At 39.5% G+C, this 57,671-nt stretch carries 50 protein-coding genes (2 of these 50 only partly in view); 30 read left to right on the plus strand and 20 right to left on the minus strand.

The window, feature by feature from the left end; all coding sequences use genetic code 11:
- The 5 genes from uxaC to DV942_RS14285 form a co-directional block, all read left to right on the plus strand.
- Positions 1-767: the 3' portion of a glucuronate isomerase gene (uxaC, locus tag DV942_RS14265; protein WP_145858518.1), read on the plus strand. The gene continues 634 nt to the left of window position 1, outside the view; the window shows 767 of its 1,401 coding nt (coding positions 635-1,401); its start codon lies off the left edge, out of view; the stop codon is at positions 765-767.
- A 114-nt stretch (positions 768-881) separates the two neighbouring features.
- Positions 882-1,931: a sugar kinase gene (locus DV942_RS14270; RefSeq protein WP_145858520.1), complete on the plus strand. Its 1,050-nt coding sequence runs from the start codon at positions 882-884 to the stop codon at positions 1,929-1,931.
- Positions 1,928-2,590 carry a bifunctional 4-hydroxy-2-oxoglutarate aldolase/2-dehydro-3-deoxy-phosphogluconate aldolase gene (locus DV942_RS14275; protein WP_186462312.1) on the plus strand — a complete coding sequence of 221 codons (663 nt, stop codon included), beginning with the start codon at positions 1,928-1,930 and terminating at the stop codon, positions 2,588-2,590. The genes DV942_RS14270 and DV942_RS14275 overlap by 4 nt, the downstream gene beginning before the upstream one ends.
- Before the next feature lie 29 nt (positions 2,591-2,619).
- Positions 2,620-4,065 (plus strand): MFS transporter, encoded by a 1,446-nt coding sequence (locus DV942_RS14280; protein WP_145858522.1) that lies wholly within the window; start codon positions 2,620-2,622, stop codon positions 4,063-4,065.
- Positions 4,066-4,183: 118 nt separating this feature from the next.
- Positions 4,184-5,809: an NADP-dependent glyceraldehyde-3-phosphate dehydrogenase gene (locus DV942_RS14285; RefSeq protein WP_145858524.1), complete on the plus strand. Its 1,626-nt coding sequence runs from the start codon at positions 4,184-4,186 to the stop codon at positions 5,807-5,809.
- A 1,004-nt stretch (positions 5,810-6,813) separates the two neighbouring features.
- On the opposite strand, the gene DV942_RS14290 is transcribed toward DV942_RS14285, so the two are convergent.
- The 5 genes from DV942_RS14290 to DV942_RS14310 form a co-directional block, all read right to left on the minus strand.
- A complete protein-coding gene (locus DV942_RS14290; protein WP_145858526.1) occupies positions 6,814-7,554 on the minus strand; it encodes a rhamnogalacturonan acetylesterase in 741 nt (246 codons plus the stop codon).
- Between the two features lie 4 nt (positions 7,555-7,558).
- Positions 7,559-8,581, minus strand: coding sequence for a pectinesterase family protein (locus tag DV942_RS14295; RefSeq protein WP_145858528.1), 1,023 nt, complete (start codon positions 8,579-8,581; stop codon positions 7,559-7,561).
- A gap of 176 nt (positions 8,582-8,757) precedes the next feature.
- Positions 8,758-10,323: a DUF4957 domain-containing protein gene (locus DV942_RS14300; RefSeq protein ID WP_145858530.1), complete on the minus strand. Its 1,566-nt coding sequence runs from the start codon at positions 10,321-10,323 to the stop codon at positions 8,758-8,760.
- 10 nt (positions 10,324-10,333) lie between these two features.
- Complete coding sequence (locus DV942_RS14305) at positions 10,334-12,130, minus strand: RagB/SusD family nutrient uptake outer membrane protein (protein WP_145858532.1); 1,797 nt, start codon at positions 12,128-12,130, stop codon at positions 10,334-10,336.
- A gap of 22 nt (positions 12,131-12,152) precedes the next feature.
- Positions 12,153-15,335 (minus strand): SusC/RagA family TonB-linked outer membrane protein, encoded by a 3,183-nt coding sequence (locus DV942_RS14310; protein WP_145858534.1) that lies wholly within the window; start codon positions 15,333-15,335, stop codon positions 12,153-12,155.
- Positions 15,336-15,596: 261 nt separating this feature from the next.
- Here DV942_RS14310 and DV942_RS14315 point away from each other — a divergent pair, with 261 nt between their 5' ends.
- A complete protein-coding gene (locus DV942_RS14315) occupies positions 15,597-16,613 on the plus strand; it encodes a LacI family DNA-binding transcriptional regulator (RefSeq protein ID WP_145858536.1) in 1,017 nt (338 codons plus the stop codon).
- Positions 16,614-16,737: 124 nt separating this feature from the next.
- The gene (locus tag DV942_RS14320; RefSeq protein WP_145858539.1) at positions 16,738-17,922 is read left to right on the plus strand and encodes a class I SAM-dependent rRNA methyltransferase; all 1,185 of its coding nucleotides are present in this window, start codon (positions 16,738-16,740) and stop codon (positions 17,920-17,922) included.
- A 100-nt stretch (positions 17,923-18,022) separates the two neighbouring features.
- On the opposite strand, the gene DV942_RS14325 is transcribed toward DV942_RS14320, so the two are convergent.
- From DV942_RS14325 to amaB, 5 genes are all read right to left on the minus strand, one after another.
- Complete coding sequence (locus tag DV942_RS14325) at positions 18,023-18,457, minus strand: carboxymuconolactone decarboxylase family protein (protein WP_145858542.1); 435 nt, start codon at positions 18,455-18,457, stop codon at positions 18,023-18,025.
- A 277-nt stretch (positions 18,458-18,734) separates the two neighbouring features.
- The gene (locus tag DV942_RS14330; protein ID WP_145858544.1) at positions 18,735-19,304 is read right to left on the minus strand and encodes a Crp/Fnr family transcriptional regulator; all 570 of its coding nucleotides are present in this window, start codon (positions 19,302-19,304) and stop codon (positions 18,735-18,737) included.
- A gap of 105 nt (positions 19,305-19,409) precedes the next feature.
- Entirely contained in the window at positions 19,410-20,183 is a 774-nt protein-coding gene (locus DV942_RS14335) for a GLPGLI family protein (RefSeq protein ID WP_145858547.1), read from the minus strand.
- 49 nt (positions 20,184-20,232) lie between these two features.
- A complete protein-coding gene (locus DV942_RS14340; protein ID WP_145858549.1) occupies positions 20,233-23,043 on the minus strand; it encodes a TonB-dependent receptor in 2,811 nt (936 codons plus the stop codon).
- Positions 23,044-23,653: 610 nt separating this feature from the next.
- Positions 23,654-25,195, minus strand: a complete 1,542-nt coding sequence (gene amaB, locus DV942_RS14345; RefSeq protein ID WP_145858551.1) for an L-piperidine-6-carboxylate dehydrogenase — start codon at positions 25,193-25,195, stop codon at positions 23,654-23,656.
- Between the two features lie 116 nt (positions 25,196-25,311).
- On the opposite strand from amaB, the gene DV942_RS14350 reads away from it, so the two are divergent.
- The 9 genes from DV942_RS14350 (at position 25,312) to DV942_RS14390 (ending at position 35,389) form a co-directional block, all read left to right on the plus strand.
- On the plus strand, positions 25,312-26,190 hold the full coding sequence (locus tag DV942_RS14350) for a TraB/GumN family protein (RefSeq protein ID WP_145858554.1): 879 nt from the start codon (positions 25,312-25,314) through the stop codon (positions 26,188-26,190).
- A 69-nt stretch (positions 26,191-26,259) separates the two neighbouring features.
- Positions 26,260-28,767: a M1 family aminopeptidase gene (locus DV942_RS14355; RefSeq protein WP_145858557.1), complete on the plus strand. Its 2,508-nt coding sequence runs from the start codon at positions 26,260-26,262 to the stop codon at positions 28,765-28,767.
- 529 nt (positions 28,768-29,296) lie between these two features.
- A complete protein-coding gene (locus tag DV942_RS14360) occupies positions 29,297-30,700 on the plus strand; it encodes a tetratricopeptide repeat protein (protein WP_090980999.1) in 1,404 nt (467 codons plus the stop codon).
- A gap of 60 nt (positions 30,701-30,760) precedes the next feature.
- On the plus strand, positions 30,761-31,528 hold the full coding sequence (locus tag DV942_RS14365) for a phosphosulfolactate synthase (RefSeq protein WP_090980997.1): 768 nt from the start codon (positions 30,761-30,763) through the stop codon (positions 31,526-31,528).
- 84 nt (positions 31,529-31,612) lie between these two features.
- Positions 31,613-32,356 carry a shikimate dehydrogenase family protein gene (locus DV942_RS14370; protein ID WP_145858559.1) on the plus strand — a complete coding sequence of 248 codons (744 nt, stop codon included), beginning with the start codon at positions 31,613-31,615 and terminating at the stop codon, positions 32,354-32,356.
- 47 nt (positions 32,357-32,403) lie between these two features.
- Entirely contained in the window at positions 32,404-32,991 is a 588-nt protein-coding gene (gene gldD / locus DV942_RS14375) for a gliding motility lipoprotein GldD (protein ID WP_145858561.1), read from the plus strand.
- Between the two features lie 43 nt (positions 32,992-33,034).
- Positions 33,035-33,673 (plus strand): MBL fold metallo-hydrolase, encoded by a 639-nt coding sequence (locus DV942_RS14380; RefSeq protein ID WP_145858564.1) that lies wholly within the window; start codon positions 33,035-33,037, stop codon positions 33,671-33,673.
- Between the two features lie 95 nt (positions 33,674-33,768).
- The gene (locus tag DV942_RS14385) at positions 33,769-35,004 is read left to right on the plus strand and encodes an ABC transporter permease (RefSeq protein WP_186462313.1); all 1,236 of its coding nucleotides are present in this window, start codon (positions 33,769-33,771) and stop codon (positions 35,002-35,004) included.
- Position 35,005: 1 nt separating this feature from the next.
- Positions 35,006-35,389: a hypothetical protein gene (locus DV942_RS14390; RefSeq protein WP_090980986.1), complete on the plus strand. Its 384-nt coding sequence runs from the start codon at positions 35,006-35,008 to the stop codon at positions 35,387-35,389.
- Positions 35,390-36,013: 624 nt separating this feature from the next.
- On the opposite strand, the gene DV942_RS14395 is transcribed toward DV942_RS14390, so the two are convergent.
- The 3 genes from DV942_RS14395 to DV942_RS14405 form a co-directional block, all read right to left on the minus strand.
- Positions 36,014-37,681 (minus strand): sodium/sugar symporter, encoded by a 1,668-nt coding sequence (locus DV942_RS14395; protein ID WP_090980983.1) that lies wholly within the window; start codon positions 37,679-37,681, stop codon positions 36,014-36,016.
- A 260-nt stretch (positions 37,682-37,941) separates the two neighbouring features.
- Entirely contained in the window at positions 37,942-39,273 is a 1,332-nt protein-coding gene (gene xylA / locus DV942_RS14400) for a xylose isomerase (protein ID WP_145858568.1), read from the minus strand.
- Positions 39,274-39,348: 75 nt separating this feature from the next.
- The gene (locus DV942_RS14405; protein WP_145858571.1) at positions 39,349-40,833 is read right to left on the minus strand and encodes a xylulokinase; all 1,485 of its coding nucleotides are present in this window, start codon (positions 40,831-40,833) and stop codon (positions 39,349-39,351) included.
- Between the two features lie 186 nt (positions 40,834-41,019).
- Between DV942_RS14405 and DV942_RS14410 the strand changes: the two genes are divergently transcribed.
- The 4 genes from DV942_RS14410 to DV942_RS14425 all read left to right on the plus strand — a co-directional run bounded on the left by DV942_RS14410 (position 41,020) and on the right by DV942_RS14425 (position 43,514).
- Entirely contained in the window at positions 41,020-41,355 is a 336-nt protein-coding gene (locus tag DV942_RS14410) for a tRNA-binding protein (protein ID WP_090980978.1), read from the plus strand.
- Between the two features lie 251 nt (positions 41,356-41,606).
- Positions 41,607-42,074, plus strand: coding sequence for a nucleoside deaminase (locus DV942_RS14415; protein WP_145858573.1), 468 nt, complete (start codon positions 41,607-41,609; stop codon positions 42,072-42,074).
- 273 nt (positions 42,075-42,347) lie between these two features.
- On the plus strand, positions 42,348-42,956 hold the full coding sequence (locus tag DV942_RS14420; protein WP_145858575.1) for a superoxide dismutase: 609 nt from the start codon (positions 42,348-42,350) through the stop codon (positions 42,954-42,956).
- A gap of 96 nt (positions 42,957-43,052) precedes the next feature.
- Entirely contained in the window at positions 43,053-43,514 is a 462-nt protein-coding gene (locus DV942_RS14425; protein WP_090980970.1) for a hypothetical protein, read from the plus strand.
- Between the two features lie 242 nt (positions 43,515-43,756).
- Here the strand turns inward: DV942_RS14425 and DV942_RS14430 are convergent, their stop codons facing one another.
- Positions 43,757-44,689 (minus strand): hydrogen peroxide-inducible genes activator, encoded by a 933-nt coding sequence (locus DV942_RS14430; protein ID WP_090980968.1) that lies wholly within the window; start codon positions 44,687-44,689, stop codon positions 43,757-43,759.
- A 205-nt stretch (positions 44,690-44,894) separates the two neighbouring features.
- On the opposite strand from DV942_RS14430, the gene DV942_RS14435 reads away from it, so the two are divergent.
- Positions 44,895-46,022, plus strand: a complete 1,128-nt coding sequence (locus tag DV942_RS14435; RefSeq protein ID WP_145858577.1) for a glycoside hydrolase family 130 protein — start codon at positions 44,895-44,897, stop codon at positions 46,020-46,022.
- 51 nt (positions 46,023-46,073) lie between these two features.
- On the opposite strand, the gene fcl is transcribed toward DV942_RS14435, so the two are convergent.
- Positions 46,074-47,000, minus strand: coding sequence for a GDP-L-fucose synthase (gene fcl, locus DV942_RS14440; RefSeq protein ID WP_145858580.1), 927 nt, complete (start codon positions 46,998-47,000; stop codon positions 46,074-46,076).
- A 113-nt stretch (positions 47,001-47,113) separates the two neighbouring features.
- On the opposite strand from fcl, the gene trmB reads away from it, so the two are divergent.
- The 5 genes from trmB to DV942_RS14465 are packed head-to-tail and all read left to right on the plus strand — an operon-like array spanning position 47,114 to position 49,517.
- Complete coding sequence (trmB, locus tag DV942_RS14445; RefSeq protein ID WP_145858582.1) at positions 47,114-47,764, plus strand: tRNA (guanosine(46)-N7)-methyltransferase TrmB; 651 nt, start codon at positions 47,114-47,116, stop codon at positions 47,762-47,764.
- Positions 47,764-48,099, plus strand: coding sequence for an MGMT family protein (locus DV942_RS14450; RefSeq protein ID WP_145858585.1), 336 nt, complete (start codon positions 47,764-47,766; stop codon positions 48,097-48,099). Before trmB ends, DV942_RS14450 begins: the two co-directional genes overlap by 1 nt.
- A gap of 57 nt (positions 48,100-48,156) precedes the next feature.
- A complete protein-coding gene (locus DV942_RS14455) occupies positions 48,157-48,510 on the plus strand; it encodes a carboxymuconolactone decarboxylase family protein (RefSeq protein ID WP_145858588.1) in 354 nt (117 codons plus the stop codon).
- Positions 48,511-48,565: 55 nt separating this feature from the next.
- On the plus strand, positions 48,566-48,928 hold the full coding sequence (locus tag DV942_RS14460; RefSeq protein ID WP_134204518.1) for a four helix bundle protein: 363 nt from the start codon (positions 48,566-48,568) through the stop codon (positions 48,926-48,928).
- A 1-nt stretch (position 48,929) separates the two neighbouring features.
- Positions 48,930-49,517 carry a DNA-3-methyladenine glycosylase I gene (locus DV942_RS14465; RefSeq protein ID WP_145858591.1) on the plus strand — a complete coding sequence of 196 codons (588 nt, stop codon included), beginning with the start codon at positions 48,930-48,932 and terminating at the stop codon, positions 49,515-49,517.
- A gap of 50 nt (positions 49,518-49,567) precedes the next feature.
- Here DV942_RS14465 and DV942_RS14470 read toward each other — a convergent pair whose 3' ends face one another.
- The gene (locus DV942_RS14470) at positions 49,568-50,248 is read right to left on the minus strand and encodes a hypothetical protein (RefSeq protein ID WP_134204522.1); all 681 of its coding nucleotides are present in this window, start codon (positions 50,246-50,248) and stop codon (positions 49,568-49,570) included.
- A 57-nt stretch (positions 50,249-50,305) separates the two neighbouring features.
- On the opposite strand from DV942_RS14470, the gene DV942_RS23845 reads away from it, so the two are divergent.
- From DV942_RS23845 to DV942_RS14485, 4 genes are all read left to right on the plus strand, one after another.
- Positions 50,306-50,818, plus strand: coding sequence for a hypothetical protein (locus DV942_RS23845; protein ID WP_244950701.1), 513 nt, complete (start codon positions 50,306-50,308; stop codon positions 50,816-50,818).
- Entirely contained in the window at positions 50,737-51,003 is a 267-nt protein-coding gene (locus DV942_RS24165; RefSeq protein WP_403001974.1) for a CPBP family glutamic-type intramembrane protease, read from the plus strand. Before DV942_RS23845 ends, DV942_RS24165 begins: the two co-directional genes overlap by 82 nt.
- Positions 51,004-51,098: 95 nt before the next feature.
- Positions 51,099-53,906, plus strand: coding sequence for a DNA polymerase I (gene polA, locus DV942_RS14480; protein ID WP_145858597.1), 2,808 nt, complete (start codon positions 51,099-51,101; stop codon positions 53,904-53,906).
- A 182-nt stretch (positions 53,907-54,088) separates the two neighbouring features.
- Positions 54,089-54,430 carry a hypothetical protein gene (locus DV942_RS14485; RefSeq protein WP_090980946.1) on the plus strand — a complete coding sequence of 114 codons (342 nt, stop codon included), beginning with the start codon at positions 54,089-54,091 and terminating at the stop codon, positions 54,428-54,430.
- Positions 54,431-54,630: 200 nt separating this feature from the next.
- Here the strand turns inward: DV942_RS14485 and DV942_RS14490 are convergent, their stop codons facing one another.
- The 4 genes in view from DV942_RS14490 to DV942_RS14505 are tightly spaced (at most 52 nt apart) and all read right to left on the minus strand, a layout consistent with a single transcriptional unit that may run on beyond the window.
- Positions 54,631-55,308, minus strand: coding sequence for a metal-dependent hydrolase (locus DV942_RS14490; protein WP_145858599.1), 678 nt, complete (start codon positions 55,306-55,308; stop codon positions 54,631-54,633).
- Positions 55,309-55,360: 52 nt separating this feature from the next.
- Positions 55,361-55,666, minus strand: a complete 306-nt coding sequence (locus DV942_RS14495) for a YbaB/EbfC family nucleoid-associated protein (RefSeq protein ID WP_090980942.1) — start codon at positions 55,664-55,666, stop codon at positions 55,361-55,363.
- Between the two features lie 23 nt (positions 55,667-55,689).
- Complete coding sequence (locus DV942_RS14500; RefSeq protein WP_145858602.1) at positions 55,690-56,673, minus strand: hypothetical protein; 984 nt, start codon at positions 56,671-56,673, stop codon at positions 55,690-55,692.
- Between the two features lie 4 nt (positions 56,674-56,677).
- Positions 56,678-57,671, minus strand: the 3' portion of a protein-coding gene (locus tag DV942_RS14505; protein ID WP_145858605.1) for a serine hydrolase domain-containing protein. It continues 236 nt past the right edge of the window; 994 of the gene's 1,230 nt are visible here — the last part of the coding sequence; the start codon falls outside the window, past its right edge; its stop codon occupies positions 56,678-56,680.

Raw genomic sequence — 57,671 nt, forward strand, 5'->3', positions numbered from 1 at the left:
GCAGTTTACAGGATTATATTGATGCTTTAAAAGGCCGCCATGATTACTTTGCAGCAAATGGCTGCTCGGTTTCCGATCATGGTTTAGAGCAGATTTATGCTGAAGACTATACCGAAGCTGAAATTGCATCAATCTTTGATAAAATCCGCAGTAAACAAACTATTTCCTATCAGGAAAACCTGAAATTCAAATCGGCTATGCTGGTTTATTTTGCAGAATGGGATCATGAAAAGGGCTGGGTACAACAATATCACCTTGGTGCTTTGCGTAACAACAATGCCCGTATGTTAAGACAATTGGGACCTGATACCGGTTGGGACTCAATCGGCGATTTTAGCCAGGCCCGTATGCTATCGAAATTCCTAAATCGCTTGGATAACCAGGATAAACTGGCTAAAACCATTATTTATAACCTCAATCCCGCAGATAATGAGTTGATTGCCACTATGATTGGTAACTTTAACGATGGTTCTGTAGCCGGTAAAGTGCAGTTTGGTTCAGCATGGTGGTTTTTAGACCAAAAAGATGGGATGATCAAACAGTTAAATGCCTTATCAAACATGGGGCTTTTAAGCCGCCTAGTAGGGATGCTTACCGATTCGCGCAGTTTCCTTTCCTTTCCCCGTCACGAATATTTCAGGAGGATTGTTTGCAACCTGTTTGGAGAAGATATGGAGAATGGCGAATTGCCTAATGATTTGGAATGGGTGGGCAAGATTGTGCAGGATATTTCGTATTTTAACGCAAAAAATTACTTTAAATTTTAACCAAAATCAGGCTTTAGAAGGGTATTTTATTGGAATCAAATCATTTCAATCGTTTTCCTTTCATTTTCATTCAGTTGCCGAAAACAGGATGAAATACGCCGATCAGATATAAAAATGAGTACCCAGATATTCGCTTCATCAGCAAAAGGAAAAAAAGTTTTAAGCTTTGGTGAAATACTTTTACGCATCTGTCCGGATATGGATGGGGCATGGTTAAAAGAAAATAAATTACCGTTTTACGTGGGTGGCGCCGAACTCAATGTGGCCACTGCCTTAGCCTTATGGAACGTACCTTCGGCCTACCTTTCGGCGGTGCCTGATAATTCGGTTACCCGCGAAATCGTGGAATACCTTAATGTACGCAATATTGATACTACACCTATGGTTTACCATGGCGAACGTTTAGGTTTATACTATTTGCCTAAAGGGAAAGACCTTAAAAATGCCGGGGTAATTTACGACCGGGCCAATTCGGCCTATGCGGGTTTAAAAGTTGGACAGATTAACTGGGACGAAGTTTTTGAGGATGTTGCCTGGTTCCATTTCAGTGCCATTTGCCCTGCCATTAACCAAAATATTGCTGACGTTTGTTTGGAAGCCTTAAAAGTAGCAAGTGCAAAAAATATTACCATTTCACTTGATTTAAACTATCGGGCAAAGCTTTGGAAATATGGAAAGGAACCGATTGATGTTTTGCCTGAGCTGGCTCAATATTGCACGCTGATTATGGGGAATGTTTGGGCAGCCAATAAAATGCTGGGCACTGCGCTTCACGAAGATTTAACAGTGGCAGAGGGTTATGCAAAGGAAACGTTACTGCAACAGGCAACTGATACTTCTAAAGAAATATTAAGTTTGTTTCCGGCGTGTAAAGCGGTTGCCAATACATTCAGGTTCGATCATGGAAAGGGAATACGATATTATACAGCCATTTATACAGACAACGAATTAACGGTTTCGGAAGAATACGTTTCTGATGAAATTTTGGATAAGGTGGGCAGTGGAGATTGTTTTATGGCTGGCCTGATTTATGGCTTTTACAACCAGTTACCGGCCCAAGAAACCATAAGTTTTGCCACAGCAGCGGCATACGATAAATTGTACATTCCAAGCGATGCTACAACCAGTACTGTAGCTGATATAAAAAAAAGAATAATAAGATGATTAGCAACAAGCACAAAATTTTAGATGCCATTTTAGAGCAGGGCATGTTACCGCTTTTTTATCAGGATAGCGAATCAGGCAGCATGGAAATATTACGCACCTTGTATAAAGCCGGTGTTCGTGTTTTCGAATACACCAATCGTGGTAAATCGGCATTGTCAAACTTTAAAAAGTTAAAAGAAATCCGTGATGCAGAAATGCCTGATCTTTATCTGGGTATCGGAACCATTAAAACGCCTGCTGATGCCAATGCTTTTATCGAAGCTGGAACTGATTTCATTGTGGCACCGATCGTAAATCCGGCAGTTGCCGAAATTGCGAACAAAATCGGAATGCTTTGGGTACCGGGGTGTATGACCCCGACAGAAATCAGTGTGGCACAGGAACACAAAGCTATGCTGATTAAAATTTTCCCGGCAAATATTTTGGGTCCTGAATTTATTTCATCAATTAAAGATCTTTTTGCCGGACAACTGTTTATGCCAACAGGTGGGGTAGAAATAAATGCTGATAATCTAAAAACCTGGTTTAAAGCTGGTGTTTGTGCCGTTGGCATGGGAAGCAAACTAATCAGTAAAGATGTAATGAGCAAAGGGCTTTACGATGAGCTTTTCGACAATACCCAGCTGGCACTTGAACTTATCAAGCAAAGTAAATAAACCCCAACCCCTAACCACACACAAACGAAATGAGCCAACCAAAAATCAGCAATTACAGATGGACTATATGTGCGCTGTTATTTGTTGCAACTACCATTAACTATTTAGATCGACAGGTACTCTCGCTTACATGGAAAGACTATTTTGTTCCTGAATTTCATTGGACAGATAGTGACTACGGAACCATTACGGCATTATTTTCTCTTTTTTATGCCGGATCGATGTTGGTAGCAGGACGGTTTGTTGATTGGATGGATACCAAAAAAGGTTTCCTTTGGGCAATTGGAATTTGGTCTGTGGGTGCCTGTATTCATGCTTTTTGCGGTATTGCTACTTCCGGAATCATTACCGGCTCGTGGGTGATGAGCTTTGCAGGTGCAAAAGAAGCATTATCTACTGTTGGCAATACTACATTAATTCTATCAACCAGTCTTTCACTATTTATATTTGCCCGTTTTGTACTGGCACTTGGTGAGGCCGGAAACTTTCCGGCAGCCATTAAAGCTACAGCCGAATATTTTCCTAAAAAAGACCGCGCATTTGCCACCAGTATTTTTAATGCGGGTGCAACAGTTGGTGCCTTGGCTGCCCCGGTTACGATTCCCTACATTGCCGATGCTTATGGCTGGGAAATGTCGTTTATTATCATCGGTGCCTTAGGTTTTATCTGGATGCTTTTCTGGATTTTACTTTATGGCAAACCTGAAAACCACTCAAGGGTAAGTAAGGCAGAGCTGGCTTATATTCAACAGGATATTGTAGCACACGATCAGATTAGCGAAACGGTTACCGCAGCATCACCGGTAAAAAAACTATCTTTTGTTGATTGCCTTAAATTTAAACAAACCTGGGCCTTTGCTTTTGGTAAATTTATGACCGATGGTGTTTGGTGGTTTTATCTGTTTTGGTCGCCCGCATACCTTAAAGATATTTATAAAATGAGCGGTACCGAAAGTGCTTTTCCCCTATTTATACTCTACGTAATTACCTTGTTATCCATTATTGGAGGCTGGTTGCCATCCTATTTTATCGATAAGAAAAACATGAACCCTTACGATGGCAGGATGAAATCCATGTTAATTTTCGCCTTTTTTCCATTATTGGCATTGTTGGCCCAGCCTTTAGGTCTTTACAGCTACTGGCTGCCGGTAATTATCATCGGTATTGCAGGTGCCGCACACCAGGCATGGTCGGCCAATATATTTACGACAGTGAGCGATATGTTTCCTCGCCAGGCCATTGCAACCGTAACCGGAATTGGTGGTATGGCCGGAGGTGTAGGATCTTTTTTCATTAACAAAGGTTCTGGTGTACTGTTTACCTACGCCGGCGATACACAGATGGCTTTTATGGGGTTTCAAGGTAAAGAAGCTGGTTATTTTATCGTTTTCTCTTTCTGTGCGGTAGCTTATCTCATCGGCTGGATGGTAATGAAAGCCCTTGTTCCAAAATATAAGGTAATAGAAGTTAAATAATTCAACCCTAAAAGATTTAGAATATAATTGTGCTTAAATCTTTGATATCTTTTTTAAAGTGCTAATCTATACTTAAACTATAGACTTAACATTAATTTAACCTAATCACAAACCCAAATTGAGTACATTGCTAAACCTCGAAAGTATTTTCGTTGAAGAGAGCCAGATTCCAGATGAATTTAGGCTCAAGGAAGAAATCAATCAAAAGGAGTTTCTTTCTAATGGAGAAATGAAGCCATGGAATGGACCATGTAATGAAGTGTTTTCTCCTGTATGCGTAAAAACCCCTGAGGGTTTAAAACGAAAACGCATTGGTAGTTTTCCTGTTTGTACGGAGAAAGAGTCGGCAGAAGCATTAGATGCAGCCGTAGCAGCCTATGATAATGGTCGCGGACAGTGGCCAACCATGAGTGTTGCCGATCGCATTAGCTGTGTAGAAAACTTTACACATAAGATGATTGAGCAAAAGGAGATTGTTGCCAAACTGATTATGTGGGAGATTGGAAAATCTTATGCCGATTCGGTTAAAGAATTTGACCGTACGGTGGAGTATATCTACGCCACTATTGATGCGTTGAAAGATATCGACAGGCAGTCGTCACGTTTTGAAATAGAGCAGGGAATTGTGGCCCAGGTGCGCCGTTCTCCCCTCGGCGTTGTACTTTGTATGGGTCCTTTCAACTATCCTTTAAACGAGACTTTTACCACGCTTATCCCAGCTTTGATTATGGGCAATACCCTTTTATTCAAACCACCTAAGCATGGTACCCTGTTACACTATCCTTTGTTAGAGGCTTTCCGCTCTAGTTTTCCTAAAGGTGTGGTGAATACCATTTATGGCCGCGGCAATACCATCGTTCCAGGTTTGATGAAATCTGGTAAAATCAATGTGCTTACTTTAATTGGTTCAAGTAAGGTTGCTAATGAACTGAAAAAATTACATCCTAAGGTAAACCGTTTGAGGGCGATTTTAGGTTTGGATGCCAAAAATGCGGCCATCATCACTAAAGACGCCGATCTTGATCTGGCAGTTTCTGAAACGGTACTGGGTTCTCTTTCTTTTAACGGACAACGGTGTACCGCCATTAAAATCGTTTATGTGCACCGCAGTTTGGCGCAGGAATTCTTAAAGCGCTTATCTGCCGAAGTAGAAAAACTAAAATTTGGCATGCCTTGGGAAAAAGGTGTAAACCTTACGCCATTGCCTGAGCTGAATAAGCCCGAATATTTAAAGGAATGTATTGATGATGCTGTTTCACATGGCGCTAAAGTAATCAATACAAATGGGGGACAAACCTTGGAAACATTTGTTTATCCGGCCATTGTTTATCCGGTAAATGGTAATATGAAACTTTATCGGGAAGAACAGTTTGGCCCGATTGTTCCGGTGGTACCATTTGATGACCTGGAAGAGCCGATCGAGTATTTAATTGATTCGCCACATGGTCAGCAGGTAAGTATTTTCAGCAATAATGCTGCGGTGATTTCTTCGTTGATTGATCCTTTGGTTAATCAGGTAAGTCGTGTAAATATAAATTGCCAGTGCCAGCGCGGACCGGATGTTTTTCCTTTTACAGGCCGTAAAGACAGTGCTGAAGGTACACTTTCCGTAGTGGATGCGTTGCGTTCATTCTCGATCCGTTCTTTGGTGGCAACCAAATTTACAGATGATAATAAAAAGTTATTGAACGAAATTGTTAAAGGAGATGATTCAAACTTTTTAAGCACGAAGTATATTTTCTAGTGGCTAGTTAACTAACATAGATCGTCATTGCGAGGAGGAACAACGAAGCAATCTTAATGCGTAAGCCAATATCGATCGTTGTAAGATTGCTTCATCGGCTGAAAAAGCCTCCTCGCAATGACGATTTTTCAATTTCGTATTCTCAGCTGTCATTGTGAACGCAGTGAAGAATCTTTCTAGTTTGGCTTTATAATGGTCTCACTTTTAATTAGGATTATTAAAATCCGCATTCGTAATGCAGGATAAGTGCTTTGGCGATTCAATCGCCTTTCTCGTTCATCTTCGTTTCAAACGAAGACGATGATCGCATTCATACATCATTTGGTATACATTTATCTATTTATGCTGTTGTAAAAGAAAAGATCCTTCACTGCCGTTACCATTGACGTTATTTTATAATTGATTATTAATGAGCAGATTGTAGCATCATGCATTTCCGTATAGCTAGGCCATAGCACCGTATTACCGTTCTACTTAAAACCGGCCTAATAAATTTTTCGGACTGCACTGTTCTAGCCATAACACTGCCTTTGAAAGAAAAATTTTCAGCCGGCATTTTTTGTTACTTTTTGATGCCAAAAAGTAAGAGCCCTTCGGTGGCGGCGAGCCGAGGCAAGACTGTGCTGTATGACATAGGAAATCTGTTACGTCATTTATACTGATTTTTATACAATAAATTATCCCTCAGGATGACAATTAATGAAGTTATACGCCTAACGCTGTGTACTCAGTGAATTTCTCGGTGTACTCGGTGGTAAAAAAGATCCTTCACTGCACTACCATTGACAGAATCTTATAGAAGAATCGTCATTCTCGCGCATGCGGGAACCACGGAGTGCTCAGCGAAGCTAATCTTAAAGCCCTTGTATTAAGATTCCCATCCGATAGCTATCGGATCAAGTTGGGGATGACGATCTCTCAAGAGATATACCTACTTAAAATTTATCTGTCAAACATATTGATTTTTATAAAATAAATTATCCCTCAGGATGACAAATATTTTTTTACTTTAAACTCTTCGCCAGATCCAACTTTAACTCCTTAATCCCTTTCACTACCAAACCAGCAACTTGTTTGGCGCCCTCCGGACTTAGATGCGTATCATCTTTTTTGCCTTTTGGATAATTTACATTTCCCGAATCAACATAGTTGAATAATTTGATGGATGGCTTATCTCCCAGTCGAATTAATAAACTTTCCGTTTTTGCCAGCATATCAATTAGGGGCACCTGAAGTGAATCGGCCACCTGACGGGTTATGCGCGGATAATCGCCATGTGAATCCACTAGCACACCGTTTTTGAAGCTTCTTCGGGAGATTGGCGTGAGTAAAACTGGAAAGGCGTTTTTGTCTCTCGTTTCTTTAATATAGTTAATCAGATTTGTTTTAAAATCGGCCAGCGAAACACCAACCGCCGGCTTATCCACTTTCTCATCGTTATGTCCAAACTCAATGAACACATAATCACCTGGATTTAACTGTGCCAATACCGGATCCCAATGTTTTTCGGCCCTGAACGATTTGGTACTCCTGCCGTTTAATGCCCGGTTATCAACAGTAACATCGGTTTTAAAATAAGATTGTAGTGCCATTCCCCAGCCCGTTTCAGGATAGGCCTTTTCTTCTTTATTGGCTGCGGTAGAATCACCAATGATGTATAGCTTTGTTTTCTTTTGTATGAAAGCAAAGGAGCATAAAATGAATAAGGCTCCAACTGCAAAAAACTTAAGGCAATTTGTTCTCATTTTATTAATTTTTGATTGGATTCCATTGATCTGCTCCACCCAGTATATTTTTTAATGTATATTTTCCTGTCTCTTGATCGGCGAGCTGTCTTGTCCAAGGCAATCTCGTATTAGGTGATGCTCCAGCGCCTTTACTTTTATATTCCGCATAAAACACCGTTAATTCTTTGTTTGGAAACATCTTATCGCCTTTCCACGGGTTCCAGCCTTCGGGCAAAATATGTTTACCCAAATCACATTTAATGAATACTGTTTTTGCATAAGGCCGCCATGGTCTGCCGAGATAGGCTTTTGTTACCATTGAATCTGCAATGAGCCTACAATTTAAAAAAACAAATCCGAATTTTTGCTTTGCAGAAGTTGAAGCCGCAGTTACATAAGAGTTGCTTAAACTTTTGATTGTACAATCATTAAAAACAACGGTTGCCTTGCCAAAAATGAAATCGGTAGTGCCTTCTACATAACAGTTTTGGTAATACTGGCGGCTATTTTCAATTGCTGCATAAAGCGTATCCTGATTGCCCAGAAACCTGCAGTTTATTGCTACAAAACGATCGCCTTCTACATGCAGAGCAACAGCCTGTCCAACGTTTCCGGATGAATTGATAATGGTTAAATTTTCAAGGTGGATATCATTTCCCTGAACTAATACGGTAAAAGAAGTATATGTGCTAAAGTTAACATTGCCAAATTGGTCTTTGCCTTTCGGATTTGGCTTCCCCGAATAATCATTGTTGGTAATGATGGTATTTTCGGCACTTTCGCCAATTAAAGCAATTTTCGTTTTCCATGATGGGATAATCAGCTTTTCTTTATAAATTCCCTTTTTCACATAAATCTTAACTTCTTTCTCCCCTAAATCCCTTATCGAATTTACGGCTTCCTGTATGGTTTTATAATTTGCACTTCCATCCTGCGCAACGGTTATTGCTGATGGATATTTGGGATCCTGAGCATAAACCCCTAAACAAACGCTGATGTAAAGCAGCAAGGTAGCGCCGATATGGATTAGTACTGATTTGATCATTTAGGTGGAAAAATTCTTCAGGCTAAATCTATTAAAAAAAGACTGTACCATCACTTGTATTTTAACTCTAATTAGTCATGTTGAGCCTGTCGAAACGCCCTGTGAGAATTTAAGAACGCCTTTCGACAAGCTCAGGATGACATTATGCTTATGATACAGCTACTAAGATAAGTCTATTAATTTCTCCATCTCGGGTCGCCAATTCCATTCGTTTTTAAATCTTGCTGACTGATGGTAAAATTACCTGTAGCAGGCGATGTAAAACCAGGATTAAGCGTCGTATATGTTCCGGCATCATACTTAGCACCGGCAGTTGCACTACCCGAAATAAAAGTTGGGGCAGCAAAATAGTTGTTCGCTGTAAAATTGCCCGCTACAATATTGGTCGAAAGCTGGTTGGTTAAAATGCCACCAGAGCTGGCTACTATATTTTTCGAAAAGTAAATCTCATGTTTGGCCAGCCGAACGTAAAACAACCTGTTTGAAGCGCCATTGCTAATTCCATTTAAGGTATTGGTAACAACATTTATAATGGATATTATGCTGGGGAAATTGGTTGAGCCTGCAGGGTCCATCCTGATAAAATCTCTGGCCAGAACAGCGGCATAAACTGTATTGTTGGTGAAATTTAATGTTTTGGTCAAACCCGATCTAAAATCGATAAAATCTCCGCCATTGCATTCGATATTGTTAATGATATTTCCCTTAAAAGTTACCGACTCGATAAGTACTTTTAAGTTTACATAGAAAAGCCCTTTGGTATAGTTTCTTACAACTGAATTCTCTAGTACGAAATTCCCGTAAGCGTTATCAGATGCTTCATCGTAGATAAAAGTTTGATTCCCATTTAACGATCCGGTGCCATCCAATATTACATCTTTTACTGTTAAACCTGCATTGGACTTTAATCTCAGAACCATGCCGTTAATAACCGGTCTGTCAGTTGGTTTTGTTCCCCTGATGGTAATTGATTTTGATGCAATAACATCTGCGTTTACGGTATAAGTTCCCGGTGCAAGCCCAAAAACAGTCCCGGCAGTGGCATTTGCAATCAGGGTGGCCAGGTTATCTGACGGGCTTACCAGCGTTGCACCTGTAAAATTGTAAAGTGTGGTAAAAGTTGCCGTTCCCCTAACTTTGCTTCCCGCAAGCAATTTTGCCGAGTAATCCGTTTCTCCGGTTAAGCCTGTTATGGTTGCTTCTCCAGCAGCAATCTCTGCTGCGGTAACTGTATGTGTAATATTTCCCGGTAATATGGTAATTATTGTTGCTGTTTCGCCAGGGGTCCAGTTGAGCACAACTGAACTAGCGGTTAGTTTGGTTTGGTTTACCGTTTGAAAAATCTGTTCAGTATCTGTTTTTGCAGATGTGCTTACCCATTTGGAATCTGCAATACCCTGTGCAACACCTTTTACCCTGATTGCATATTGCGTATCGCCTATTAATCCGGTAATGGTGTAGGGCAATTGTGCAGTGGTAATGCTGGTTATAGACTTTACCGGAGTACCTGTAAAATCAGCATTATCATATACCTCAATGGTATAAGATGTGGCATTCGGTACAGCGTTCCATGTTAATTTAACGCCAGTTTTATTTACAATGGTCGCTGTTAAACCAGGGGTAGAAAAAACCCGGCCGACCTCAAGTTTGGTAATTTCTTCTAAGTTATTTTTTTTACATGCCGATAAACAAACTGTCGCCATGAGTAAGAAGTGGTATATATATCTATTAATCTTTTTCATAACCTCTGGTTTATAAGTTTAAAGGCTTATTATTTAACATTCCGTTAGATGAATCTAAAAATACCTGCCATATTGGCCAATATTGCTGAAGGTTGGGATCTTTTGTATAGAGGGCGTTCCAGTATGAAACCGTTTCTCCGGTTGTAACCATCGTCCAGGCTTTATTTGAAGTGTATCCTAAAGCAACTCCCTGCGCGTCGGTATCTCCAAATTTCAACCCATAAATTTCTACCGTTTCGCCATTAACAGCTGTCCGGTAATAGATTTTGGCGGGTAGGGCAGCATATTTACCCTGCCTGTTTTCTAACTGCTGCAATTTAGTTTTGGCTTCAGCCAGTTTTGTGCCCAGCAAATTCCATCGGATCAGGTCACTTTTTCTCAACATTTCACCTGTAAATTCCAGGGCTCTTTCATTCACGATTGCCTCAAAAAAGGCCGATTTAGATGCAGTTGCCGTGGCCATAAAATCGGTAACTTTATTAGGCGCTGTAGGGAAGGCCCTGTCTCTGATCATTTTTAGATATGGCGCAGCAGCTGCCGGCCCATCAAGATCGTTAATGGCTTCAGCAGCCATGAGCACCACATCGGCATAACGCATGTACATCCAGTTTAACCCATCATCATTGGTTGCCGTTACCCTTCTTTTCATCCACTCGTAACGGTATTTGCCAAAATACAAACGGCCAAGCGACGAAGGTACCTGTACCGCACCTTTTGTTCCATCGCCACCGTCCCACTCATAAGGAACAACAGTTACATCCCTGCGTACATCATCATTATCATATTCGTACAGCATAATAGGGTTCGGTCCGTCAGTTCCGCCTTTATTCTGGCCTGTGTACTGGTCTGTTTTAATGTGTCTTACACCCAGATCAAAAATTACGCGTCCCCGGCCATCACTAAATGGAATTTCCCACATCGACTCCAAACCTGCCGCACCGGTTTCCTCATTCAGTTTTCTAAAAACTTCTTCAAATCCAAGAAGCCTTAATTTGCCACTGTTGATAATATCAAGGCATTCTTTTTTGGCAATGGCATACATTTTATCGTGCGATAATTCAGGATCAGAGCTTAATTTAACTGTTCCATCAAGGCGCTGCGCATAACCTCCTGCGGCTAATGCCAAACGCGCCCTTAAACCTTTTGCAAAAGCCTTGTTTACCCGCTCAACTCTCGCTGTTGTGGTGTTCTCGCCTGGCCATGGCAGGTAACCTGCAGCTTCATTTAAATCAGCTAATAATTGTTTATAGATGACATCACGGTCGCTTCTGGGCAGATAAGCTGTTGCAGTAGTAATGGGTTCAAAACGTGCCGGCACATCGCCCCAGCCTTTTATAAGGTCGTTGTATATCACAGCCCTCAAGGTTAAAATCTCACCGAGGATCTGCGCCATTGTAGGGTTGCTTTCTATATTGCCATAGGTTCTAATGCCTCTTATGGCCAGGTTAGCTCTTTCAATACCTTCGTAAAATTTAGCCCATGCATTATCGGTAGTATTCATTTGGCTATTGTTCACATTACAGTTGTAATTAGAGAGTTTAGCTTTGTCATCATCAACCGATTTTAATGTATTGTATACTTCTGTATCATTGTTAAGTCCGTAGAACACTAAAAAACGGCCCCTGTACGAATTGGTTTCCCCAAATGATTGAAGTACGCCAGCTATAGAGCCTTCGGCTAAACTTGGGGTAGAGAAAATAACAGACTCATCTAATGAAGATTTTGTTGGTGCATCTAACGTTTTTTTACAGCTACTAACAAATGTTATTCCTGCAATTACAAATAACGTATATATAACTTTTTTCATTTTCTTGAAATTGAATGGTCTTCTAAAAATTAACGTTTAGTCCGAATAAGTAAGACTTACTTCTTGGGTAAGCAGAATAATCAACACCGGGTGTAAGTGGTGTATTTCGTCTCGTCGAAACCTCTGGGTCGAAACCGGTATAATTAGTCCATAACCAAACGTTATAGGCAGAAGCATAAAACCTTAATTTTTTCATCTTTAACTTGCGCGATATTTTTTCAGGTAAAGTATACCCAAGGGTAAGTGTCGATAACCTTAAAAATGAACCATCTTCCACAGCCCAATCGCTTAAAACAAAAGTTCTGGTATATGGCGACCATAGGGTGGTGTTTGCATTCATGGCAGATAATTCAGCAGGATCGTTACTTATTGTTCCGTCTGCCCTTAAATTTGTCCAGCGCTGTCCGCTTTCCATAATCGAAATCAGGTTTCTGGAAGCGTATTTACTGGTAGAGGTATATTCGATCTTATTGGCATTATACACATCGTTTCCATAACTCCAGTTAAAATACGCACCAAGATCAAAATTGTAAATTCTCGAGTTAAGCGAGAAACCGCCAGTATTTAACGGATTGGTGTTACCGATGATAGATCGGTCAGATAAATCAATTTTTCCATCCCCGGAGATATCTTCAATTTTCATTGTACCGGGGCGTACGGTGCCTACAAATGCAGTAGCATCAACTACGCCTGGTTTTAATATCCATTTGCCGCTGGTGGCATTGTAACCTGTAAAGTCAGAGACTTCATATCTTCCGGCGCTTTTATATCCGTAAATACGGCCAATTGATGCGCCTTCCTCTACAAGATAATCTACACCAATTTCTGTTGATGCCCATCCTGAAGTACCATTAATGTTTTTAACCGAGCCTAGAGAAATAACCTTATTGCGGTTAAAACTGATGTTCGCATTAACCGTTAGGTCGAAATTTTTTTCTTTTATGGCATTCCAGTTTACAGAAAATTCTAAACCTTTATTCTGTGTTTGGCCCAGGTTACGGTATTGTGCATCATAGCCGGTACCTCCAACCGGGAATAAGATGAGGAGGTCTTTTGTTTTATTTAAGTAGGCATCAATTGTTCCTGTAACTTTTGAATTAAATAAGGCAAAATCAAGTCCGATGTTTCTGGTGATGGTTGTCTCCCACTTTAGATCGGGGTTTGCCATAATTTTAGATGCCGCCCAATAGTTGTTGAAACCATTTATCCAGGTTGTAGTGGAGTTTTGGAACGATTGGGTAATTTGCCCTGGAGGGATATTGTTGTTACCTGCAGCACCGTAACTTCCCCTTAATTTAAGATCTGTTAACCACGATTTTGTACCGTTCATGAAGTCTTCCTGAGAGATTCTCCAGCCGGCAGAAACCGATGGAAAGTAGCCCCAGTGGTTTTCGGCAGAAAATTTAGAGGAACCATCCGCCCTGAATGTTGCGCTTAACAGGTACTTGCCTTTATAATCGTAATTGGCCCTGCCGAAAAACGAAAACAATTTATCATCTGGCAAAAAGTTGTTATCGATGATCGAAGCTTTGCCTTGAGTGGTTAATACCCTGGTTTGCTCGAATCCAAAGGTTTTAGGAAAGCCATGCACTTCGGTAGTTAAGGTATTCTGCTCCGTTTTAATAAATTCCTGACCTAATAAAATATTAAGGTTATGGCTTTTGCCAAGAATCTTACTAAAGTTATAATTAAGCGTATTCGTATTTCTAAAACTATTTCTAGTGGTGTTCATGGAGTTCAGCGTCGGCAGATTAGGATAATCGGCAAGGTTTTTTACGTAGTAGGTTGTAATGCCGTAAAAGCGGTCCTGATCATTCCTAAATCCATCGTAACCTACTTCAGACCGAAGTTTTAAATTATCAATAATTTCATAAGTTGCTGCTCCGTTGATATTATAGGTTTTACGGTGCACATACTGGTCGTTATCAGAAATGGCTACCAGTGGATTGTATAAATTAAATTCATCATTGGTATCTGTCGATGCCGTTAAGCCCGGTACCGGAAAGGATGGGTATAGAATGGCATATTTTAAACGGGAGTCGGCTGAAGATTTTTCATTTTGCTCATTTGCACCACCACCATTGGTCTTGGTGTCGGCATAACGAAAACCAAAATCTAACGTTAAGGCGTCATATAATCTGTGGTTTAATTTAAAATTAATGTTCTGTCTTTTAAAATCAGACATTTGCATAATGGCCTTATCGGTAACAAAGCTATGGCTTAGGCTGTATTTGGTTTTGTCGCTTCCACCTGTGATGCTTAAGTTCTGGTTAAAAGTGGTTCCTGTACGTCCGAATACCAGGTCTTGCCAATCGTTTTCAGCAACATTATCATATAAATCTATATCCTGGTAATTCCCGAAATATTGAGTGTAATCTGTTGGGGTACCATCCAATAACGCGCGTTCGTATTGCCAGTGTACATAATCTGAAGCGGACAGTACGTCTAGTTTTTTGGCTAATTTTCTTATTCCCCCGAAAACATTATAGGTAATATTGGTTTTTCCGTCTTTACTGTTTTTGGTGGTAACCAGTATTACACCGTTAGCCCCTCTTGAGCCGTAAATGGCTGTTGATGATGCATCTTTTAACACATCAATTGATTCGATGTCCTGTGGGGCAATGTCGGCTATTGAAGTTACCGGAAAGCCATCAACGATATAAAGCGGGGAGTTATCTCCCGTAATAGATCCACCTCCTCTTACCCTTACGTTGATCTGTGCATCCGGCGATCCTTCCGATGAGGAAATATTAATACCAGCTACCCGGCCCTGTATGGCCTCGAGCGCAGAAGATACCGGAGCGGCGGCGATTACATCAGCACCTACAGAACCAACGGCACCTGTTAAGTCTTTTTTACGCACAATGCCGTAACCAACATTAACAGTTACCTCTTGAAGATTGTTGGCGTCTTCATCTAAAGTTACTGATAGTTTGGTTTCATTTGTGACCGAAACATTTTTGGTTTTATAACCAATGTAGGTAAAAGTTAAAACTGCAGCATTTGTAGGCATGCTGATTTTGAAAGTACCATTCGTATCGGTACTGGCTCCATTTTTTGTGCCAGCAACGGTAACACTCACGCCAACCAGCGGCTGGCCGTCTTTTTTATCTTTTACGGTACCAGTAACCTGCCTGGTTTGTGCATGAGTTACAGATAATCCAAAAAAAGAGAAAAATGCTAAAAAGAGTAGAACTCTGCTCATAATTTATTTATTTGAAAGTGATTTGGTTATTTAAGCTGTTGCAATCGCTTGCATGTAGAATATAATTCTATTTTGAGATGTTATAGTTGGTTTATATTTGGTTACATTAGATTAACAATTTTACAAACTAAAAAGCAATTGAAACCAGATTTAACTAAAAAAGTGTGCAAACGTTCCCAAAAACGTTGACTTAACGTTTAAAATATTGCGGTACAAATCGACTTAAAAAAATATTTTTTGTAACTTGTACGCAATACGAACATGAGATTTGAAACATCTACCATTAAGGATATTGCTAAAGCACTTGGGCTGTCAACTTCAACAGTGTCCCGTGCTTTAAGAGACCGTTACGAAATAAGTGAAGAGACTAAAAAGCTGGTTTTGGCCTATGCCGAAAAGGTTAATTACCGAGCCAATCCCATTGCGCGAAGTTTAAAAGAACGCAGAAGTTATTCTATCGGCATTATTGTGAGCGAAATTGCCAACAACTTTTTTTCTCAGGTGATTAATGGTATCGAATCGATAGCCTATGATAAGGATTATCATGTGATTATTTCACAAAGCCATGAATCATACAAGCAGGAAAAGCTAAACGTAGAGCACCTGGCATCACGCTCTATTGATGGCTTGCTGATTGCACTTTCGTCTGAAACGCAGGATATTGATTATTTAAGAGAATTATATGCCAAAGGCTTACCCATTGTGTTCTTTGATCGTGTGCCGGGGGATTTTGAAACCCATAAGGTAATTGCCAATAACTTTAAAGGTTCTTTTGATGCTACAGAACACCTTATTTTATCAGGAAAAAGAACCATTGCGCATTTAACCAATTCCGAAAACCTCTCTATAACGAAAGAAAGATTAGCGGGCTATAAAGCAGCTTTAGCCAAATATCATATCGAATTCAGGCCCGAATTGGTGAAATATTGCCAGCATGGCGGCATGCATAGCGCAGAACTGGAACAAGCAGTGAAAGAATTGTTGCCGCTTAAGCCCGATGGGATTTTCATTTCGAGCGACCGCTTAACCACAGGCTGTATTATGGCGCTAAAGAAAACCAATCCTGAGGTGGCGCATAAACTTGCCATTGCAGGTTTTACCAATTCTAATCTGGTCGATTTGTTTTCGCCATCTCTCACTTCTGTAAAGCAGCCCGCATTTGAAATGGGTCGGGTAGCAACCGAATTATTAATTTCAATGATTGAAGCGAAAAGGCCTGTTACCGAGTTCGAAACAAAGGTTTTGGATACGGAGCTGGTACATATGACGAAGCATTGAGCAACTGGCGTTAAGCGGGTGGTGCAGGGCATATAGCGCTTATGAAACGCTTATCGCTAAGCCCCCAAATGCTTTGCTCCAAACTCCCAACCCTCAACTCCAAACTAATTATTACCTTTGCAGTATGGTAGAAATCATATTAAAAAAGGGTAAAGAAAAAGCGGCACTACAAAGGCATCCATGGGTATTTTCAGGAGCATTAGAAAAAGTTAAGGGAAAACCGGAAGACGGTGATGTGGTAAAAGTTTTTGCTTTCGATCATGAATTTCTCGCCTATGGATACTTCAACAGCAATTCGCGTGTTGCCGTTCGTTTGTTAGAATGGGATGAAACGCAAACGATTGATCACAGCTGGTATCAAAACCGCTTAAAACAGGCCATTGCCTCACGTCAATTCATTTTAAACGAACAAACCGATACTTGCCGTTTGGTTTTTAGTGAGGCTGATTTTCTGCCGGGTTTAATCGTTGATCAGTATGCCGATTTCCTCTCGTTGCAGATTTTAAGTTCCGGAATAGAGAAAGTAAAAGCAGAAATCGTAGAAATTTTAAAAACTGAATTAAATCCAAAAGGAATATTCGATAAAAGTGACGCAACCGCCCGTAACCATGAGGGTTTGCCTGTTGAGAATGGATTACTTTGGGGAGAAAATCCACCAGAGTTTTTGGCGGTAAAAGAGAACGGGATTATTTACCACATTAATATAGCCGAAGGGCAAAAATCAGGTTTTTACTGCGATCAACGTGATAACAGACACATTTTAGCCAGTTATACAAAGGGGAAGAAAGTTTTAGACTGTTTTAGCTATAGTGGTGGTTTCAGCCTGAACAGCCTGGCAAATGGCGCTGCAGGTGTTACCAGTGTTGATAGCTCGGGCCTAGCCATTGAAACCCTAAAGCAAAACGTTGCTCTCAACCAATTTGATGGCAAAACAGTAACGGCTATCCAATCGGATGTGAATAAACAACTCCGGACTTTTAAAGAAGCGGGTGAGTTGTTTGATGTGGTTGTGCTTGATCCCCCTAAATATGCGCCGTCGCGTTCGGCGTTAGATCGTGCCGCGAGGGCTTATAAAGATTTAAACCGTTTAGGTATGCTATTGCTGGAAAAAGGCGGTCTTTTGGCAACTTTCTCCTGCTCTGGTGCCGTTGATATCGAAACCTTTAAACAGATTATTGCCTGGGCAGCGCTTGATGCAGGCAAAGAAGTGCAGATTATTAAACAATTCTGCCAACCAGAAGATCATCCCGTACGGATTTCCTTTCCTGAAGGAGAATATTTGAAAGGATTGTTGTTAAGGGTGCTTTAAGCCATGCAAACTATTTTAACTACTAAGACAAGTAGCCTGAAGTTACTTTGAATATAACGGGCATTAGGTGTCTTAGTAGTAAATCGAAATCAATACCTGATTATCCAACCATCACTTTAGCGGTAATGGCCAACCTGTTCCAGGCATTAATGGTCACTATAGCCATAATAACCTGCGCCAATTCCTGTTCGTTAAAAAAGCCGGACGCTTTTTGATAAGTCGCACCAGAAACATGATGACTGATTAAGGTCACTTCTTCTGTTAAAGCTAAAACAGCCTCCTCTTTCGGGGTAAACAAGGTCGTTTCCCGCCAGGCATTTAATAAATACAAACGTTGCTCAGTCTCGCCTATTTTACGGGCATCTGCTGCGTGCATATTTAAGCAAAATGCGCAGCCGTTAATTTGCGATGCACGCATTTTAATCAATTCCAGAAGAATGGGATCCAGTTTGCTGGTCGATAAATATTTCTCCAAACCATACATGGCCTGGTAAGCTGCGGGTTCTGCTTTTGCGATATCAATTCTACTTTCCATTTTATTTGTTTTTTGATTACGTTGTAAAGTTCCTGATTCCGTTATCGAAAAAACTTAATGTAGTTTAAGAAATGATTGTTTAACCGCAAAGGGCGCGAGGTTTTGCGCGGAGCTACGCAAAGAGATATACTTATATCCTCCAACACTACTACATTTATAAATTAACCACATAGTAAAAAGAGGTTTTCACGGAGTGGTGCTGAGTGAATTTGTATTGCCCCCAACTCAGTGTGCTTTGTGTCATACTCCGTGTGCTTCGTGGTTAAAAAAGAGTAAGTCACTTCTTTGCCCTGATTTTACTTAAAAATTCGGGGGTAAAACCCAGGTAAGAAGCCAGCATATACTGTGGCACACGTTGTACAAATTCAGGAAATAAACGATTGAAATTGCGGTATCTTTCTTCCGCTGTTTGGCTATAGAGGAATTTTATCCTGCGTTGCGAAGCCTGATGGTTTTTTTGGAGGATTAATCTAAAATACCGTTCCAGTTTGGGTAATTTATGGAACATTTCATCATAGTGGTGGTTTTCAATGGCGATTACTTCGGTTGGTTCTGCTGCCTGTATATAAAACTCAGATTGTTCCTGAAAAAGAAAGCTGGTTAGATCAGTAATCCACCAGTTTTCTATCGCAAACTGAGTAGTCTGTTCAGTACCTTTCAGATCTATAAAATATAGCCTTAGGCAGCCTTTTACTACAAAATAATTTGCCCTGCAGGTTTGCCCTTGCTCTAGTAAAAAACCTTTCTTTTTAACAGAAATAAATTGAAGAAAAGACGCCAGAATTTCCTGCTCATCTTTACTCAGGTTTATAAATTTATTAATATGCTGATGAAGCGCGCTACCCATGGTTGATTATTAACTGTACGAAAATAACGATAACCATCAGGATTCGGCTTCATTAGATTGAGGATAATTTAAATCAGAAGCAGAATACTGTAAATCTTTCACCGCTTACATATCTGCGGCTTTTAAAATGTCGCTTGCATAATTGCCCCAGTCTTTTAATGCGCCTTTTAAAATATCGCTCAGCTGTTTTTTACTAACAGGTTTTCCTTTAGTGGGTGCCTTAAGCTTGTCGTCAGCTATTTCTACATCCTTTACTCCGGTGGCGAACCAGGTGATATGTTCACGCGGCAATGCCACACCTAATATCATGCCCGGCAAACCGCTAAAGGTTTCCGGTCCTCCTGATACCGGAATGCTTTCTGCATAAAAAGCGACCACATAGATTGAATCCATTATCAGGGCGTTTGCCCTACGACAATCGTAACCAGCAATGGTTCTGAATTCGTCTGTTATTTTCCAGTTAATCTTGCGGATAGAATCTTTAACGAGGTAGGTCTCTTCGTAAACTGATTTTTGATTGATGCCCGTACCTGATTTTAAATTTGTTAATATAATATTGTTCTGTTTAGCAGAAGCGAAATTGTTAGCCCAACTGTTGTTAGTGCTTTCATCAGCCATTGGATTAAACAGCGTCAGGTCGTTTTTAAAAATAAGCTCACTTTTTAAAGTTTTAAACTGCGGGTTATTTTTTTGGTACTGTTCCAGGGCCTGGGCACTCCAAAAATTATCCGGGTAACGTTTTGCCTGATCCTTTAGCAATGCATATATGTTTATTTTCTTTTCAAACTCAATAATACCCTGGTGTACAAATCTGGCATTTTGCGCCATTGCATAATTTATCGTGCAGATTAGCGTGAGTATAGCGTGTTTTAGTTTCATTTATAATGCTTTAAAAGGTCTGTTTATATGGTTCGTTTAGCTAATGCAATTATTTTTGAGGTGTTCCTCCACCCATTTTATTAAAATCCCAAACTAAAGAGAACATAAAATATCGGCTGATATTATTGTAATTAGTTTGTGTAATCATGTTCGAATAGGCATACCGTCTAAATCCACGGTTTTGGTTGAATAAGTCGTTTCCACGGATGGTGAATTTCAAATCTTCCTTTTTGAAGAAGGATTTTGTAATCGAAGCATTAATGATGATTTGCTCAAAACTAGTGTTAAATGCCGGCGATTTTGGGGTATAGGTATATTCGCCATCGGCCTGGAGTTTGATTTTCTTTGGTAAAGTAAAGCTCATGCCTCCCCAACCCTGTAAGCCCCATCCTTTATTAGACCGTTCTTTTTGTAACGAAGCAACCTGTGCATAATAGCTTGGGCCAAAACTTAAATAAATTTCACTTTTATCTTTGTATCGGTTAATATTTAATGAAGGACTAAAATTGGTGTTCACTATCTGGTTTAATTCTACCTCATCGCTGAACTGACTTTTTACATAACTGTAACTGGTACTACCACCTGCGTTTAAACTTAAGCCTATCTCGGAATCAAATAAAAATTTCAGCTTTCTGTTGATGCTACTGTAGATATTGTAATTGATGGGTGTTTTTCCGGAAAGATTAACAGACTGGGCAATTGTTTTTCCAGTGCTATCAGTTTGCGTATTGCTAACAATGGCTTTATTTACAAACCCGAAACCGCCGCTTATGTATATTGATTGTTGGCTTAACACTTTATAAGAATTATAACTTGCATTAAAGCGGCTATTAAATGATGGTGCCAGGTTAGGGTTGCCTAAAGGTTGATACAGTGGGTTATCATTTACTTTTACAGGCTGCAACTGGTCTACCGTTGGTTGGTTGGTGTTTCCGTTATAGCCGATGCGGAAAGATTTCTGTGCAGAGAATTTATACTGATAACTGGCCTGTGGCAACCAGTTAACAAAACTCCTTTTATAACGCTGGCCGGAAAGCTGCTCCAGCTGATCGAAATTTACAGCACTTAACTTACTTCCTAAACTAATGGTTGTTTTTGTGGTTTTATAATTAAAAACTGCTCCACCCTGATTGATATATTGTGTGGCTTTAAAATCGTTACTAAACTCTTTATCCAATACATTATAATTTCCTGGTGTCGATTGATTAAAGGATTTGCGATCAGAACGGCTGTCATTAAGGCCAAATCCATAATTCAAAACTAAAGCTAACGACTTGCTCAGTGGTTCGTTATAGGTTAAATTGGTACTAAGAACAGCATTACGGGTGGTTTTCGTTTTAAACTGATCGGTTACTTCACCGCCCTTTTCTACACCAGCCTTGTCAAAATACTTTACATCCGAATATAAAAAACCTTCACTGTTGATCTGGTTAACCTTTTGACTGATATTAACCGAATAATTACGGCCCGGTTTTTTAAGCTTCTTGGTATAAAGTGCAGAGATGTTAAAATTTTGCTCTTTACCATCATTGCTGTTCTTCTGGTCATTACTATTTAACTTAGAGTTGTCGCCTCTTAAACCCTCACTTTTTGAATTAGAGGTATTGTCGCTGTTTTTAAGCATCCCATCAACGGATACCTTTAAATTACTGGTAGTATCCAACTTCACGGTATAAGTGGCATCCAGTTTTTGCCTAAATACATTCCGGTCAGAAGTTTCGTTGGTATTGGTATTGATGATCCCATCTGGTAAATTATTTTGGCTTATGGTATTTTTAGTGGTTTTAATCCCTAAAGCACCCAGTTTATAATTGGTATTAATCGTTTCCTTATCATTGTTCCATTTATTATCATAATGTGCACCCCCGGTTATTGCCCTTGGTATACCCTCGCCATAATAATTACCACTTTCCAGTTCATCTCCGCCACCATAGCTAAACCAGATACTTCCATCATCACCCATTTGCATATTATCGTTTCCTGCACCCAGTTTGTTGTTGTCCTGCCAGCTTAGTCCCGTTGTACCATTATTGCCAGCTGTGCCATAAACAGAAAACTTCTGTTTTGCTTTAAAGCGATTGAACAATACCTGGCCCTTATAAAAATCATGCGTACCGTAACCCGCATCAACTTTTCCGAAATAACCGCTTTTTTTATCTTCTTTTAGTTTAATATTGATTGTCTGTGTTTTCTGCCCGTCATCAACCCCAGTAAATGCCGCCTGGTCGCTTGATTTTTCGTAGAGTTGTACCTTATCTACCATATCCGCCCGTAAGTTTTTAGTGACCAGTGTTGGATCATCACCAAAAAACTCTTCGCCATCAACCAGTACTTTCGGTACCGTTTTACCCTGTGCCGTTATCTTTCCATCTTTATCTACCTGTATACCGGGCAGTTTTTTTAGTAAATCTTCTACCTTATCATTCGGCTGGATATTATAGCTTGAAGCATTAAATTCTGTAGTATCGCCCTTAATTTTAATGGCCGCTTTTTCTCCCTTTATAATTACATCAGCAAGTATTTTGGCCATTCCCGTAAGGTTAATGTTACCAAAATCTTTTACATGGGTGATAGAATCGAGTGTGAAATGGTCTACAAAATCGGCATACTTCGGATAGGACACCAGTAAAATAAATTTTCCGTTTTTAATTCCGGTGAGTTCGAATGTGCCATTCTCTGCTGCCCGGGTAAATTTTACCAAAGTAGAATCTTTTGCATTTAAAATGGCTATTGATGCTCCTGACAAAAGCGCTGTAGATGCGGTGTCAATTGTTCGGCCTTTAATGCTGTGAAGACCCTGCGCTTTGGAATAAGTGGTGATAAAAACAAAAAAGCATAGCGAGAGCAGTAGACGTTTCATAGACAGGATTTGGTTTTGTTTCCCGAATATAAACTAATGCATTAGTTATTTGTGATAGTTTAACTTTTTTTAACAAAAAAAATATGCTTCATGGCAATGTTTAAAGAGCTATCTTTTTTTAAAACCTGGATAAAATTACTTGTATGGTCCTCGTTTAAAACGAGGATCGTTGAGTGCTGCATTTTTAATGCGGATAAGAAATCTGGTTTGTGAGGATTTCAAATCCTGATCAATAGAAAAAGTTTGCGCTGGAAGCGCGTTTCTCATTCACCCTCGTTATAACCGAGGACGATTTTACCATTTCAAATCCCTGTCAGCATATAATTACAGATCGAATTTTATACTTGTATGGCCCTCGTTACAAACAAGGACGATTTTTATAATTTAAATCCCGACAACATTTAATTACAGACTGAATTTCATACTTGTATGGTCCTCGTTTAAAACGAGGATCGTTGAGTGCTGCATTTTTAATGCGGATAAGAAATCTGGTTTGTTAGGATTTCAAATCCTGATCAATAGAAAAAGTTTGCGCTGGAAGCGCGTTTCTCATTCATCCTCGCTACAAACGAGGACGATTTTACCATTTCAAATTCCGGTCAGCATTTAATTAAAGATCAAATTTAATGCCCTGCGCCAATGGCAAGGTATTCGAATAATTGATGGTGTTGGTTTGCCGGCGCATATAAGCCCTCCAGGCATCCGATCCGCTTTCACGGCCACCCCCGGTTTCTTTCTCCCCACCAAAAGCCCCGCCTATTTCAGCGCCCGAAGTACCGATATTTACGTTGGCTATACCACAGTCGGATCCCTTAGCTGATAAAAACTGTTCTGCCTCTCTCAAATTTAATGTCATAATGGCTGATGATAACCCTTGCGGGACAGCGTTTTGCAGGGTAATGGCCTCGTCTAACGTTTTGTATTTAATCAGGTATAAAATGGGTGCAAAGGTTTCCTGTTGAACAATTTTATAATCATTCTGAACCTCGGCAATGCATGGCTTCACGTAGCATCCGCTCGCATATTCATCGCCCGCTAAAACGCCACCTTCTACCACAAAATTGCCGCCTTCAGCCTTACATTTAGCTATCGAATCTAAGTAGGCCGCAACCGCATCGGTATCAATCAGCGGACCCACATGGTTGTGTTGATCTAATGGATTGCCAATTCGTAACTGTGCGTAAGCTTTAACCAGCTTTGCGGTAAAAGCATCATATACACTTTCGTGGATAATTAACCTTCTGGTTGAAGTACACCGCTGGCCTGCAGTACCAACCGCGCCAAATACCGCACCGATTAAACTCATATCCAAATCGGCATGTTCTGAAATAATAATGGCATTATTGCCGCCGAGTTCCAACAGGCTTTTCCCTAGTCTTGCACCCACAGCAGCTCCTACCGCCTTGCCCATGCGTGTTGATCCGGTAGCAGAAATTAAAGGAATTCTACCATCGTTGGTCATGAGTTCGCCAATTTCCCGATCGCCTAAAACCAGGCTGCATACGCCTTCAGCTATATCATTATCGTTAAATACTTTTGCTATAATATGTTGGCAGGCTATGGCGGTTAAAGGTGTTTTTTCTGATGGTTTCCAGATGCATACATTGCCGCAAACCAAAGCCAGGGCTGCGTTCCAGCTCCAAACCGCTACCGGGAAATTAAAGGCCGAGATAATGCCAACAATCCCCAGTGGATGCCATTGTTCGTACATCCGGTGGTTGGGGCGTTCGCTATGCATGGTTAAACCATACAGCTGCCTGGATAAACCTACGGCGAAATCACATATATCGATCATTTCCTGCACTTCGCCTAAGCCTTCCTGTAAACTCTTTCCCATTTCGTAAGAAACTAATGTGCCCAGGGCATCTTTATTTTCACGAAGTGCATCGCCAAACTGGCGTACCATTTCTCCCCTTTTAGGGGCTGGAACCGAACGCCAGGCCGTAAATGCCTCCTGTGCTTTGGTTACAACAGTATCATAATCGGCTGCGCTGGCAACTTTAGCCAAAGCAATCAGTTTGCCATCCACAGGAGAATAACTCTCCAATGTTTTCGCGTTTGCAGCCCCGCCCCAGTTACTTCCTGTGCTGTAGGCTGCATTTTCTGCTTTTATGCCTAATCTGTTTAAAATAGATTGAATATCTGTAGCCATATTTCTAACGGTTTATACAAAAAAACAAAAAATAAGGGAATGCAGGCTACATTTTGCCCTTAACTTTATCACAATTCTTAATATCTTACCCTAATTTTACTCATCATCAGTATTAAATGAAAAACATTAAACTATTATTGGTTGCGCTTTTATGCTTCGGACTCAGCCTTAATGCGCAGCCTAAAAAGGCTACCAACACCCTGCTTTGGGAAGTATCAGGAAATGGATTAAAGAAACCTTCTTACTTATTTGGAACACATCATTTTACAAACAAAGAGTTTGCAGATACGATGCAGGTTTTACAGGAGAAATTAAAATCGGTTAATGGTGTGGTGGGCGAAATTGTAATGGATGGAACCTTACAGGGCCGGATGGCCCCATTTTTAGTAATGAAAAACAATACACTTGACAGTGTATTTACCCCAGCCGAATACAAAGAGGTAGACGATTATATTAAAGCCAGAAATCCCGCTGTAAACTTAAAGCAATTAAACCGATTTAAGCCAGCAATGGTTGGTGTGCTGATTATGCTTCTTGACAACCCTGAAATGAGAAGTCTAACGAATGGCATAGACGAAAGCTTTCAAAAATATGCAAAAGCCAACGCTAAATCTATACACGGCTTAGAAACGGCCGAATATCAGGGCGCATTGTTATTTGATGACGATCTGCAAAAACAGAAAAAAGCCCTGCTTAAATCAGTCAGGGAATCGGATAAGAATAAGATTAAATTGCAGGAACTAACGGGTTATTACCTGGCGCAGGATATCGATAAATTAACCCAGTTCTTTAAAGCACAGGATGAAGAAACTAAAGAGTTTATGACCGAGATGCTTAAAAACCGGAATCAACGCTGGCTGGACCAGCTCCCTGCCCTAATGGAAAAGGAATCTTTGTTTATTGCCGTTGGCGCCGGTCACTTAGTGGGTGACGAGGGCTTGATAAAGGGACTGCAGGCTAAAGGTTATACCTTAAAACCGATAGCAACCAAATAAAAGTAAATGGTAATTACCACAATTCTTAATATCTTGCCTTCAAGATACTGACTTATTAAAATCATAAAAATGAATAAAAAAAATATTGCCTGTGGCATACTATTGGCAGCGGTTTTTGCAAGTAATCCGCTTTTGGCGCAGGAAAAAGCCATAGAAAAATCAAACCTGGGCGTTTATCGGGTAACCCCAACCAAAATCAATGATCTGGTGCATACCAAACTCGATGTTTCATTTGATTACGCCAAGCGCTACCTGTATGGTAAAGCCTGGATAACTTTAAAGCCTCATTTTTACACCACCGATTCACTCACACTAGATGCGCAGGGGATGGACATTAAAACCGTTGCGCTGGTTGGAGCCAAAGCAAATACCCCCCTTAAGTACACGTATAACGATAATAAGTTGTATATCAATTTAAATAAAAAGTATACCAATAACGAAAAATATACAATATACATCGCCTATACAGCGAAACCTGACGAATTAAAAGTAAAGGGAAGTGCGGCCATAACCGATGCCAAAGGTTTATATTTTATCAACCCTGATGGTACCGATAAAAACAAGCCTACCCAGATCTGGACGCAGGGCGAAACAGAATCATCGTCGGCCTGGTTTCCAACAATTGACAAACCCGATCAGAAAACAACCCAGGAAATTTCGATGACGGTAAAATCGAAATACACTACCCTGTCGAACGGGAAACTGGTAAGCCAAAAAAATAATGCCGACGGTACAAGAACCGATACCTGGAAAATGGATTTACCACACTCTCCATACTTATTTATGATGGCGATAGGCGATTTTAAAATCACCAAAGACAATTATAAAGGCAAAGAAGTTAGTTATTACCTGGAGCCGAAGTACGCACCATACGCGAAACAGATTTTTGGTAAGACGCCTGATATGATCCAGTTTTATAGCAATTTATTGGGTGTAGATTATCCATGGAATAAATATGCGCAGGTGGTAGCCAGAGATTATGTTTCAGGGGCGATGGAAAATACTACAGCCACTTTACATGGCGAACAGGTACAAAAAACAGACCGCGAGCTGTTGGATGGAAACGAAGAAGGTACCATTGCACATGAGCTTTTTCACCAATGGTTTGGAGATTATGTCACCGCTGAATCGTGGTCTAATTTAACCATGAATGAATCTTTCGCCACTTTTGGCGAGATCATCTGGCATGGGCGTGATGCCGGCAAGGATGCGGAAGATAAGTCGCGTTACGAAAAATTACAGTCTTATCTCGGTTCAACTAAAAGAGGCGAAAGTCCGGTTTTGGCCCGCTTTTATTACAATGATAAGGAAGACATGTTCGATAATATCAGTTATGCCAAAGGCTCGGTCATTCTGTATGCCCTAAAAAACCAAATGGGCGATGAAGCTTTCTACAAATCGCTTAACCGCTACCTCACCACCAATGCCTTTAAAAATGGCGAAACGCACCAGTTGCGTTTGGCAATGGAAGATGTTACCGGAAAAGACTGGAGTCCTTATTTCAATCAATGGTATTACAATGGTGGTCACCCGATTTTAAGTATCGATTATGGTTATGAAAATGGAAAAGCAACCATTAAAGTTAAACAAACACAGGATACCAGCGTACAAACCTTTACGTTGCCGGTTAAACTTGATATTTATGCAGGAGGTAAAAAAATCAGGAAAGAAATTCTGATCAATAGCCGTGAGCAGGATTTTAGTTTTGAGGTAAGTGCCAAACCAGATTTAATCGATTTTGATGTAGATAAAATTTTAGTTGGCGAAACCAATGACAATAAAACGGCCGAAAACTATTATTTTCAATACAAAAATGCGCCAAGTTATGCCAACAGGATTGAGGCTATACAGTTTATTATGCAGAGCAAAGCCAACAGCGGTCAAATGGTGCTGTTAGAAGGTTTGAAAGATAAATCGGCAGATTTACGCGCATTGAGTATTGCCGGCATTAATTTAGAAGATGCCCAGATTAAAGCAGCAGCGTTACCTGTTTTACTTCAGATTGCCAAAACAGATAAAAATACAGATGCCAGAGCAGCTGCAATTGTGAAGTTAGCTGAAACCGGAGACCAGGCCTATAAAGCTTTAATGTCAGAAAGCTTAAAAGACAGATCTTACAGGGTAATTGCTGCGGGCGTTGATGGTTTGGCTAAACTGGCACCGCAGGAAACGACGTCGGCTATAGCAGCGTTAGATGAAGAGACGAGGACGCATATCGCACCGTCAATCGCTACCCTATACGTCAGCGATCCAAAAGATGACTATCAGGCATTTTATGATAATATTATGCTTACAGGTGATAGGGATAAGATATTTGGTGTAATTGGTCAGTATTTTCAGTATTTAAGAGCAAATACAAATCCTGCAGTTACCGAGCAAGGTATAATGAATATTGGTAATGCTATTGAAAGATTAAAATTGCAGCCTTATTTAAACAAACAACTTGCTGGTGCTTATAATGCTACTGCCCAAGGCAAAACTAAACAGGCAAATGCTGCAAGCGGAGAAGAAAAAGCCAAATTGAATAAGCAGGCGGAGTTATTTAAAAAAGGAGCTGCCGATTTAGGAAAAGAGTAATTCTTATTCCTCCAACAGGTCGTCCTTTCGACCGGAGTGCAACGAAGTCGAGAAATCTGTGTTTGATAGATCTCTCCATTCCACTGCGTTTCAGTCGAGATGACGACTTTTTTTATTGATATCCAGTAACTCCTAGGATTATCCAAGATCTATTTACAGCCTATTTTTCCCCCGTATCAATAATGTAAAGGGTTTGCCAGTCCTGGTTTCTTCATCGCTTTGAGCAAATCCCCTTATAATAAAGCAGACAAAAACAGGGCAAACACGGTTAATCCTTTCATCCCTCTTCATTAGTATATGCCATAAATTTATAGTATTTTTGTGGAAGAAGGGAAAAGGAACCGCGATGTTGCAACAAATCTATCGATTATCCACACATCTTAACTATAGTTAACAGGCTTTATATTCAGCTGTTTAGCGCCTTTGCGGCTATTGATGTTAATAATTATTTTAAAAACGGATAATTAAAATTGCTAAAATTATAATGTGTTTTTCTGCTTATTGGCACGGTTCTTTAATAGTATAATATATGGAAGAAGAATTCTTTTTTGAATCCAACGAAGATGCACAACGTTCAGTAGAACGTTACGAAGAAATGCTGCGGAACCAGGATCAGTATTTTTTCGATGCAGGGGCATTCGAATACATTGTAGATTTTTACATTGAGAAAAATGATCCGGTCAAAGCTTTGCAGGTAGTTGATTTTGCAATCAGTCAACACCCTTATGCCACGATTTTTTTAATTAAACAGGCTCACCTCTACATCTTAACGAACAATAGCGAAAAGGCTTTTATTGCGTTGCAAAAAGCTGAGCTTTTAGAACCATCAGAACCAGATATTTATCTGCTCCGCGGTAATATTTTCCAGAATACCGAACGTTTTGACGAGGCTTTGGAAAATTATGAAAAAGCTTTGGGACTGGCCGAAAGTACGGATGAGATATTATTGCAGATGGCTTATGTTTACCAGAGTATGGGCGATTATGAAAGTGCCATTACCTATATCAAGCTTAGCTTAGAGCAGAATATGGAAAACCAGGATGGTTTGTATGAGCTTGCTTTCTGTTATGATGTATTAGACAAACAAGAAGAAAGTATCAAATTTTATCAGCAATATATTGATACTGATCCATATTCTTATGCGGCTTGGTACAATCTGGGCAATAGTTTCCATAAGTTAAATCTTTTCGAAAAAGCGATTGATGCTTATGACTATGCCATCTTGATTAAAGAAGATTTCAGTTCAGCCTATTTTAACAAAGGAAATGCGCTGGTGCAGCTTGATAAATATGATGAGGCGATAGAAGTTTATAAACAGACTTTTGAGTACGAACAGCCCAATGCCGATACTTATTGTGCCATTGGCGAATGTTACGAGAAACTGGAGAAAATGGATGAGGCCCGTTCTTACTATAAAAAATCGGTAAAAATGGATCCTAAAATGGCTGATGCCTGGTTTGGGATCGGGGTTACACTTAATTTTGAGGAACGTTATTTCGAATCATTACACTTTTATAAAAAAGCGATAGACCTGGAAGCGGAGAATGCAGATTTCTGGTTCGCCATGGCCGATGCTTATTATAAGCTGGGCCAGATTGATGAGTCGATCGAAGCATATGAAAAAGTACTGGAGTTTAATCCTTTGGATGTTGAAGCCTGGCTGGATTTTAGTACTGTGCTCTATGAACAGGGAAAATTGCGTGAAGCAGCGGAAACAATGGCGGAGGCAATTAAAAATAACCCTGAAGCTGCAGAACTGTATTATAGGATGGTAGCCTATCTTTTCGCCATAGGAAACTATGCTGATGCATTGGGTTACTTGGAAACCGCTTTAACAACCGACCCAGATAAACATTATATTTTGTTTGAATACCTACCGCAATTACAGGATAATAGTGCCATTTTGAGTGTTATAAACAGATATATAAGGTAACGACCTTGTGAGAAAAATTTAACAAATAAATCTGAAAATTTTTTTCACTTTTGTACGCATATGAATTATCCTTTATTAAACGTTCCCGAACGTCCGACTAAACCGCGCCAAAAGGGCTTAACAATGGTTATGGATAAGGGATTGAGCCTACGCCAGGTTGAAGATTTTATTGAAGTTGCCGGCATACATACAGATATTGTAAAATTAGGTTGGGCAACATCGCATGTTACGCCAAACCTTAAAGAAAAACTGGCTTTATATAAAAGCGCAGGCATTCCTACCTATTTTGGTGGAACATTATTTGAAGCTTTTATTATCCGTAACCAGTTTTCAGATTACCAGCGTGTTTTAGATCAATACGGAATGGAATATGCAGAAGTATCTGATGGGTCTATCGAAATTGAGCACGACAAAAAATGTGGATTCATTAGCGAACTGGCTAAACAGGTTACCGTTATTTCTGAAGTAGGCAGTAAAGATGCCGCTAAAATATTTGCCCCTTACAAGTGGATCAAATTAATGCAGGCCGAAATTGAGGCAGGCTCATGGAAAGTAATTGCAGAGGCCCGCGAAGGTGGTAACGTTGGTATTTACCGTGGAAGCGGTGAAGTACGCGAAGGATTGGTTGATGAAATTTTAACGCAGATTCCGGAAGAAACCATTATCTGGGAAGCTCCTCAAAAAGAACAACAGGTTTGGTTCATTAAGTTGATTGGCAGTAATGTAAACCTGGGTAATATTGCCCCGGCAGAAGTAATTCCGCTAGAAACCATTCGTTTAGGATTACGTGGTGATACTTTCGATTATTTCCTGAATAAGGTAAAATAAAGACAAAATTCGTCATTGCGAGGCGCATAGTTAAATAAACCTTACAGGTTTCAAAGGCCTGTAGGGTTTGCTTGTTATATCAATATGAAAACATACGGTTTAATCGGTTACCCACTTTCTCACTCGTTCTCTAAAAAATATTTCACGGAAAAATTTCAAAATGAAGGCATTACCGATCATCAATATGAGCTTTTCCCGATCGCAGATATAAAATCGTTGCCTGACCTGTTGAGTGAAAATCCATCACTTTTTGGCCTTAATGTAACCATTCCGCATAAGGTTAATGTGCTGTGTTATTTAAATGAAGTAGATGAAGCCGCAGAAAAAATTGGTGCTGTAAATTGTATTTCAATCAGAAGCTTTGAAGGTGAAAGCTATTTAAAAGGTTATAATACCGATGCTTATGGCTTTGAAGAATCGCTAAAGCCATTGTTAGGGCCGCAACATAACAAAGCGCTTGTTTTTGGCGATGGTGGCGCAGCAAAAGCGGTAAAGTATGTTTTGGAAAAGTTGAATATCGAATACCAGACAGTGGTGCGTAAGGCAACTGCAGGAACCCTAATATATTCTGAGATTACACCAGAAATTTTGGATTCGCATAAATTATTAATCAATACCACGCCGTTGGGCATGTCGCCAAATGTAGATACCTTTCCGGATATTGATTACAGTTTAATCGGGCCTGAACACCTGGCTTACGACCTGGTTTATAACCCACTCGAAACTGCATTTCTGGTTAAGGCCGCTGCTGGCGGTGCAAGAACAAAAAACGGACTTGAAATGTTGCATCAGCAAGCTGAAAAAGCCTGGGCCATCTGGAATAAATAATTTAGCTTATCTTTATCCTGTTAACCAGTAAGCAGATTTTTTGAGGAATGAAAATAAACCAGTTGATTTTTTTACTCTTTGCACTGCTTTTATGCGTAACAGCTTGTCAAAACCACGATTACAGCCCTAAACCAAAAGCCTATTTCAGGATTGTATTCCCTAAAAAGGATTATACCGCATTTACCAAAGCAGTTCCCTTTACGTTTAAATACCCGACTTATGCTACGGTAGAGCAAGATCAAAGCCGCGATGCTCAAAAAAACTGGTACAATTTGCACTTTAAACAATTTAACGGCTTTCTGCATTTAACTTATTATGATGTTTCAGGGAAAAGTGAGTATGATGAAATGGTGGAAGATGCCAGGAAGCTTGCCTTTAAACACACCATAAAAGCAAGTGCGATAGATCAAAAAATGATTAATTACCCTGACCATAACGTTTATGGCATTTACTATGCCATTGAAGGGAATACGGCATCTTCCGTTCAGTTTTTTTTAACAGATAGTGCTAAACATTATTTTAGAGGAGCTTTATACTTTAATGAACGCCCACAATACGATTCTATTGAACCCGTTGTTAAATTTATTAAAAAAGATATCGATACCTTGATTTCTACTTTCAGGTGGAAAAATTAGTTTATTATTTCTGTTCCTTTGAACAGACTTTTTCTAAATACTTATGATTACAGTAAAAACCTTCACTTTTAACGCTTACAGCGAAAATACCTATGTGCTTTATGATGAAACAAAGGAATGTGCCATTATTGATCCAGGTATGTACGAAGGTTTTGAGCAAAATGAATTGGCCACTTTCATTAAACAGGAAGAATTGAATCCTGTTTTGTTGCTTAATACACATTGCCATCTTGATCATGTTTTCGGCAATAAATTTGTGGCTGAAACCTATGGTTTAAAACCACAGTTTCATGAAGGTGAATTGCCGATTTTAAATGCCGTTCCAGGTTATGCACCATCAATGGGCTTTACCCGTTATGAAGTATCTCCTTTGCCAGATACCTTTTTGCCTGAAACAGGGACGATTTCTTTTGGTAATAGCAAACTGGAACTGATTTTTGCTCCGGGACATTCGCCGGCACACCTTTGTTTTTACAGTGCGGCTGATCGTATGTTAATAGGCGGCGATGTGCTTTTTTATGGCAGTATCGGGCGTACTGATCTGCCAGGCGGCAACCATCAGCAATTAATTCAAAACATTTCCGATAAACTTTTTGTCTTACCTGATGAAACCAAAGTTTATCCTGGCCACGGACCAGCAACGAGCATTGGTTTTGAAAAACAACATAACCCGTTTTTTTAAGGTGAAATGTATAATGGATGGGGGATGATGTAATAACCCGCTCGTATATTCCATCTTACATCGTTGCATCTTACATTTTAACTATATTTACTGCTGTGAATACATCGTTTTACATTGCCAAAAGGTATCTTTTTGCCAAAAAGTCAACCAATGCCATTAATCTGATTTCGGGCATATCAATGGTAGGCGTAATGGTTGGCAGCGCAGCTTTGATTATTATCTTGTCGGTTTTTAATGGGTTAGAAACCGTAGTGCTGAATATGTTTGATACCATTACACCGCAAATTGCGATTACACCAGCTAAGGGGAAGACTTTTGATCCGAATACAGGTTATTTTAATCAGCTTAGAAAAAATAAAGATGTGGCGGCTTTTACCGAAGTGCTGCAGGAAAATGCATTGTTGAAATACAACAATAAGCAGGCTGTGGGAATGGTAAAAGGGGTAAGTTTAGATTACTTAAAGAACACAAAACTAGACAGTACCATTAAGGAAGGCCGTTTTATATTGCATAACAAAAGCGGTGATAATGCGGTAATCGGTTCTGCATTACAAAGTTATTTGGCTGTTAATACAGTTGATCCTTTTACCGAGCTGGAAATTTATTCGCCAAAAAAGGATATCGCTGTAAATACGATCAATCCAGCTGATGATTTTGTGGTCAAAAATATCCGGGTTAGCGGTGTTTTCGAAGTGCAACAAGATTTCGACAATGGGATTATTGTTCCACTCGATTTTGCACGTGAGCTGCTTGGGGAAGATAAAAATGTATCTGCTATCGAAATTAATCTGCAACCAGGTGTTGATGTAGATGATTTTAAAAATGAAATAATCGAAAAGGCCGGTAAAGATTATGAAGTCAGAAATCAGGCCGAACAAAATAAGTCACTCTACCATATTTTAAATACCGAGAAATGGGCCGTGTATATTATCCTTACTTTTATCCTGATTATTGCTATATTTAATATCATAGGGTCGTTAACCATGTTAGTAATCGATAAGGTAAAGGATGTGGCCATTCTAAGCAGTTTAGGCGCAGGAAAGAAATTAATCAAACGTATATTTTTATTTGAGGGCATGATGATTACCATGTCTGGCTGTGTATTGGGACTAATTATAGGAATTATATTTTATTATTTTCAACATACCTATGGGTTGATTAAAATGGGCGATGAAGTAAATAAAACATTGGTAAGTTCTTATCCGATTGCATTAAAATGGAAAGATTTTGTATTAGTTTTTATTACGGTATGTATCTTCTCATTTTTGGCATCCGCTTTGTCATCCAATTTAAGCGTTAAAAAGATAGATCAAATTAATCAAACGATATAAAATGAAGTTATTTAAGCAAGCAATTGTACTTGTTGTGCTCCTTGGCGTAGCCGCTACAGCTTGTAACAGGAATGATAAAGCCGAGGGAGAAAAGAACAATCTTAAAATTGTAAAGGGTTTGTATACATTTGGCCCTGAAATGAAATCAATTACGCTATGTGAGGATACCCGCGAATTTTGGGTTACAGACAGCGTGAAAAAATTAGAGTTATCGTATAGTAATTTAGGCTTCGAAAAGCCTTATGAGCCGGTATATGTAGAACTCGAAGGTTATTTTACCAAAACCGACACCGCTACCGTTGCGGCCGATTTCGATTCTACCCTGGTGGTTACTAAAGTGATCAAAATAAGCAAAGAAATTCCAGACGGACCTTGCGCACAATAATTTTCTATCCATAGAGTTAAGCGCAGCTCTCTACGGATTAATAAACAGAGTTGGGTTTTCAAACTCAATATTTCAGTTAAACAGAATTTAACTTATCGATTAAGTTCTGGTAAGCCGGGTTTCGTTAATTACCTTACCCTGTCCGTAGAGTTAAGCGCAGCGTCTCTACTGGCTGATGAATAGGATTGAGTTTTCAAACTCAATATTTCAGTTAAACAAAGTTCAATTTTTCGATTAAGTCCGGGTAAGCCGGGTTTGGTTAATTACATAGTCTTATTATATTTTTTGAAGCGCGATTGCAATACTGGTTGTTATTACAGTCATGCTTTAGGTTATTAGTACGGTCTCATGTTTCTTACCCTGTCTGTAGAGTTAAGCGCAGCGTCTCTACGGGCTGATGAATAGGATTGAGTTTTCAAACTCAATATTTCAGTTAAACAGAATTTAACTTATCGATTAAGTCCGGGGAAGCCGGGTTTGGTTAATTACCTTACCCTGTCCGTAGAGTTAAGCGCAGCGTCTCTACGGATAAGTGAAAAATTGAGCATTATTATAATATTATTAAAAAACAAAAAAGGCCCGCAATTTTCATCGCGAGCCTTTTGTATACTATTGATTTTAATTTTACCAGAAAGTAGAGTAAAGCGCTACTAAAATTCCGAATACAATCAGTGATCCAACGGCAAACGAAGGATGAACTTTGAACATGCTTGAATCTACTTCTAAACCATTAGATTTATCGCCTTTGCTGTTCTCGAACATACTGATGGCAAACATCACGATTATACAAACTACAAATACAATTCCCATTCTATCCAAGAAAGGTATTTCATAAACTCCATCTGCATTGGCTACCGAAAATCCAAAATTGTGAAGGAAAGATAAATCCATCATTCCTGGTAAGAATTTTAGTAATACCGATAAACCAAAACCACCTATAGTGGCAAATAAAGCTGCATTAGAAGTAGTTTTTTTCCAGAAGAAGCCTAAGATAAACATCGCGAAAATACCAGGACTTACAAAACCTGTATATTCCTGAATAAATTCGAAACCACCTTTTTTATCAATACCTAAGAAAGGAGAAATGGCAATTGCGATAGCCATTGCAACAATAACAACTACGCGTCCGGTACCTACCAGTTTCTTTTCAGAGGCTGCCGTATTAATGTGTTTCTTAAAAATATCCAGGGTAAAAATAGTAGAGATACTATTGATTTTACCCGCCAGTGAAGCAACAATTGCTGCGGTTAACGCCGCGAAAGATAAACCTTTAAGGCCTGTAGGCAGAATATTCAATAAAGTAGGGTAAGCCCTATCCGGACGAAGTTCTCCACCCGGCATCATCGAATTTACATCAATACCAGTTTTTTCTGTATATAACATATACACTGCAATACCCGGTAATACCACAATTAATGGCATTAAAAGCTTTAAAAATGCGGCAAATAAGATACCTGCCCTAGCCGTTTTCAGATCAGCACCTAAAGCACGTTGAGTGATGTACTGGTTACAGCCCCAATAGTTTAAGTTTACAATCCACATACCGCCAAGCAATACCGTCATACCTGGTAATGAGGCATAATTGGCACTATCTTTTTTGAAGATCATATGAAAATGATCAGGCGCTTTTTCCCTTAAAAACGATAAACCATCTAACACGCCATGGCCACCAAAATGGTCGCTCACCAAGTTGAGTGCCAGATAAGTAGTTGCTAAACCGCCGAAAATTAAAAACGCCACCTGAATTACATCCGTGTAACCAATTACTTTCATGCCACCCAACGCTATGATTACAGAAAAAATGGCGAGGCCGATCATACAATACCAAAAGCCAATACCCGAAATACTGCTTACAGCGAGTGCACCAAGGTACAAGATAGAGGTTAAGTTTACCACAACATACAATAACAACCAAAACACAGCCATAATCATGGCTACAGTGCCATTATAACGCTGACTCAAGAATTGTGGCATGGTGTAGATCTTATTTTTAAGATATACGGGAATAAAAAATGTGGCTACAATTACTAACGTTGCAGCTGCCATCCATTCGTAAGTAGAAATGGCTAATCCCATTTTAAATCCATCGCCGCTCATGGCTACGAATTGCTCGGCACTAATATTCGAGGCAATTAAAGAGGTACCAATGGCCCACCAGGTGAGTGAACCTTCTGCAAGGAAATAATCCTTGCTGCTCATCTGCTTCTGCTTTTTACGATGGTAAATCCAAAAGCCATAAACTGCCACAATGGCAAAGTAGGCTAAAAAAATAATGTAATCTGTGACTTTCATTTAAGTTATTTGGTTTAGAAATCTAAATGTAGCAAAATCATAAATTAATATTCGCTTTTTTTGAATTAAAAAATGTTAAAATGACGTTTATTAATTTTGGACTTCCCCAAATTAAAGATTATTCGGCTAAGATGGGTTATTTGATTATCATTCGCAATAGAATGCGCCCTTCAGTAGAAGAGAAATTTAAGTTTGCTTGGTTTAGGTACTACCGCAGTCTGTGTATACACAGACCGCGGATAATATATTTATTGGGATAATTAAATATACCGGTTAATAAGGTTCTCAAGATATTCCTGCTTTCCGCTGCGTACCTCTGGTTCGCCGTTTTCTGCAGCGTAATTCCTTAAGTCTTCTAAACTTAATTTTCCTTGTTCAAATTCGGCTCCCTTTCCGCTATCAAATGAGGCATAGCGGTCGGCCCTTACCTTTTTGTATTCAGATTTCTGAAGAATGGCATCTGCAGTAACCAATGCCCTTGCAAAGATATCCATTCCACCTACATGTGCATAAAACAAGTCTTTTTGATCAGTAGAGTTACGGCGGATTTTCGCATCGAAGTTTACACCGCCACCTTGCAAACCACCACCTTCTAAAATGATTAACATGGCTTCGGTTAGTTCATTAATATCATTTGGGAACTGATCGGTGTCCCATCCATTTTGATAATCGCCGCGGTTTGCATCGATAGAGCCTAACAAGCCATTATCTACCGCAACTTGTAGCTCGTGCTGGAAAGTATGGCCGGCAAGTGTAGCATGGTTTACCTCCAGGTTTAATTTAAAGTCTGCCAACAGATCGTATTCCTGTAAAAAGCCTTTTACTGTTGCTGCGTCGTAATCGTATTGGTGTTTAGAAGGCTCACATGGTTTCGGTTCAATAAAAAATGTTCCTTTAAAACCTTGTTTGCGTGCATAATCTTTAGCCGTATGTAAGAATTTTGCCAGATGCTCCTGCTCACGTTTCATATTGGTGTTTAATAAGCTCATATAGCCTTCTCTTCCACCCCAGAAAACATAATTTTCACCACCAAGGGCAATGGTGGCGTCTAAAGCAGCTTTAACCTGGGCAGCACCATGTGCCAGTACATGAAAATCAGGATTGGTAGATGCACCGTTCATATAACGCTTGTGGCTAAATAAATTCGCTGTTCCCCATAGTAGTTTTACGCCGCTATCTGCTTGTTTTTGTTTTGCATATTCAACAAGGGCCTGTAATCTGCGCTCGTTTTCGGCAACGTCATCGCTATAATCTACCACATCCACATCATGGAAACAATAATAAGGAATCTGCATTTTCGTGATAAATTCAAAGGCTGCATCCATTTTATCTTTAGCCCTTTCTACTGCATCTTTTTTTTCATCCCAAGGGAAAACGTGTGTTGCACCTCCAAACGGATCTGCTCCATTACCATTAAATGAATGCCAGTAAGCACAAGCAAATTTAAAATGCTCACTCATGGTTTTGCCAGCGACTACTTTGTTGGCGTCATACCATCTAAATGCTAATGGATTATCACTTTCCAGGCCTTCAAATTTGATCTGCTCAATGCCTTTGAAAAATTCCGTTGCTCCGGTTACTACTTTTGTCATGTTTTTTTTGTTTTTTGATTGATGGTTTACTGGTCAATAGTTCGTGATAAAAACTCACGATAAAGCGATCAACCGTTAACCAGTTGCTAATTGTTTTTCTAATATTTCTTTCCAATCCTGATAGATCGGCTCATACTCAGCTGAATGTTGAGGCATTAACGTTTTGATGACTTTGTGATTGCTAAAAGCCTCTTCTGCGCTTTTGAAAATGCTGGCACCTATACCCGCACCCAAGGCTGCGCCCACACTGCCGTCGTTTTCATAAAGTTCAACCGGAATGCCCGTAACATCTACAAACGTTTGTGCAAATACCTCACTTAAAAACAGATTGGCCTTTCCGGCACGGATAACTTTAGGCTGCATGCCATTTTCCCGCATAATATCCAATCCATAACGGAAAGCAAAAGCAATCCCCTCTTGTATAGCCCGGAAGATGTCTGATTGATTGTGGAGGTTTAAGTCGATGCCCAATAACTCTGCACCTGTATATTGATTATTTAACATCCGTTCTGCACCGTTGCCGAAAGGAAGTACTTTTAAACCATTGCTGCCTATTGGTGCTTTCGAGGCCTGTATATTGAGTTCAGCATAGCTAGACAGTGGCGCGAAATTATGTTTTGCCCAACGGTACATGCTTCCTGTACCATTAATACATAGCAAAACTCCAGTGTGCTTTTTTTCTCCTGAATAGGTTACATGCGCAAAGGTATTCACTCTTGATTGCTTGTCATAAGTAAGTTCATCGCTTACACCATAAATTACCCCCGATGTTCCGGCTGTAGCGGCAACCTCTCCGGGTTTTAACACGTTTAAGGAAAGTGCATTGTTGGGTTGGTCGCCAGATTTATAAGCTACCGGGATGCCGGCAGTTAAATTTAATGCATGTGCAATATCCGTTTTTAAATAACCATGTTCCGAGAATAAAGGTTTTACGGTTGGGATCAGTTTGCTGGAGATGCCGTAATAATCCAATACATCTTTAGAGATTTGGTGGTTTTCAAAATCCCAGAAAATACCTTCGGATAGGGCCGAAATACTTGTAGTGATTTCTCCGGTTAATTTCATGGCGATAAAATCGCCGGGAAGCATGATTTTATCGATGCGGTTATAGATATCGGGTTCGTTTGCTTTTACCCAGGCCAGTTTCGATGCCGTAAAATTTCCAGGTGAGTTTAATAGCTGTTTTAAGGATTTTTCGTGACCGATAGCGTCAAAAGCGCTATTTCCCAGTTCAACAGCCCTGCTGTCACACCAGATAATGCTATCGCGGAGTACCTGCTGATTTTGATCTACCACAACAAGTCCGTGCATTTGATAGGCAATGCCAATGGCCTTGATCTCCTTCGGATCAAAAAGACCGGTTGAATTTAATTTGAGGATGGCCTGCTGAACATTTTTCCACCACTCATCAGGCGACTGCTCTGCCCAGCCTGATTGTAAAGATTTGATGGCTGTTTCTTGTTCCGGATATTGAGCGGTGGCTATATTTTTTTGTGTAGCTGCATCAACAACTGCAACTTTAATGGATGAGGTACCTAAATCAATTCCTAATAAATACATGCTTTCATCTTAATTTAATATTTGGTTATGCAAACGGTTGCATAAAGATAGTGGTAAAAATATAAAACGCAAATTTTTTGTAAATTCCTGTTGTGTTTAATGCCAAACGGTTAAATACTTCGAATCATTTGAAGCTGTGTCTAATGCTTTAATATTTTATATTTTTGCGTCATATACATTAATCATATGGAACAAATTACATGGGGCGACTTCGAAAAGGTTGAATTAAGGGTAGGTACTATTCTTGAGGCTTTCGAATTTCCTGAAGCCCGAAGACCAGCATATAAATTAAAGGTAGATTTCGGCGAATATGGTATCAAAATGAGCAGCGCGCAGATTACCAAACATTATACATTGGAAGAATTACCTGGAAAACAGATTGTCGGGGTGATCAATTTCCCTAAAAAACAAATCGGGAAATTTATGTCAGAATTTTTAGTAACCGGTTTCGCTGATGAAAACGGAGATATTGTATTAACTACGGTAGAGCGTAAAGTGCCGAACGGAAGTAAATTGGTTTAATAGTTAGCTTCCGGGGTTTACACGTAATTGCTGCGGCCAATTAGCCCTGATTGCAGCGGAAAGCCCGCAATCCCGGTTTTTCACCGGGAGAGGACTTGGAGCGTAAAGCAGGACTGAAGCAGCCAATGAGCGCTGATACTGCGCTCCAAAACCTAACCAATTTTCAACTCAGACTTCAGCAGTTTTGCCGGCCCTTTGCCGTTGGAGCCTCCGGAAGCCTTTTTTGGTCATTATTACCCTATATTTGCCTCATGAGTTTTTACAATTTCGAAAATACCGATCCCGAAGAAGAAGATATTCACTATATGAAACTGGCTTTGGAAGAGGCAAAAAAGGCTCTTGCCGAAGATGAAATTCCGATCGGGGCAATCGTAGTCAGTAAAAACAGGATTATAGGCCGTGGCTACAATTTAACCGAACGTTTTAACGATGTGACCGCACATGCTGAAATGCAGGCTTTTACCTCTGCCGCTCAAACCATTGGAGGTAAATATTTAAGGGATTGTACTTTATATGTAACCATTGAGCCTTGTGTAATGTGTGCCGGCGCAAGTTATTGGACACAGATCGGTCGCATTGTTTATGGCGCAAGGGAAGAAAAAAGAGGCTTTATCTCCAGGAATGCTCAACTGCTGCATCCTAAAACGCTTTTAAAAGGCGGCGTAATGGCTGAAGAATGCGGTATGCTGATGAAGGATTTCTTTGCGAAGAAGAGGTAGTTAGTCTAATTGTCCTCGTTTTTAATGAGGATTATTGAGCTGCGTATTTGTAATGCGTTAAGCGCTGGTATAGCAATTCAATCGCCGATATTGAGCATCCTTTGTTGTAAAGGAGGACGATGCTGATTTTACAAAAAACCTTCCAGCATTAAAGCCTTCAACATTACAACATTAACCCAGAAAGTGATTTGATGATAATAACATGAACAAATCTTAACGTTGTAATGTTATATTTGCTACAGAAATATTTTTTTAATCTTTAAACATAAAACTATGGCTTTTGAATTACCTGCGTTACATTACGCAACCGATGCATTAGAACCGCATATTGATAAAACCACCATGGAAATCCACCATGATAAACACCACCAGGCATATGTTACCAACCTAAACAAAGCGTTAGAAGGTAAGCCGGAGGCAAATTCAAGCATCGAGGAAATTGTTAAAAACATTTCAAAATACCCTGCAGCTGTTAGAAACAATGGCGGTGGACACTATAACCACTCTTTATTCTGGAACATTTTAGGTCCGAACAAAGGCGGTGAGCCAACCGGCGATTTAGCTAAAGCAATTAATGAAACTTTTGGCTCGTTTGCTCAGCTTAAGACTAAATTACAGGAGGCTGGTGCTACACGTTTTGGTTCAGGCTGGGCCTGGTTATCAGTAAGTGCAGATAAAAAACTTCAGGTTTCTTCTACACCTAACCAGGATAATCCTTTAATGGATATTGCCGAAGTAAAAGGAACGCCAATTTTGGGTATTGATGTTTGGGAGCACGCTTATTATTTAAAATATCAAAACAAACGCCCTGATTATTTAGCAGCAATCTGGAATGTAATCAACTGGGATGCAGTTGCTGAACTTTACAAAAAAGCTTTGTAAGCGAAACGTTTTATAAAATTGAAGAGAAGTCCCGGTGTAGATCGGGACTTTCTTGTTTTAAGATATTTAAGTAACTTCGCATATAAAATATTCAAAATGAAAAGGCTTGTAGTTTTATTTTTAATTATTGTTGGCGTAAATGTGCTGGTACGTGCACAACAGAATAAAATGCCTACCCCGGCAGAAATTGCTCAAAAGAATGTAGATGATCTGGAAAAACGATTAAAACTAAACGGTACGCAAAAAAGTGTCATTTATAGTTATACCTATAATCAGGCAAAAGAACAAGCTGATTTAATTAAAAGACAACAGGCCGGTAACTCACGCGAGGAGGATGTAGATAAATTTTATAAGCTTCAGAACGAAACCTCGAAAAACATCCGCAACGTTTTAAGGCCAGAGCAACAAACCGAATATGATAAAATTATTGAGGAGCGTTTAAGTGGTAAAGGTTTAAAATCAAAAAACAAGAAAAAGAAAAAAGGCGAAGAGGAAGAAGTGGAGAGTGATATCAAAGGATTGCTATCTGCTCCTCCGGTAGAAAAACAAAATCAGTAATTTTTTTAATTATCTGAGCTTTTTAGAAGATGAAAATCCTGCTGCAACAGGTTGTAAACTGGCGTGGCATTTAGATAAGGATCAAAAGTTAATTCACTAAATTTAAAAGATCTGTTTTATTTGATGTAGGCACTTACTGGAGTGTCGTCACCCTGATCCGATGGCTATCTGATTTATTTCAGGGTCTTTACATCAAGAAAGATGCTGAACTAAATTCAGCATGACGGTAGCGAAGCAAGCAATTAAATCCCAACAATATCTTTTTTCTTTTTTTGCTTCATCGCTTTTGGGATAATGACTAAAATCTCATCTTTTAAAGCGTTAAGCATCCGTTTCTTAATAAAGTTTTTATGGGTCACCAAACTAATCTCTCGTACAGGCTCTGGCGATTTAAAATGGCGTACCTTGTTGGTTTGCTTCGCATCCAGTTGTGCGATGGCCAATTCGGGTAATAGTGTTGCACCCCCATTTAAATCAACCATACGCACGAGGGTTTCTACACTACCTGTATTGTATTCGAGTCCCTGTAGCCTGTTGTTTTTTGTAGAACGGCAAATGTTCAATACCTGGTTTCGCATACAATGACCTTCATTTAAGAGCCAGATATTTTCGTCGTTCAGGTCTTCGGCATCAAGTGATTTCTTTTTGTACAGCTTGCTGTTTTTACTGATGTAACTTACAAAATTTTCATAGTACAGGGGAGTTTCTGTGATGTTTGGATCGGTGAGCGGCGTAGCTAAAATACCGCAATCCAGCACACCGGTTTTTAAGTGATGAATGATGTCTTCGGTGGTATATTCCCAGATTAAAAGCTTTAATTCAGGGTATTTATCCAGCATGGCCGAAATCACCTCTGGCAATAAATATGGGGCAATAGTTGGGATCACCCCGATTTTCAGCTCGCCCATTACATCTTGCTGCTGACTGCTGATCAACTCTTTAATTTTTCCGCTTTCCTGTAAGATAATTCTTGCCTGGGCAATAATCTGCGCACCAATTTCTGTCGGACTTACAGGCTGTTTGCTCCTGTCGAAAATTTTAACACTGATTAATTCCTCCAATTTTTGTACCTGCATACTTAAGGTAGGCTGGGTTACAAAACACTTTTCGGCTGCAGTTACGAAACTTCTATAAGTATCTACGGCAACAATATATTCGAGCTGAACTAAAGTCATATAGGTAAAATTGATTGATCATTCCAAATATATCAATTTTAACTATAATTAAAAATGATTGGCATTTTGCTGCATGATTTCAACCAAAATAATTGAATTATATGATTCTTTAAACAAAAAGTTGAAGAGCGATTTTAATCTGGTTAATTTAATTTCAGGTAATTATACTATTACCAGCTTAGCAGATTAATTAGTATTTTAGTAGATGAACAAGACCATTTTGCGTTTATTCCTTTTTGTTGTTTTTCTTCCACTATCCTTCGCGGTAAATGCCCAGGATAAACTTCCAGATTGGGCACTTGGGCCGTTTCTACGGCCAGAAAATGTAAATCCCATTATTTCGCCAAAAACAGAAAGTTTTTTTATGGATCCCATACTCAGGCAAAAAATAGCCTGGGAGGCCGGCGATGTCTTTAATCCCGCTGCCGCTGTACATAAAAATAAGATTTATGTATTATACCGTAGTGAAGATCGTTCTGGCAATGGAATAGGTATGCGTACTTCCAGGATAGGAATGGCAGAAAGCAGTGACGGCATTAAAATGAAACGTAGTCCGGAGCCGGTGTTCTATCCCGGTGAAGATGAGCAGAAAGCAAACGAATGGCCGGGTGGTTGCGAAGATCCACGTATTGCTGTTACTGCAGAGGGTATATATGTAATGTTATATACACAATGGAACCGCAATATATTCCGCCTCGCCGTGGCCACTTCCAAAGATTTAAAACACTGGACCAAACACGGTCCTGCGTTTGGTAAAGCCTATCATGGTAAATTTAAAGACCTCAAATGTAAATCTGGTTCAATTGTTACGAAGTTAGAAAACGGTAAACAGGTAATTGCCAAAATAAACGGTAAATATATGATGTACTGGGGCGAACGTTTCATGAATATTGCAACCTCAACTGACCTTGTTAACTGGGAGCCTGCATTAAACGCAAAGAATGAACTGGATATGATTGTGAAGCCCAGGGAACACTATTTCGATAGCGATTTAACAGAATGTGGTCCGCCGGCGATTGTTACCGACCAGGGCATATTGGTACTTTATAATGGCAAAAACAGGGGCGATGCCAGAAGGGATACTAACTATGTAGCCAATACCTATTCGGCCGGGCAGGTGTTATTCGATCTTAATAATCCATCAAAAGTGATTGCGCGGCTCGATCAACCTTTTTTTGTGCCTACAGCCCCTTTCGAAAAAAGTGGGCAATACCCTTCCGGTACGGTTTTTATGGAGGGGTTGGTCTATTTCAAAAAGAAGTGGTTTTTATATTATGGCTGTGCAGATAGCCGGGTAGCAGTAGCCGTTTATAATCCTGCTTCCCCAAAATAAAGTGCAAAACACAAGGGCGCAACGGTATGTTAAACGCCCTTGTAAATTTATTTAATATCGGCTTTCGAAATCCTGATAAGCCAGGGCAATACCTTCTTTAAGCTCGGTCGTATGTTTCCAGCCTAAACGATGAAGTTTACTAACATCCATTAATTTGCGTGGGGTGCCATCTGGTTTTGTGGCATCGAATACCAGTTCCCCGTCAAATCCCAGGACATCTTTGATTAGCAAAGCCAGGTCTTTGATGGTTAGATCCTGTCCGGTACCAATGTTGATCAAGTGTGGCTCGTTATAGTTTTGCATTAAGAAATAGCAGGCATCAGCTAAATCATCTGCAAATAAAAATTCGCGCATGGGTGAACCCGAACCCCAAACCACAACTTCTTTTTCATCGTTAATTTTTGCCTCATGCACCTTACGGATCAAAGCGGGCAAAACATGTGAGTTTTGAGGATGATAGTTATCATTAAAGCCATATAAATTTGTGGGCATTACGGAGATGAAATTACAGCCGTACTGATCGCGATAGGCATCGCACATTTTAATCCCTGCAATTTTGGCAATGGCATAAGGCTCGTTGGTGTGTTCTAAAGTGCCTGTTAAAAGGTAATCTTCTTTGAGAGGTTGCGGAGCCATTTTTGGGTAAATACAGCTCGAACCCAAAAACATCAGTTTCTTAACGTTATTTAAGTACGCGTTATGGATAACATTATTCTGGATGGCTAAATTTTCATAAAGAAAATCGGCTCTGTAAGTGTTGTTGGCTACGATACCACCAACTTTTGCTGCTGCAAGAAAGACATAATCCGGTTTTTCTTCAGTAAAGAAATCAGTAACCGCCTGTTGGCTGCGCAGATCAAGCTCTGATGAAGTTCTGGTAATGATGTTTTCGTAACCGTCTTTTTGCAGTTTGCGGTAAATGGCCGAGCCTACCATACCACGATGGCCTGCAACATATATTTTTGCGTTTTTTTCCACGGTAATTTTTATAAGGCACAAAAATACGATTCCTAAATAAAATTGGCACCAATCTTTGCGGCAAAAGAAACCCCGATTATTGATTTAATTGTATTTTTGCAGAAAAAAAACTTTTGGGTAAAGATAAACTTAGGCGTTTTGCAGAAATAGAAACATTTGCAAACGTATATCAATTAGAACAAGGAAAAGCTTTAAAGGGCAATTGGGCTTCAGCGCATTTTAAAAATGCAAACCCTATTGTACTGGAACTGGCCTGTGGAAAGGGTGAATACTCGGTAAATCTGGCGAGGCTATTTCCGGAGAAGAACTTTATTGGGGTGGATTACAAGGGCAACCGCATCTGGCGCGGAGCCAAAACGGCTATTGAAGATGGAATAGATAATGTTGCTTTTTTAAGGATACAGATTGAAAACATACTGGAATATTTTAATGAAGGAGAAATCGACGAAATCTGGATCACCTTTCCGGATCCACAGCCTCAGGATAGCCGTGAGAAAAAACGTTTAACTTTTCCGGCATTTTTGAACCGTTATAAATTGGTGTTAAAACCAGGTGGATATGTTAATCTGAAAACAGATAATGATCAGTTATATGCTTACACTTGCGAAAAGGTTGCAGAATTAAACCTGCCTGTACATAAAAATACCGATCATTTGTATACTTCAGATCTGGTTGATGAGGTACTGTCGATCAAAACCTATTACGAGAAGAAATACTTACTACACGACAAAAATATTAATTATATTCAGTTTTCTTTTGAATAATGAATACCAACTTTTATGAACAGGTTTATGAGATTGCCCGGTTAATTCCGAAAGGAAGGGTAACTTCTTATGGAGCCATCGCGAAAAGTTTAGGTGCAGCAAAATCATCAAGAATGGTAGGGCATGCCATGCTTTATGCCGGCGCCGCCCATCCCCAGGTACCTGCACATCGGGTAGTAAACAGCAGTGGATTGCTTACCGGAAAGTTCCATTTTAATCCACCGGAACTAATGGAAGAGTTGTTGAAACAAGAAGGCATTGAAGTGAAGAACGATAAAGTGGTAAACTTTAAAAAAGTATTCTGGAATCCACTGGAAGAAATCAACTTTGATTGAATAAAATTAACGTCATGCGCTCACTCAAAAAATCATTCATTCAATAATTAATTATTTATGGGAAAGCTTGTAGAAGAGTTTAACGGCTATCGTGAAAAAATGAACGATAGGATTATGGAAACGGCAAATACAAATATCAAACGTTTTTTTGCGCTTGATACAACTACTTATGCCGATGGAGCTTTGGACGTTAAAACGAAAGAGATGTTGGGTCTGGTGGCCTCAATGGTTTTGCGCTGCGATGATTGTATTAAATACCACCTGGGCAAATGTTTCGATGCCGGTGTAAACCATGATGAAATGAACGAAATTTTCATGATCGCCAATCTGGTAGGTGGTAGCATTGTAATACCGCATTACCGGAGAGCTGTAGAGTATTGGGACGAGTTGAATTCTAGTCCGGAGTCTTAAGTCCTAAGTCGATAGTCTTTTTCTCTTCCCAAATTATTATATTGGTTGAAAAAATATGGGAAAGTTTAGAGAATTAATCGCTTATAAAAAAGGATTCGCTCTTTTGATGGACATCTTTAATTTGACGAAAGATTTCCCAAAGTCAGAGCAATACAGTTTAGTAGATCAGATGCGTAGATCTTCAAGGTCTGTTTGTAGCAGTATCGGTGAAGCATACAAAAAGAGAAGATACCCAAATCACTTTGTAAGTAAACTTTCAGATGCAGATATGGAAAATGGTGAAACGCAAGTTTGGTTAGATGTAGCGCTAGCCTGTAATTATATCACCGAAGAAAAATTCAATTATTTGGATGCTCAGTGTGAAGAAATAAGCAAATTATTAAATTTCATGATCAGCCATCCTTCAAAATTCGCTTAGTATGACTCAAGACTCCGGACTCAAGACTAAGGACTCAGTAACACGCTGCTCCTGGGCCGGTTCCGATCCGCTTTATATTAAGTACCATGATGAAGAGTGGGGAAAACCTGTTTACGATGATCAGATTTTATTCGAATTTTTGATACTCGAAGGCGCACAAGCTGGTTTGAACTGGATTACCATCCTCAGAAGACGCGAAAACTACCGTAAGGCCTTTGCAGATTTTGATGTAAAGAAGGTAGCTGCTTTTACCGAAAAAGATGTAGAGAGACTGATGAACGATGAAGGCATTATCCGTAACCGTTTAAAAGTGACTGGTGCCATTACCAATGCCAAATTGTTTATGGAAATCCAGAAAGAATTTGGTAGCTTTTCTAAATATATATGGAGTTTTGTTCCGGAAAGCAAGCCCATCATAAACCATATTGAGAAGATGAGCGATGTTCCGCCTAGAACGGAACTGTCCGACCAGATCAGTAAAGACATGAAAAAACGTGGCTTCAAGTTTTTCGGCACCACCATCTGTTATGCATTTATGCAGGCAACCGGGATGGTGAACGATCATTTATTAAATTGTCGTACAAGATGATTTATGCAAAACGATCCTATAATCCTAAAAATCTATTATTAAGCCTGGCTTTATTTTTTTGCCGCATTATATTCCTTAACCCATTCAATAACATCCCTGCTATTAAAATCTGTTCCAGCTTCAACTTTGGCTTTTAATTCCGGCTGATCCCCTATTTTCTGCAGCAGGATATTTTTAACCTCTAACTTTTTAGCCTCCTCGGTTATTGCTTTCATCGGTACTTCCTGTAAAGGCCCCGCGCCGGGTTTTTCAATAAAATAGCGGACAGCAGGTGCTCCTGCAGGTCTTTCGGGAGCTGAGTTTCGTCCACCTCCAATACTGATACCGCCACCCATACCCATGCCACCAAAACCACCTGTTCCTGTTCCGATCCCAATTGATGGCCTGAATTTTACCTTTTTCTCTTTCACTTGTGGCACGAGTGTACCTCCGCCAAAAGAGTAAAGATTAACTGTTCCCATTTCAATGACCTTAACAAAACGATATTCGAAATTGCGGCCATTGGCAAATCCTTTGCTTACAAAGCTATCGCCATTCCAGAAGAAGTTTTTTACATCCTTTGCTGGCAAAATCATGTCCGCTTCATCGTTGGCACTGATGAAAACAGAAAAATAATCCGTGCCTTTTATCGTTCCACGGATCACCTCATCGTTATTTTTAACGATAAAATCTTGTGCATAAGTGGTAAACGTTATTGAAAAAAATAAAATAAAAAGGTTAAAAATCTTCATAAGTTAGCAATATCGGATACAACGTAGATTATTTAAAAATAATATCCAAAAACAGTAATGATTGAAACGCTCTCAGCATTTTGGGATTTCTTAAAAAAGCCAAAACTTCTAAAACTCAGTAAAGATAATAAATCTCTTTGGAGAGATCTAGTATGGTTGATTATACTCGATTTATTATTTGCTGGCATAATAATGGGCATTTATTATACGCTGCTACATTTCGAAATTATAGATGAATATGTTGAAAAATTCGATATTCTGAAAAAACTCGGTTTAACAGTAGCGCTAATTATTGCCTGTATTTTAGCTCCTTTATTAGAAGAATCATTGTTTAGGTGGCATTTAAGAAGTAAATACCTACCCATATATTTTGTTTGTTTTACTTTAGCCTTAATAGCCGATTATTTTATAAACAGCCCCTTTCTAAAATGGCCAATTTATACTTTTTCTTTTTCATATCCCTCATTATACGCGGATATTTTAAAAGAATGGATATCCGTAAAAAGGTGGTTTTTCAGCGGCAATCGTTTGGATACCTCTTTTATTATTCAGCCATCATATTTGGTTTAATCCATTTAACCAACATTAAAGACTTAACGCTTAGCGATCCGGTCTTCATTATATTTGTAATTTCGCAATTCTTTTCCGGACTATCTATGGGCTATATGCGCATTAAATATGGTTTAATTAACTCCATCTTACTACACAGCATCTTTAATTTTATAATGATATTACTAGAGTTCTTTTTCAGTTAAATTGAAACTATATCTTTTCTAAACCTTTAACTTTGGTTACTTTTATCATCCGGTAAATTCATTTATCGGTGTAATCATTAAATCAGTGTAATCACATGAATAAAAAACTCTTTCTCCTTGATGGTATGGCGCTTATGTACAGGGCGCATTTTGCACTCAGTAAAAATCCGCGTTTTACCTCAACAGGCATCAATACATCTGCAGTAATGGGCTTTACTAATACCTTGCTGGATGTTTTGAAGAAAGAAAAACCGACACATATTGCCGTAGTTTTCGATACGGACGCACCAACAGAAAGACATACTTCTTTCGAAGCCTATAAAGCACACCGCCAGGCCATGCCTGAAGACCTGGCTGCAGCAATGCCTTATGTACTTAAATTAATTACAGGTTTTAATATTCCGGTAATTACTTCTGATGGCTACGAAGCTGATGATATTATAGGTACACTGGCTAAAAAAGCGGAACAAAAAGGTTATCAGGTTTATTGTATGACGCCTGACAAGGATTTTGCCCAGTTGGTTTCTGAAAATATCTTTATTTATAAACCAGCCCGCATGGGCAACGATATGGAAATATTGGGTGTAAAAGAAGTATTGGCTAAGTGGGAGGTCGAAAATGTATTACAGGTTATTGATATCCTGGGATTATGGGGTGATGCTGTAGATAATATTCCGGGTATTCCGGGGATTGGGGAGAAAACCGCAAAAGCCCTGATCAAGCAATACGGTTCTATGGAGAACATTATTGCCCATTCACATGAGCTAAAAGGAAAACAACGTGAGAATGTAGAAAATTTTGCAGAACAGGGATTAATATCCAAAAAACTAGCCACCATTCTGTTAGATGTTCCGGTTGAACTTGACGAAGCCAGTTTAGAACTTTGTGATCCAAGCCGCGATTTGTTGGAGCCATTATTTACCGAATTGGAATTCAGGACGCTAGGGCGCAGGGTATTTGGTGATGAATTCTCGGTAACCACAGCCCGCTTCCAGGAAGGTACTCAAACCGATTTGTTTGGCAATCAATCTGGAGAAACCATCCAATATACCAATACGCTGGAGGAAGAACCAGCAGAAAAATTACCAGCTAAAACCATTGAAAACACGGAACATGATTACCAATTGGTTGATTCTGCCGAACAGCGTGCTGACCTGATTAAGTTGTTGCTAGCCGAAAAGCGGATATCATTCGATACTGAGACTACAGGTACCGATGCAAACATGGCCGATTTGGTGGGTCTATCGTTTTCCATTAAACCTGGAACAGGTTATTATATTCCGGTTCCTGCCGAAAGAGCAGCGGCACAGTCAATTATTGATGAATTTAGAGCCGTATTGGAAAATGAAGCTATCGAGAAAATCGGTCAGAATACCAAATACGATATCCTGGTATTAAAATGGTATGGCGTAGAAGTAAAAGGAAAAGTTTTTGATACCATGCTGGCGCATTACCTGATTGATCCCGATACACGCCATGGAATGGACGTTCTATCGGAAAACTATCTTGGTTACTCACCGATCTCGATTACCAAACTGATCGGGGCAAAAGGTAAAAACCAGCTTACGATGCGAGATGTTCCTGTGGCAGATGTAGTAGATTATGCCGCTGAAGATGCCGATGTAACTTTGCAGCTGGCACACATCTTTGAACCCAAATTAAAAGAACTAAATGCAGCCAAACTTGCCGAAGAAATTGAAAACCCTTTGGTTTATGTATTGGCAGATATAGAGAAAGAAGGTGTTCGGATTGATATTGAAACCTTACAGGCTTATTCCAAAGAGCTGGAGACTGAAATTATCAAATTCGAACAGAATGTGTACGACAAAGCCGGAATTAAATTTAACCTCGCATCACCAAAGCAATTGGGAGAGGTTTTATTTGATAAACTTCAGCTCGATCCGAAAGCCAAAAAAACAAAAACCGGTCAGTACCAAACCGGAGAAGATATTTTAATGGCCTTAGCCAGTAAAAGTGATATTGTACAGGATATTTTAGATTTCCGTCAGTTACAAAAACTTAAATCAACCTATGTGGATGCATTGCCACTTATGGTTAATCCTAAAACCGGGAGGGTGCATACTTCTTATAATCAGGCGGTTGCTGCAACCGGAAGATTGAGTTCCAATAATCCCAATTTACAGAATATCCCGATCCGTACCGAGCGTGGAAGAGAAGTGCGTAAAGCTTTTATTGCAAGAGATGAAAACCACATTTTGTTATCAGCCGATTATTCGCAGATAGAGTTGCGCATTATTGCAGAGATAAGCAAGGAAGAAAACATGCTTGATGCTTTTAGCAAAGGGATTGATATCCACACGGCAACAGCAGCCAAAGTATATGGCGTTAGTATTGAAGAAGTGGATGGAACGCAACGCAGAAATGCCAAAGCGGTTAACTTTGGGATCATTTATGGCCAATCTGCCTTTGGTTTATCGCAGAACTTAGGTATTCCTCGTAAAGAAGCGGCTGAAATCATTGAGCAGTATTTTGCCCAGTATCCTGGTATTAAACGTTACATGAGCGATACCATGAATTTTGCACGAGAGAATGGCTATGTAGAAACCATAATGGGTAGAAGACGTTATTTGAGAGACATTAATTCGGCTAACCAGACCGTAAGGGGTTTTGCTGAACGGAATGCCATCAACGCACCTATTCAGGGCTCTGCGGCCGATATGATCAAGATTGCCATGATCAATATCCATAAAGAGATGAAAGCACAAAATCTGCAATCAACCATGACCATGCAGGTACATGACGAGTTGGTTTTTGATGTGCTTAGATCGGAAAAAGAGGCAATGAAGGCAATTATCCAGGATAAGATGGCCAATGCCATTAAATTAACTGTACCGATTGTGGTAGAAATTGGTGAGGGCAATAATTGGCTTGAGGCACATTAAATTCATAATGAGATGGTGCAGAATTATCTTAAATCAAAATGTTTATTATCTTCATTAAAACTTCATATCGATTTTAGAATTTTATATCAACAAAATAAACGAGTAAAATAAAAAATCAGAAATTATGAAACCTCGGAGTGAAACGAAGAAGCTTCATAACAATTAAAAAAAATCTAAAAATTATGAAAAAGTTATTGAGTTTAATCGCAATCGCAGCATTTGGTTTAACAACAGCATTTGCTCAAACACCAGCAACAGCCACTCCAGCTAAAGCTAAAACCGTTGTAAAAAAAGAAGTTAAAACAACAACAGCACCAGTTAAAGCAGGAGCAAAACAGGAAGCTAAAAAAGTAGAGACTAAAACGACTACTACAGCTGCTAAAGTAAAAGCAGACGGTACACCAGATATGCGTTTTAAAGAAAATAAAGCTAAGGCAGTAACCAAAGTTGCTGGCCCAACTAAAAAAGACGGTACAGCAGATATGCGTTACAAAGCAAATAAAGCTGCCGCCAAAAAAAATTAGGTTCAGGTTTATAATTTGAAAGGTCTCCAATGAAAACTGGAGGCCTTTTTTTGTTTAAGATAATTTAATCTTAGTGGCGTCACCCTAAAAAAATCGTCATCCCGACCGGAACGCAGTGTAGCGGAGAGATCTACCTTGAGATAGATTTCTCTCCCGAACATTCGGGATTGCACTTCAGTCGAAATGACGGTTCGGCGAAACTATAAACTTATGGTTTCACCAATCTCCGGTAGTAATAAGGTTTTCTGCTCGCGTGCAAATTTATCTAACGCGGTCTGGGTATCAATTTCGATCACCGGGAAAGTATTATAGTGAACGCCAATTACTTTATCGCAATCGAAATATTTTGTTGCAATCAAAGCATCATCAACATCCATGGTATAATTTCCACCAATCGGTAAGATGGCATAATCCAGGTTATAAATATCCGCTAAAACTTTCATCTCGATGGTTAAACCCGTATCGCCTGCAAAATAAATTTGTTTACCGTCAACCTCAAGCACAAAACCAGCAGGATTTCCGCCATAACTTCCGTCAGGTAGGCTAGATGAATGTGTGGCAGGTACCATGCGTACGGTTCCCCAATCGAAGGTGAATTTGCCAAAATTCATTCCGTGTACTTTCTCTATGCCCTGTTTAGAAACCCAATCGATAATCTCCGGCATTGCAATAACCGTCGCCTGAGTTTGTTTAGCCAGCTCAACCAAGTCTGCTACGTGGTCGGCATGACCATGGCTTACCAAGATATAATCAGCCTCAATCGCCTTAGTGTCTATGTTTTTCGCTAACGGGTTGTGCGATATAAACGGATCAAATAATAATTTTTTACCAGCTGTTTCCAACACGAAACAGGATTGGCCGTAATAAGTATATTTCATAGTTTTCGTATCAAGTAGGTTGATTTGAGTATCAAGATAATTTGATGATATATTATTGGCCAAACATGCCACCTAAGCCACCCAGCATATCTTGTGCTGATGCCTGCATTTCGGCTGCGCTTACTTGTTCTGCACTTGCCATTGCTTTGTTAATAGCGGTTAGCAACAGTTCTTCCAATTCTTCTTTATCAGCACCTTTTAAAAATTCTTCATCAATGGCAACCGCAGTAATGGCCTTATTTGCCGTTGCAGTAATTCTGATGGCACCATTTTCAACTTCCCCGTATACGGATATGGTATCCAGGCGTTTTTTAATTTCTTCGGCTTTTTGTTGTGCCGCAAATAATTTATCGAACATAATCGTTTTCTTTTATAATAAAACTAAATCCGGCCTAAAATGGTATTGGCCTCATCGAGGAAGCGCTCAATCTTTTTAGTGCCTATAAAGCTTTTAAGGTTTAATACGGTTGTTTTGTTTTTAGCAGGCAAAAAAATCTCTGCCCTAACTTCGGTGCCAGAATAAATAAAATTAGTGGTTTTACGGATCACCTGAAAGCGGATTAGTTCATCAAAGGAATATTCTTTATTAAAACGACCGGCAAAGGTTGAGCGGATAATCTTCTTCTGGTTTTTATCAAATCGAATACTGGAGGTTGCTGCGAAAAGTAAAGCAAAGCCAATTATCGCTGGGAAATATGTCAACAGTATTTTTTGAAAGGATCCTTCTCCTGAAATAAAATCAGGACTAAACAATATGGCAACGGTAGCACCGATGAAAATCAATCCAAAAATAAAACTTCCTGTTTTGTTATCGCGCAATTGGTAAACACCACTTTCTTCTCTGAAAAATTTAAAGTCGTAAATAGCCTGTTTAGGAATTATGGGCGCATTAGCGAAAACGAGTTCATCAATTTTTGGCAATACCTCCTGCTGAAAAGCAATTAGGTTGACATCAGTAGGTTTACTATATCCGGCAGAAACCAATAAACCACTGCCGTGCCGGTTACTTTTTCTAAACAGTTTATAATTAAAGCCGCTCCCTAATACTTCGTATGGTTCAACAGAAGCAATATCATCGAAAGGGATTGATCCGATGGGCAAAAAAGCAATCTTTTTATATAAAACCCTGCTGCTTCCGTCAAAAATTACTTTTGTTTCGGCAGCAAAAATCAACATCAGAGGAATCAACAAAAAGATGGCATAATATCCCAAGGTAAAACCCCTAGAATAACCCGGCATTGATCTGAACAAAAAGAAAATGAACGCCGCAAAAAGTACAAAAAAAATAATGCCAATAATCCTTAAATTTCTTTTAGGATAGATGGTTAATGTATCCGGTCCGATTATCCATTTTGTTTTTGCCATAATTTTAGTCTTCGTCTGATCCAGGTAAACTGCCGTTGCCGTGGTATGCACCTTTACGTATAATGGGCATATTTAAATGCTTGTAAAGGTCATCCAAATGCATTAAACTACCGTTTGTTAAGTTACCTAAAAATATAACCAGAATATTTTTGCTTAAGTCTCTTACATAAATATGACGGAAACCGTGCCACCATCCCGTGTGGTATACTACTTTGTCCATATTCTCGCCGTCAAACATTCTCCAGCCATAACCATAATTAAAGTGGCCATTTACAGGCTTGTTACGGCCCAAATAAGCAGAATCGAGGCTCTTTTTAGTTAGTAATCTACCATTCTTTAAATATTTATCAAATAATACCAAATCATGTACGGTACTATAAATGCCCTTATCTCCAACTGGGCCGTCCAAAAAGTTCTGTGCTACGGAATAGCGCCAGGTACGGTCGTGACCTACTACATCAACCGGGATTTTTTCATATTCGGTTGTACTATATACGTGCGTATGTTTTAATCCGGCTGGTTTAAATACATGCTCCATCATATATTGCGAATAACGCTGGCCGGTTACCTTCTCTATAATAGCCCCCAATACCATAAAATTTGAATTGTTATAATGGAATCGGTTATCTGGTTTGGTATATGGATTAGGTTTGCGCTCGGCAATAACGTTCATTACTTCCTGGTTGGTAACGCCTTTTTTCATGTTGCGTTTTTCTTTACGCCAGATATCATCAATAAAATAAACGTAGTTCATCATGCCACTGCGGTGCGAAAGTAACAGCTTTACCGTAATGCCATCGTAAGGGAAATTCGGATAGAATTTTTTTACATCATCGTTTAACGAAAGTTTTCCGGCTTCTACCAGCTGCATAATGGCTGTGCCGGTAAATGTTTTGGTAATAGAGGCCAGTTCGAACTCCGAATTGATGTTTAAGCTATCACGATGGAGATAATCGGCCCAGCCGATTGCTTTTTCATAAAGAATTTTTCCATCTTTT

This window comes from Pedobacter suwonensis (assembly GCF_007833675.1).
Classification (GTDB): domain Bacteria; phylum Bacteroidota; class Bacteroidia; order Sphingobacteriales; family Sphingobacteriaceae; genus Pedobacter; species Pedobacter suwonensis.

What these genes read in the sequence shown, in the direction of transcription:
- DV942_RS14280 (WP_145858522.1), top strand. Translation starts at nt 2,620, where the DNA reads ATGAGCCAACCAAAAATCAGCAATTACAGATGGACTATATGTGCGCTG.
- DV942_RS14430 (WP_090980968.1), bottom strand. Translation starts at nt 44,689, where the DNA reads ATGACTTTAGTTCAGCTCGAATATATTGTTGCCGTAGATACTTATAGA.
- DV942_RS14275 (WP_186462312.1), top strand. Translation starts at nt 1,928, where the DNA reads ATGATTAGCAACAAGCACAAAATTTTAGATGCCATTTTAGAGCAGGGC.
- DV942_RS14315 (WP_145858536.1), top strand. Translation starts at nt 15,597, where the DNA reads ATGAGATTTGAAACATCTACCATTAAGGATATTGCTAAAGCACTTGGG.
- DV942_RS14405 (WP_145858571.1), bottom strand. Translation starts at nt 40,833, where the DNA reads ATGTATTTATTAGGAATTGATTTAGGTACCTCATCCATTAAAGTTGCA.
- xylA (WP_145858568.1), bottom strand. Translation starts at nt 39,273, where the DNA reads ATGACAAAAGTAGTAACCGGAGCAACGGAATTTTTCAAAGGCATTGAG.
- DV942_RS14415 (WP_145858573.1), top strand. Translation starts at nt 41,607, where the DNA reads ATGAGTTTTTACAATTTCGAAAATACCGATCCCGAAGAAGAAGATATT.
- DV942_RS14305 (WP_145858532.1), bottom strand. Translation starts at nt 12,130, where the DNA reads ATGAAAAAAGTTATATATACGTTATTTGTAATTGCAGGAATAACATTT.
- DV942_RS14365 (WP_090980997.1), top strand. Translation starts at nt 30,761, where the DNA reads ATGAATTATCCTTTATTAAACGTTCCCGAACGTCCGACTAAACCGCGC.
- DV942_RS14295 (WP_145858528.1), bottom strand. Translation starts at nt 8,581, where the DNA reads ATGATCAAATCAGTACTAATCCATATCGGCGCTACCTTGCTGCTTTAC.
- DV942_RS14450 (WP_145858585.1), top strand. Translation starts at nt 47,764, where the DNA reads ATGAATACCAACTTTTATGAACAGGTTTATGAGATTGCCCGGTTAATT.
- DV942_RS14300 (WP_145858530.1), bottom strand. Translation starts at nt 10,323, where the DNA reads ATGAAAAAGATTAATAGATATATATACCACTTCTTACTCATGGCGACA.
- DV942_RS14290 (WP_145858526.1), bottom strand. Translation starts at nt 7,554, where the DNA reads ATGAGAACAAATTGCCTTAAGTTTTTTGCAGTTGGAGCCTTATTCATT.
- DV942_RS14380 (WP_145858564.1), top strand. Translation starts at nt 33,035, where the DNA reads ATGATTACAGTAAAAACCTTCACTTTTAACGCTTACAGCGAAAATACC.
- DV942_RS14410 (WP_090980978.1), top strand. Translation starts at nt 41,020, where the DNA reads ATGGAACAAATTACATGGGGCGACTTCGAAAAGGTTGAATTAAGGGTA.
- DV942_RS14335 (WP_145858547.1), bottom strand. Translation starts at nt 20,183, where the DNA reads ATGAAACTAAAACACGCTATACTCACGCTAATCTGCACGATAAATTAT.
- DV942_RS14390 (WP_090980986.1), top strand. Translation starts at nt 35,006, where the DNA reads ATGAAGTTATTTAAGCAAGCAATTGTACTTGTTGTGCTCCTTGGCGTA.
- DV942_RS14370 (WP_145858559.1), top strand. Translation starts at nt 31,613, where the DNA reads ATGAAAACATACGGTTTAATCGGTTACCCACTTTCTCACTCGTTCTCT.
- DV942_RS14435 (WP_145858577.1), top strand. Translation starts at nt 44,895, where the DNA reads ATGAACAAGACCATTTTGCGTTTATTCCTTTTTGTTGTTTTTCTTCCA.
- DV942_RS14455 (WP_145858588.1), top strand. Translation starts at nt 48,157, where the DNA reads ATGGGAAAGCTTGTAGAAGAGTTTAACGGCTATCGTGAAAAAATGAAC.
- DV942_RS14460 (WP_134204518.1), top strand. Translation starts at nt 48,566, where the DNA reads ATGGGAAAGTTTAGAGAATTAATCGCTTATAAAAAAGGATTCGCTCTT.
- DV942_RS14500 (WP_145858602.1), bottom strand. Translation starts at nt 56,673, where the DNA reads ATGGCAAAAACAAAATGGATAATCGGACCGGATACATTAACCATCTAT.
- DV942_RS14470 (WP_134204522.1), bottom strand. Translation starts at nt 50,248, where the DNA reads ATGAAGATTTTTAACCTTTTTATTTTATTTTTTTCAATAACGTTTACC.
- DV942_RS14495 (WP_090980942.1), bottom strand. Translation starts at nt 55,666, where the DNA reads ATGTTCGATAAATTATTTGCGGCACAACAAAAAGCCGAAGAAATTAAA.
- DV942_RS14310 (WP_145858534.1), bottom strand. Translation starts at nt 15,335, where the DNA reads ATGAGCAGAGTTCTACTCTTTTTAGCATTTTTCTCTTTTTTTGGATTA.
- DV942_RS14320 (WP_145858539.1), top strand. Translation starts at nt 16,738, where the DNA reads ATGGTAGAAATCATATTAAAAAAGGGTAAAGAAAAAGCGGCACTACAA.
- DV942_RS14485 (WP_090980946.1), top strand. Translation starts at nt 54,089, where the DNA reads ATGAAAAAGTTATTGAGTTTAATCGCAATCGCAGCATTTGGTTTAACA.
- DV942_RS14330 (WP_145858544.1), bottom strand. Translation starts at nt 19,304, where the DNA reads ATGGGTAGCGCGCTTCATCAGCATATTAATAAATTTATAAACCTGAGT.
- DV942_RS14325 (WP_145858542.1), bottom strand. Translation starts at nt 18,457, where the DNA reads ATGGAAAGTAGAATTGATATCGCAAAAGCAGAACCCGCAGCTTACCAG.
- DV942_RS24165 (WP_403001974.1), top strand. Translation starts at nt 50,737, where the DNA reads ATGGATATCCGTAAAAAGGTGGTTTTTCAGCGGCAATCGTTTGGATAC.
- DV942_RS14490 (WP_145858599.1), bottom strand. Translation starts at nt 55,308, where the DNA reads ATGAAATATACTTATTACGGCCAATCCTGTTTCGTGTTGGAAACAGCT.
- DV942_RS14340 (WP_145858549.1), bottom strand. Translation starts at nt 23,043, where the DNA reads ATGAAACGTCTACTGCTCTCGCTATGCTTTTTTGTTTTTATCACCACT.
- DV942_RS14355 (WP_145858557.1), top strand. Translation starts at nt 26,260, where the DNA reads ATGAATAAAAAAAATATTGCCTGTGGCATACTATTGGCAGCGGTTTTT.
- DV942_RS23845 (WP_244950701.1), top strand. Translation starts at nt 50,306, where the DNA reads ATGATTGAAACGCTCTCAGCATTTTGGGATTTCTTAAAAAAGCCAAAA.
- DV942_RS14360 (WP_090980999.1), top strand. Translation starts at nt 29,297, where the DNA reads ATGGAAGAAGAATTCTTTTTTGAATCCAACGAAGATGCACAACGTTCA.
- DV942_RS14270 (WP_145858520.1), top strand. Translation starts at nt 882, where the DNA reads ATGAGTACCCAGATATTCGCTTCATCAGCAAAAGGAAAAAAAGTTTTA.
- DV942_RS14350 (WP_145858554.1), top strand. Translation starts at nt 25,312, where the DNA reads ATGAAAAACATTAAACTATTATTGGTTGCGCTTTTATGCTTCGGACTC.
- DV942_RS14425 (WP_090980970.1), top strand. Translation starts at nt 43,053, where the DNA reads ATGAAAAGGCTTGTAGTTTTATTTTTAATTATTGTTGGCGTAAATGTG.
- amaB (WP_145858551.1), bottom strand. Translation starts at nt 25,195, where the DNA reads ATGGCTACAGATATTCAATCTATTTTAAACAGATTAGGCATAAAAGCA.
- gldD (WP_145858561.1), top strand. Translation starts at nt 32,404, where the DNA reads ATGAAAATAAACCAGTTGATTTTTTTACTCTTTGCACTGCTTTTATGC.
- DV942_RS14420 (WP_145858575.1), top strand. Translation starts at nt 42,348, where the DNA reads ATGGCTTTTGAATTACCTGCGTTACATTACGCAACCGATGCATTAGAA.
- DV942_RS14465 (WP_145858591.1), top strand. Translation starts at nt 48,930, where the DNA reads ATGACTCAAGACTCCGGACTCAAGACTAAGGACTCAGTAACACGCTGC.
- polA (WP_145858597.1), top strand. Translation starts at nt 51,099, where the DNA reads ATGAATAAAAAACTCTTTCTCCTTGATGGTATGGCGCTTATGTACAGG.
- DV942_RS14395 (WP_090980983.1), bottom strand. Translation starts at nt 37,681, where the DNA reads ATGAAAGTCACAGATTACATTATTTTTTTAGCCTACTTTGCCATTGTG.